The organism is Shewanella sp. GXUN23E, from assembly GCF_050865035.1.
Lineage (GTDB): Bacteria > Pseudomonadota > Gammaproteobacteria > Enterobacterales > Shewanellaceae > Shewanella.
On sequence record NZ_JBOZWP010000002.1, the window covers coordinates 288358 to 346028 of the forward strand.

The 57671-nt window shown below is 51.6% G+C and carries 45 protein-coding genes and 5 tRNA genes (2 of these 50 only partly in view); 20 read left to right on the top strand and 30 right to left on the bottom strand.

Annotated elements, in window-relative coordinates:
• The 3 genes from ACRRUX_RS03485 to ACRRUX_RS03495 all read left to right on the top strand — a co-directional run.
• A protein-coding gene (locus tag ACRRUX_RS03485) for an iron-containing alcohol dehydrogenase family protein (protein ID WP_432527200.1) crosses the window boundary here: on the top strand, window positions 1-260 show its 3' end. The gene continues 811 nt to the left of window position 1, outside the view; the window shows 260 of its 1071 coding nt (coding positions 812-1071); its start codon lies off the left edge, out of view; its stop codon occupies window positions 258-260.
• A 237-nt stretch (window positions 261-497) separates the two neighbouring features.
• Window positions 498-1235 (top strand): 3-deoxy-manno-octulosonate cytidylyltransferase, encoded by a 738-nt coding sequence (gene kdsB, locus ACRRUX_RS03490; RefSeq protein ID WP_432527202.1) that lies wholly within the window; start codon window positions 498-500, stop codon window positions 1233-1235.
• 18 nt (window positions 1236-1253) lie between these two features.
• Window positions 1254-1466: a DUF2897 family protein gene (locus ACRRUX_RS03495; protein ID WP_432527204.1), complete on the top strand. Its 213-nt coding sequence runs from the start codon at window positions 1254-1256 to the stop codon at window positions 1464-1466.
• Window positions 1467-1543: 77 nt separating this feature from the next.
• Here ACRRUX_RS03495 and ACRRUX_RS03500 read toward each other — a convergent pair whose 3' ends face one another.
• The 4 genes from ACRRUX_RS03500 to dapA form a co-directional block, all read right to left on the bottom strand.
• The gene (locus ACRRUX_RS03500) at window positions 1544-4636 is read right to left on the bottom strand and encodes an efflux RND transporter permease subunit (protein WP_432527206.1); all 3093 of its coding nucleotides are present in this window, start codon (window positions 4634-4636) and stop codon (window positions 1544-1546) included.
• Complete coding sequence (locus ACRRUX_RS03505; protein WP_432527208.1) at window positions 4636-5715, bottom strand: efflux RND transporter periplasmic adaptor subunit; 1080 nt, start codon at window positions 5713-5715, stop codon at window positions 4636-4638. The genes ACRRUX_RS03500 and ACRRUX_RS03505 overlap by 1 nt, the downstream gene beginning before the upstream one ends.
• Window positions 5716-6142: 427 nt before the next feature.
• Window positions 6143-7237: an outer membrane protein assembly factor BamC gene (gene bamC, locus ACRRUX_RS03510; RefSeq protein ID WP_432527210.1), complete on the bottom strand. Its 1095-nt coding sequence runs from the start codon at window positions 7235-7237 to the stop codon at window positions 6143-6145.
• Between the two features lie 3 nt (window positions 7238-7240).
• On the bottom strand, window positions 7241-8125 hold the full coding sequence (dapA, locus tag ACRRUX_RS03515) for a 4-hydroxy-tetrahydrodipicolinate synthase (RefSeq protein WP_432527212.1): 885 nt from the start codon (window positions 8123-8125) through the stop codon (window positions 7241-7243).
• Between the two features lie 165 nt (window positions 8126-8290).
• On the opposite strand from dapA, the gene ACRRUX_RS03520 reads away from it, so the two are divergent.
• Together ACRRUX_RS03520 and bcp are read left to right on the top strand one after the other, a co-directional pair.
• Window positions 8291-8815: a glycine cleavage system protein R gene (locus ACRRUX_RS03520; protein ID WP_432527214.1), complete on the top strand. Its 525-nt coding sequence runs from the start codon at window positions 8291-8293 to the stop codon at window positions 8813-8815.
• A gap of 54 nt (window positions 8816-8869) precedes the next feature.
• Window positions 8870-9337, top strand: coding sequence for a thioredoxin-dependent thiol peroxidase (gene bcp / locus ACRRUX_RS03525; RefSeq protein WP_432527216.1), 468 nt, complete (start codon window positions 8870-8872; stop codon window positions 9335-9337).
• A 57-nt stretch (window positions 9338-9394) separates the two neighbouring features.
• Here bcp and ACRRUX_RS03530 read toward each other — a convergent pair whose 3' ends face one another.
• Complete coding sequence (locus ACRRUX_RS03530; protein WP_432527218.1) at window positions 9395-10021, bottom strand: LysE/ArgO family amino acid transporter; 627 nt, start codon at window positions 10019-10021, stop codon at window positions 9395-9397.
• A gap of 137 nt (window positions 10022-10158) precedes the next feature.
• Between ACRRUX_RS03530 and ACRRUX_RS03535 the strand changes: the two genes are divergently transcribed.
• The gene (locus tag ACRRUX_RS03535) at window positions 10159-11094 is read left to right on the top strand and encodes a LysR family transcriptional regulator ArgP (RefSeq protein WP_432527220.1); all 936 of its coding nucleotides are present in this window, start codon (window positions 10159-10161) and stop codon (window positions 11092-11094) included.
• Here ACRRUX_RS03535 and ACRRUX_RS03540 read toward each other — a convergent pair.
• Both ACRRUX_RS03540 and ACRRUX_RS03545 read right to left on the bottom strand, forming a co-directional pair.
• Complete coding sequence (locus ACRRUX_RS03540; RefSeq protein WP_432527223.1) at window positions 11045-12121, bottom strand: AI-2E family transporter; 1077 nt, start codon at window positions 12119-12121, stop codon at window positions 11045-11047. The two genes, ACRRUX_RS03535 and ACRRUX_RS03540, sit on opposite strands and share 50 nt — an antisense overlap.
• A 121-nt stretch (window positions 12122-12242) precedes the next feature.
• Window positions 12243-12470 carry a sulfurtransferase TusA family protein gene (locus ACRRUX_RS03545; protein ID WP_432527225.1) on the bottom strand — a complete coding sequence of 76 codons (228 nt, stop codon included), beginning with the start codon at window positions 12468-12470 and terminating at the stop codon, window positions 12243-12245.
• Window positions 12471-12577: 107 nt separating this feature from the next.
• Between ACRRUX_RS03545 and ACRRUX_RS03550 the strand changes: the two genes are divergently transcribed.
• The 4 genes from ACRRUX_RS03550 (at window position 12578) to ACRRUX_RS03565 (ending at window position 17046) form a co-directional block, all read left to right on the top strand.
• Complete coding sequence (locus tag ACRRUX_RS03550; RefSeq protein ID WP_432527227.1) at window positions 12578-14059, top strand: beta-barrel assembly-enhancing protease; 1482 nt, start codon at window positions 12578-12580, stop codon at window positions 14057-14059.
• Window positions 14060-14220: 161 nt separating this feature from the next.
• The gene (gene arsC / locus ACRRUX_RS03555; RefSeq protein WP_432527229.1) at window positions 14221-14568 is read left to right on the top strand and encodes an arsenate reductase (glutaredoxin); all 348 of its coding nucleotides are present in this window, start codon (window positions 14221-14223) and stop codon (window positions 14566-14568) included.
• Between the two features lie 9 nt (window positions 14569-14577).
• Window positions 14578-14946, top strand: a complete 369-nt coding sequence (locus ACRRUX_RS03560; protein WP_432527231.1) for a DUF2069 domain-containing protein — start codon at window positions 14578-14580, stop codon at window positions 14944-14946.
• 177 nt (window positions 14947-15123) lie between these two features.
• Complete coding sequence (locus ACRRUX_RS03565; protein ID WP_432527233.1) at window positions 15124-17046, top strand: PKD domain-containing protein; 1923 nt, start codon at window positions 15124-15126, stop codon at window positions 17044-17046.
• Between the two features lie 273 nt (window positions 17047-17319).
• Here the strand turns inward: ACRRUX_RS03565 and ACRRUX_RS03570 are convergent.
• Window positions 17320-17410, bottom strand: a tRNA-Ser gene (locus tag ACRRUX_RS03570).
• Between the two features lie 233 nt (window positions 17411-17643).
• On the opposite strand from ACRRUX_RS03570, the gene ACRRUX_RS03575 reads away from it, so the two are divergent.
• The gene (locus ACRRUX_RS03575) at window positions 17644-19242 is read left to right on the top strand and encodes a S16 family serine protease (RefSeq protein ID WP_432527235.1); all 1599 of its coding nucleotides are present in this window, start codon (window positions 17644-17646) and stop codon (window positions 19240-19242) included.
• A 67-nt stretch (window positions 19243-19309) separates the two neighbouring features.
• Window positions 19310-19825, top strand: a complete 516-nt coding sequence (gene fabA / locus ACRRUX_RS03580) for a bifunctional 3-hydroxydecanoyl-ACP dehydratase/trans-2-decenoyl-ACP isomerase (protein WP_432527237.1) — start codon at window positions 19310-19312, stop codon at window positions 19823-19825.
• 74 nt (window positions 19826-19899) lie between these two features.
• Here the strand turns inward: fabA and rmf are convergent, their stop codons facing one another.
• From rmf to rlmKL, 5 genes are all read right to left on the bottom strand, one after another.
• Window positions 19900-20076, bottom strand: coding sequence for a ribosome modulation factor (gene rmf, locus ACRRUX_RS03585; RefSeq protein WP_432527239.1), 177 nt, complete (start codon window positions 20074-20076; stop codon window positions 19900-19902).
• 213 nt (window positions 20077-20289) lie between these two features.
• Window positions 20290-22164, bottom strand: a complete 1875-nt coding sequence (locus ACRRUX_RS03590) for a DUF3466 family protein (RefSeq protein ID WP_432527241.1) — start codon at window positions 22162-22164, stop codon at window positions 20290-20292.
• 27 nt (window positions 22165-22191) lie between these two features.
• Window positions 22192-24144 (bottom strand): ABC transporter ATP-binding protein, encoded by a 1953-nt coding sequence (locus tag ACRRUX_RS03595; RefSeq protein WP_432527243.1) that lies wholly within the window; start codon window positions 24142-24144, stop codon window positions 22192-22194.
• Window position 24145: 1 nt separating this feature from the next.
• Complete coding sequence (locus ACRRUX_RS03600) at window positions 24146-24400, bottom strand: glutaredoxin family protein (protein WP_432527245.1); 255 nt, start codon at window positions 24398-24400, stop codon at window positions 24146-24148.
• A complete protein-coding gene (rlmKL, locus tag ACRRUX_RS03605) occupies window positions 24393-26519 on the bottom strand; it encodes a bifunctional 23S rRNA (guanine(2069)-N(7))-methyltransferase RlmK/23S rRNA (guanine(2445)-N(2))-methyltransferase RlmL (protein ID WP_432527247.1) in 2127 nt (708 codons plus the stop codon). The genes ACRRUX_RS03600 and rlmKL overlap by 8 nt, the downstream gene beginning before the upstream one ends.
• A gap of 285 nt (window positions 26520-26804) precedes the next feature.
• Here rlmKL and ACRRUX_RS03610 point away from each other — a divergent pair.
• From ACRRUX_RS03610 to ACRRUX_RS03625, 4 genes are all read left to right on the top strand, one after another.
• Window positions 26805-26881 (top strand) — tRNA-Met (locus ACRRUX_RS03610).
• Between the two features lie 48 nt (window positions 26882-26929).
• Window positions 26930-27006, top strand: a tRNA-Met gene (locus ACRRUX_RS03615).
• A gap of 48 nt (window positions 27007-27054) precedes the next feature.
• Window positions 27055-27131, top strand: a tRNA-Met gene (locus ACRRUX_RS03620).
• Between the two features lie 48 nt (window positions 27132-27179).
• Window positions 27180-27256: transfer RNA gene (locus ACRRUX_RS03625), tRNA-Met, on the top strand.
• Window positions 27257-27745: 489 nt separating this feature from the next.
• On the opposite strand, the gene ACRRUX_RS03630 is transcribed toward ACRRUX_RS03625, so the two are convergent.
• The 16 genes from ACRRUX_RS03630 to ACRRUX_RS03705 form a co-directional block, all read right to left on the bottom strand.
• Window positions 27746-28204: a type II secretion system protein gene (locus tag ACRRUX_RS03630; RefSeq protein WP_432527249.1), complete on the bottom strand. Its 459-nt coding sequence runs from the start codon at window positions 28202-28204 to the stop codon at window positions 27746-27748.
• 789 nt (window positions 28205-28993) lie between these two features.
• Window positions 28994-29599, bottom strand: coding sequence for a HupE/UreJ family protein (locus ACRRUX_RS03635; RefSeq protein ID WP_432527251.1), 606 nt, complete (start codon window positions 29597-29599; stop codon window positions 28994-28996).
• Between the two features lie 229 nt (window positions 29600-29828).
• Window positions 29829-30884, bottom strand: a complete 1056-nt coding sequence (locus tag ACRRUX_RS03640; RefSeq protein WP_432527253.1) for an FUSC family protein — start codon at window positions 30882-30884, stop codon at window positions 29829-29831.
• Between the two features lie 101 nt (window positions 30885-30985).
• Window positions 30986-31522 carry a cell division protein ZapC gene (locus tag ACRRUX_RS03645; RefSeq protein WP_432527255.1) on the bottom strand — a complete coding sequence of 179 codons (537 nt, stop codon included), beginning with the start codon at window positions 31520-31522 and terminating at the stop codon, window positions 30986-30988.
• A 181-nt stretch (window positions 31523-31703) separates the two neighbouring features.
• Window positions 31704-32723 carry a quinone-dependent dihydroorotate dehydrogenase gene (gene pyrD / locus ACRRUX_RS03650; RefSeq protein ID WP_432527257.1) on the bottom strand — a complete coding sequence of 340 codons (1020 nt, stop codon included), beginning with the start codon at window positions 32721-32723 and terminating at the stop codon, window positions 31704-31706.
• Between the two features lie 63 nt (window positions 32724-32786).
• Complete coding sequence (locus tag ACRRUX_RS03655; RefSeq protein WP_432527259.1) at window positions 32787-37631, bottom strand: NAD-glutamate dehydrogenase; 4845 nt, start codon at window positions 37629-37631, stop codon at window positions 32787-32789.
• A gap of 261 nt (window positions 37632-37892) precedes the next feature.
• Complete coding sequence (locus tag ACRRUX_RS03660; protein ID WP_432527325.1) at window positions 37893-40211, bottom strand: efflux RND transporter permease subunit; 2319 nt, start codon at window positions 40209-40211, stop codon at window positions 37893-37895.
• 49 nt (window positions 40212-40260) lie between these two features.
• Window positions 40261-41268 carry a YCF48-related protein gene (locus tag ACRRUX_RS03665; RefSeq protein ID WP_432527261.1) on the bottom strand — a complete coding sequence of 336 codons (1008 nt, stop codon included), beginning with the start codon at window positions 41266-41268 and terminating at the stop codon, window positions 40261-40263.
• A 55-nt stretch (window positions 41269-41323) separates the two neighbouring features.
• On the bottom strand, window positions 41324-42688 hold the full coding sequence (locus ACRRUX_RS03670) for a DUF1329 domain-containing protein (RefSeq protein ID WP_432527263.1): 1365 nt from the start codon (window positions 42686-42688) through the stop codon (window positions 41324-41326).
• A 13-nt stretch (window positions 42689-42701) separates the two neighbouring features.
• Complete coding sequence (locus ACRRUX_RS03675) at window positions 42702-44753, bottom strand: DUF1302 domain-containing protein (protein WP_432527265.1); 2052 nt, start codon at window positions 44751-44753, stop codon at window positions 42702-42704.
• A gap of 316 nt (window positions 44754-45069) precedes the next feature.
• Window positions 45070-45285 (bottom strand): DUF2835 domain-containing protein, encoded by a 216-nt coding sequence (locus ACRRUX_RS03680; protein ID WP_432527267.1) that lies wholly within the window; start codon window positions 45283-45285, stop codon window positions 45070-45072.
• A 45-nt stretch (window positions 45286-45330) separates the two neighbouring features.
• Window positions 45331-47886, bottom strand: coding sequence for an aminopeptidase N (gene pepN, locus ACRRUX_RS03685; RefSeq protein WP_432527269.1), 2556 nt, complete (start codon window positions 47884-47886; stop codon window positions 45331-45333).
• Window positions 47887-47959: 73 nt separating this feature from the next.
• Complete coding sequence (gene prc / locus ACRRUX_RS03690; RefSeq protein WP_432527271.1) at window positions 47960-50011, bottom strand: carboxy terminal-processing peptidase; 2052 nt, start codon at window positions 50009-50011, stop codon at window positions 47960-47962.
• Window positions 50012-50038: 27 nt separating this feature from the next.
• Complete coding sequence (gene proQ, locus ACRRUX_RS03695; RefSeq protein WP_432527327.1) at window positions 50039-50686, bottom strand: RNA chaperone ProQ; 648 nt, start codon at window positions 50684-50686, stop codon at window positions 50039-50041.
• Window positions 50687-50948: 262 nt separating this feature from the next.
• The gene (locus ACRRUX_RS03700; RefSeq protein WP_432527273.1) at window positions 50949-51407 is read right to left on the bottom strand and encodes a GAF domain-containing protein; all 459 of its coding nucleotides are present in this window, start codon (window positions 51405-51407) and stop codon (window positions 50949-50951) included.
• 8 nt (window positions 51408-51415) lie between these two features.
• Complete coding sequence (locus tag ACRRUX_RS03705) at window positions 51416-51712, bottom strand: YebG family protein (protein WP_432527275.1); 297 nt, start codon at window positions 51710-51712, stop codon at window positions 51416-51418.
• A gap of 281 nt (window positions 51713-51993) precedes the next feature.
• On the opposite strand from ACRRUX_RS03705, the gene ACRRUX_RS03710 reads away from it, so the two are divergent.
• From ACRRUX_RS03710 to ACRRUX_RS03720, 3 genes are read left to right on the top strand one after another with little or no spacing between them, the layout of a single operon-like run.
• Entirely contained in the window at window positions 51994-52653 is a 660-nt protein-coding gene (locus ACRRUX_RS03710) for a paraquat-inducible protein A (RefSeq protein WP_432527277.1), read from the top strand.
• Window positions 52643-53284: a paraquat-inducible protein A gene (locus ACRRUX_RS03715; RefSeq protein WP_432527279.1), complete on the top strand. Its 642-nt coding sequence runs from the start codon at window positions 52643-52645 to the stop codon at window positions 53282-53284. Before ACRRUX_RS03710 ends, ACRRUX_RS03715 begins: the two co-directional genes overlap by 11 nt.
• A complete protein-coding gene (locus ACRRUX_RS03720; protein ID WP_432527281.1) occupies window positions 53253-55874 on the top strand; it encodes an MlaD family protein in 2622 nt (873 codons plus the stop codon). The genes ACRRUX_RS03715 and ACRRUX_RS03720 overlap by 32 nt, the downstream gene beginning before the upstream one ends.
• A gap of 473 nt (window positions 55875-56347) precedes the next feature.
• On the opposite strand, the gene ACRRUX_RS03725 is transcribed toward ACRRUX_RS03720, so the two are convergent.
• Entirely contained in the window at window positions 56348-57574 is a 1227-nt protein-coding gene (locus tag ACRRUX_RS03725; RefSeq protein WP_432527283.1) for a nucleoside recognition domain-containing protein, read from the bottom strand.
• Window positions 57575-57658: 84 nt separating this feature from the next.
• On the opposite strand from ACRRUX_RS03725, the gene rsmF reads away from it, so the two are divergent.
• On the top strand, window positions 57659-57671 hold the start of the coding sequence (gene rsmF, locus ACRRUX_RS03730; protein WP_432527285.1) for a 16S rRNA (cytosine(1407)-C(5))-methyltransferase RsmF. The gene runs 1400 nt beyond the window's last position; the window shows 13 of its 1413 coding nt (coding positions 1-13); its start codon is at window positions 57659-57661; its stop codon lies off the right edge, out of view.

The window sequence follows — 57671 nt, forward strand, 5'->3', positions numbered from 1 at the left end:
ACCACGGCATAGGCAACTGCATCGTGTTTGACGTGCTGGACGACTTCTACCCCGAAGGTGTGCAGGAATTCCGGGTGATGCTGCAAAAACACGGCATCACACTGCCCCGCCATATATGCCGGGAATTGCCGGATGAAACCATTGCCGATATGGTCAGAATTGCCAAAGGCATGGCGCCATTGTGGGAAAATGTCTACGGCCCCAACTGGCAGCAACAGGTCACCGATGAACGGTTGACGTCCCTCTACCGGCGCATGTGACGAATCCGGCAATACTGATAAGTGGTGCACATATCACGCGCACAGCCGTGAATGGCGCGCCGTATGGATGCAGGTTGGCCTTGCCGACCTGCATTTTTTGCTTTTCAGACCACAGCGCCGGGAAATTTATCCCAACCGGCAGGTGCCTCCTCTTGCAAGGGGATACAATCGGGTTTACGCTCTGGCACCAACGACCGGACGCCACGGTGGCGTCCTTGCAAAGTAAAAGGTAACTCCATGAATGTAACCCTGTTAATCCCGGCGCGTTATGGCTCCAGCCGTTTTCCAGGTAAGCCACTGGCACCGATTAACGGTAAGCCGATGATCCAGCGTGTCTATGAACGCGCGTCACTGGCTGAGGGGTTGGATAATATCTATGTCGCAACAGACGACCAACGCATCCGTGAAACCGTTGAGGGCTTTGGTGGCAAAGTGGTGATGACCGGCAGTGACGCTGCATCAGGTACCGACCGTCTGGAAGAAGCGGCAACCAACCTGGCACTGCCCGAAGATGAACTGATCATCAACCTGCAGGGTGATCAGCCATTGATTGACCCTATCTGTATCGAACAATTGATCCGTTTATTCAAGGACAACCCGGGTGAATTTGAAATGGCAACTCTGGGTGTGGAAATCCTGCGTCAGGAAGAACGTCACGACCCCAATCACGTCAAACTCGTGTATGACAACGACCATTATGCCATCTACTTCTCCCGCGCTTCCATCCCTCACGGACGGGATACCCGCGAATATCCCATGTACAAGCACCTGGGGATCTATGCCTATACCCGTCGCTTCCTCAACACCTTCGCCAACCTGCCGGTAGGCCGGCTGGAGTCTCTTGAGAAGCTGGAGCAGCTGCGCGCACTGGAAAATGGTTATAAAATCAAAGTTGCTATCGGCGCTTTTGACTCACCGGAAGTTGACACGCCTGCCGATATCCGCAAGTGTGAGCAAATGTTGTCAGTTGACTGAAATGATTGAGGATATCCTATGTCGGACTGGGAAGCCCTGTTACTGGTATTGCTGATTGTCGGTATTATTGCCAGCAATCTGGTGGTGCTCAAACACACCGCCAGGTTCAAAATGCACCAGTTTGGCGATCATAAGGATAAATCCATCAAATCAGACAACAAAGACAAGCAGGATGCCGGGCAGAGTCAGTATCCCAAATACCGGGAATGGGATGATGACAAGCCCGATTGAGCGTGCTCAATCATAAACAAACAGCCAGTCGTTTGACTGGCTGTTTTTTGCGTTAGTCATTCAATCTGCGAGGATTATCAACGTTCCAGCTCCCGCTCAAGCCGGCGGGTCACTTCATCCGGAGTTGTGGTAAAGGGGGCCAGCAGACTGTAAGCGACCGGCACCACCAACAGGGTAAATACCGTTGCCACCACTATGCCACTGAGGACTACGACACCTATCACAAAACGGGTTTCAGAGCCGGCACCAAAAGACAGCACCAGCGGTACTGCACCGGCCGCCGTGGTAATCCCCGTCATCAGAATAGGCCGCAGACGCTGACAGGATGCGCTGATCAGCGCCTCGCGAAATTCCAGTCCCTGATCCCTGAGCTGGTTGGCAAACTCCACAATCAAAATGCCGTTTTTCGCCGCCAATCCCACCAGCATGATAATACCTATCTGACTGTAGATATTCAGACTCTGCCCGGTGAAATACAGTCCCAGCAGCGCCCCCAGGGTGGCTAATGGCACAGTCAGCATGATTACCAATGGGTGAATATAACTTTCAAATTGGGCCGCCAGCACCAGAAACACGATGCCCAGCGCCAGAATGAATACAAAGTACATGCTGGAGCCGGATTCCTGATAATCCAGTGACTGGCCTTTATAGCTCACCACAGCCTCCACCGGCAGCCATTCACGCACCAGCCCGTTGAGATAATCCAGCGCTTCCCCCAGGCTGTATCCTTCAGCCAGATTGGCCTCCAGCGTAATGGCACGCATGCGGTTATAACGATTCAGGCTGGATGCGTCCGCATACTCCTCAACCGATACCAGATTCGACAGCGGGATCAGTTCACCGCTGCGCTCTGAACGCACATAAATATTGCTCAAATCACTGGCAGTATTCTGTTGCTGACGCTCGCCCTCAACAATCACATCATACTCCTCACCGTCACGCAAAAAGGTGGTGACCAGACGGGAGCCGAGCATGGACTCCAGCGTCCTGCCGATATGGGCAATAGACACCCCCATGTCGGCAGCCCGATCTTTATCTATCACTACCCGCAGCTGCGGTTTGGTTTCCTGATAGTCGTGATCCAGCCCCAGCAAACCCGGATTTTCCTTGGCCTTTTCCAGAATAATATCGCGCCACTGTGCCAGCTCCTCATAGGTTGGCCCACCCAGTACAAACTGCACCGGCTTGCCAACGCCGCGACCAAATGCCTGACGCATCACCGGAAACGCCCGGATGCCGGCCAAATCCGACAGGCGGTTGCGGATATCGGCGGCGATCTCATTGGCCGGACGACGCTGCGCCCAATCATTCAGCACAATAATGGCCATGCCTCCGGAAAAATCCGCCACACTGCCCCAGCCCCTTGGCGCCCTGATCAACAAACGGTTGATATCACCCGATTCCACCAACGGCATCAGACGGGCCTCCACCTCATTCATGTACTGCTCGATATAGTCGTAGCTGGCGCCCTGAGGCCCGTTTACCATCAAAAATATCCCGCCCCGATCCTCCATGGGGGCAAATTCCTGAGGTAACTTTTTCACCAGATAGATACTGGCCGCCAGCGCTGCCACTGCCAGCAAAACCACCAGATAGGGCGCACCGATGGCGCGATTGAGCATAGCGGCGTAACCGCGTGCCATGGCATTCATGGCACGCTCGACCTGCCGCACCAGCCAGGGCTCCTGCTCAGCGCTTTTGAGCACCTTGGAGCACATCATGGGACTCAGCGTCAGCGCCACGACACTGGAGAAAATCACCGCGGCGCTCATCGCCACGGCGAACTCCTTGAACAGCTTACCCAAATCCCCTTCCAGGAAGGTGATGGGCATAAACACTGACACCAGCACCAGCGTGGTCGCAATAACCGCAAATGCCACCTGTCTGGCACCCAGAAACGCAGCTTTCAGCGGGCTTTCGCCCGCTTCAATGCGCCGGTGAATATTCTCGAGCATCACAATGGCATCATCCACCACCATGCCGATGGCAAGGATCATCGCCAGCAAGGTCAACAGATTAATGGTGTAACCCAGCGCGTACAGCACGATAAAGGTCGACAGCAAAGACACTGGCACCGCAAGTGCCGGGATCAGCATGGCGCGGACACTGCCAAGAAACAGATAAATCACCACAATCACCAGTATCATGGCGATAAACAGCGTCTGATAGACCTCGTTGATGGACGCCTCAATAAATACCGAGCTGTCGTAGGATTTTTTAATTTCCATGCCCACAGGCAACGACAGATTCAACTCATCCGCCAGTGCGTTCGCGGCCCTGGCGACATCCAGTGTATTGGCGGTGGACTGTTTTGCCACGCCCAGACCAATCATCGACTCGCCGTTACCGCGGAACATGATGCGATCTTCTTCCGAGCCCACCTCGACTCTGGCCACATCTCCCAGCCGCACCAAATGACCATCATGGCCTTCACTGAGCACCAGTGCGGCAAAATCTTCACTGGTCTGGAAGCTGCGCTCCACCCGTACCGAAAAATGTCGCTCCACGGATTCGATTGAACCTGCCGGTAACTCCACATTCTGGGCTCTGAGTGCCTGCTCGACATCACTGACGGTCAATGAGTGCGCTGCAAGCGCCTGACGGTTCAGCCACACCCGCATGGCATACACTTTACCGCCACCAACCCGGATAGTGGCGACGCCATCAAGGGCTGAAAATCGGTCCACCAGATAACGGCGGGCATAGTCGGTCAGCTCCAGGGTATTGAGGCGATCGGAAACCAGATTCAGCCACATGATCACTTCATCACTGGAATTCGCCTTGCGCACTTCCGGGGGATCTGCCTCCTGGGGCAAATTGTTTAGCAAACCGGAAATCCGGTCTCGAATATCATTGGTGGCCGCTTCGATATCGCGGCCCACATCAAACTCAAGCGTTACACTGGAGCGTCCGTCCCGACTGCTGGAGCTGATATGGCGTATGCCCTCTACCCCGCTGACTCTATCTTCCACCACCTGAGTGATGCGGCTTTCCACCACGGCAGCACTGGCCCCGCGATAACTGGTTTCCACTGACACCACGGGCGGATCGATATCCGGATATTCACGCAGTGGCAGCTTGTCGAAGGAGACCAATCCCAGGATCACCAGCAGCAGGCTGATTACCGATGCCAGCACCGGTCGTTTTACTGAAATATCAGTCAGCATCATCAGCTGCGCTCCCCAACACCGGCGGTTTTAAAGGAGAACTTCTCCCCCTGCTCCACAGTTACCGGGCTGCCGGGTCTGACCTTCATAATGCCACGGATAACCAGTACCTCACCGGGCGTCAGTCCCTCGACAATTTCTACCCGGCCGCGGGTTCTGGCGCCAATACTGACCTGCCTTTTATCGATTTTGCCATCCACCACCAGATACACATAATGGTGCTCACCCAGCGGAATAATGGCGGACTCCGGCACCATGATGGCATCCCGGGTGTCACGGATGAGCTTTACCTGCATCAGCATGCCGGGCAGCAGCTTCATCTGCGGATTGGCAATCTCCGCCCGCACGGTCACCGCCCGGGTATTGGGGTCAACCCGGCTGTCAATTCCGGTCACCTTGCCAATAAAAGTCTGACCGGGATACGCCGTGCTGAGCGCCTCGACCTGCTTACCGGGCAACATCTGCGAAATGAAACGCTCAGGCACGGTAAAGTCCAGCTTAACCACAGAAATATCATCGAGGGTGGTTATCAGGGTGCCGGGAGTAACCAGACCACCCACACTGATCTGCCGCAGCCCGAGTCGACCGGCAAAAGGCGCATTGATCTGCCGGTCGGCCAGTGCAGACTGCGCGGCCTCAAGTTCAGCTCTGGCGGTATCCAGCAATGACTGCAACCGGTCCCGCTCCAGCTCCGCCACTGTCTTATTACTGACCAGAGAGCGGATCCGCGCCAGCTCGCGCATTTGTTCCTGCAGTTTAATTTCAGCCGCTTTAACCTTGGCGGCCTGCTCTGTGCTTTGCAGCTGCACCAACAGCTGACCGGCTTTGATCAGCTGGCCATCATTGAAATGAACCTGTGTTACCCGCTCGGTGACTTTCGGCGTAATGGCCACTGATTCATTGGCCTTGAGGGTGCCAAGAGCTTCCACCTCATCCCTGACAGATGCTATCGCAACTTGAGTGACCACGACCTGCACGGGGGCAGATGAAACTTCCCGGACAGGCGAAGCCTGCCGGGGCCAGTACAAGTAACCGGCCACGACGATACCCAGCACCGCCAAAGCTATTATTATTTTTTTCATTACTGCTTCTATCCTGCTGAAATCTCAAGTTAGTTTACAATCATGCAAACTTACATCAAGTGACTTTACCTTTGGTTACAGAATATTGCCCGTAAAAAAAATGCTGCAGGTAACCACATGGATTGCAATACGCACAGCACATGGTAAAGGTCAGCGGCCACAATCAAGCAACGGGTATGTCAGGCCGCGACAGATAAACAGGAAATACAGCAAAAAGAGATACAGCGAAGCGAAAAGAGATATAGGGAAAAGAGATACCGAGCCCGCTCCATCGACGGAAGAACAATCAGATCTGGTACAGCGGCGCACTTTGATTGGTCAAACCTTCCGCTGCCTGATGAGCAATAACGGCAACGAGGCAAACGGGAAAGTGCCGGCAAACAAGCATAAAAAAAGCGCCCGCAGGCGCTTTTCACAAAGAATTGATTCAGCGAACCTTGCGGTCTTCACTCATCAAATCCCTGAAGGCGTTATAAACACCGTCGATGGTCTCATTGTCCAGCGGCTCATCAGCGATGGTACGCAGCAGCATACGTGTTTTATCAGGATTGTCCGTGGTTTCCAGCAAAAGTCTGTATCCGCCTTTCTTCAGAGGCAGTTGCTGATCACCCCACAGAGAACTCCAGAAGCCTGAGTCATCATCGTAGTTCAGGAACACCAGTTTCTTGCTGCGGTCCATATCAGAGACCTCAAAACCCATCTCAGGCAGCACGATACGCAGGCGATCCCACACTTTGTCAAAACCGGCATCGGCGACAAAATAGGATTGTTCACCGTCTTCCAGCGTCACCGGAATACCCAGGCTTTGCTCTACCCGCTTGGCGCGCAGCGCTGACTCACGCTGCAAACTCATATAACCGATAGCTGAGTTCAGCATATCCACGGTATAGCGGCGCTTATCCTCACCGGTCAACGCGGTCTCTTTGGCGTCACCGTCATAGCTTTCCTGATGGTCCAGCAACTCGATAACAATGGCGCCGGTACGGCCATGGGGACGAACCTGCACATCGAAGCGATATTTCTGTTTCAGGCTGTATACCTTGTCCGAGCCGAACATACTGGAGTCGATCACTTCGTCATAATCAATCCAGTCGGTATCTATGATACCTGAGTCGAAATTGGCACTGGCAACACCGATATCACGCTTGGCCAAAAAAGCCAGCAGATAGTCGTAGATCTCTTTTTTCAAATCGATACTGTTGTCCACCGACTCAACCACGACCTTAATACTGTCGCTGCCCTCTTCCACATGAGTGCCTTCTGCCATTGGCAACACCTGCAGAGGCGGGCGAATATCCAGTTTCGCCCCCAGCAGTGATGCATCGGCCTTGGGACCCAGCTCGGGGATAGCAAATTCTCGGCTGTAGTGGGGCGCCTTCAAACCGGCGGGGATAGTCAGTTCAGCGCGGTCGCTGCCGGCATTCAGGTACTCTTCATTGCCGTTGGCCTGACGTCGCTCCATAGGCGTACTGCAGGCAGCCAGAGTGGACACCAGCAGTACAGGGGTAAGATGCTTAAGCATGTATCAGATAACCTCTATTCGGGCTTTGTTCATCGCCTGCTCTAATTGACCATGATAGGTATCAGAAAGTTCAGTCAAAGGCAGACGAATATAGTTATTATTTATCAGCCCCATGCGATGGACTGCCCATTTTACCGGAATAGGATTGGCTTCACAGAACAGCTCCCGGTACAAGCCTCGCAGCGGCTCATCATACTGACGCGCCAGCTCTGCATTGCCCGAGCGCGCCGCATCACACATGGCTTTGAATGCCTTTGGAGCGACGTTGTTGGCGACTGAAATCACCCCATTACCGCCCAGCAACAAAAACTCACAGGCCGTGGCATCATCACCACTATAGAGTTTGAAATCAGCACCGCACAGTTCACGCAGACGGCTGACCCGCATCAGATCGCCGGTCGCTTCCTTAACCCCTATGATATTGCTGACCACAGCCAGCTCAGCCACGGTTTCTGGCAGTAAATCCACCGCCGTGCGTCCGGGCACATTGTAAAGGATCTGAGGAATATCGGTACTGGCTGCCACGGCTTGATAGTGCGCAATCAGCCCCTTTTGAGTGGGCTTGTTGTAATAGGGCGTCACGCCCAGCATGGCATCGACACCCACTTTTGCCAGAGCCTGAGTCAGCTCAATGGCCTCAGCAGTGGCATTGCCGCCATTACCGGCAATAACAGGCAACCTGCCCGCCGCAAATTTGACCGTATGGGCTACAACGTCAACATGTTCAGTGACCGGCAGGGTCGCCGACTCACCGGTCGTCCCGACGGCAACGATAGCATCCGTTCCCTCATTGATATGAAACTCCACCAGTCTCTCCAAACTGGCATAATCGACTTTGCCCTCGCCTGTCATCGGCGTGATCAGGGCAACAATGCTTCCGTTTAACATCTGACTTCCCCAAGAATTCTGGAGAAGCTATGGTACTGATGCTGCAGAATAATGACAAGCGGACACAGGGGTATCAAAACGAATAAGTTATGGTAGCATTAGTGCCCGCGTCGCCCGCGTATCCGTTGGGCGCTCAAATTGATGTCGACATTACGAGGAAAATTCATGACCAACCACCTGGTCGTTACTGCCATGGGGGCCGACCGTCCCGGCATTGTCAGTAAACTGGCGCGTCTTGCCAGTGATTGTGACTGTGACATTGTGGACAGTCGCATGGCCATTTTTGGAAACGAATTCACTTTGATCATGATGGTGTCCGGCTCCTGGTCTGCCATCACCAAAATTGAAACCAGCCTGCCCAGCCTGAGTCTGGAGCTGGAACTGCTGACGGTGATGAAACGGACCTCAACCCACACGCCGCAGAATTATATCTCCAGAATCGAAGTGACCTTCAGCGGCCAGGATCAGCGAGGTACCATGAAGCGCATTACGCAATTCCTCGCCGATCGGGCGCTGGATCTCGCCGCCGTCCGCTCTCATGCCGAGGAAGATGCCCAGGGGCAACAGCATCAATCGATTTTCCTGGCGATTAATATTCCGGAAAAAGTTGAACTGGATAAGCTGGAAAAAAGTATCTATCAGCTGGCAGAAGAGCTGTCGCTGGAATGCAGCATCAAGCACATGCTGTAGTTAACGCCGCAGCCTGCCTTTATCTCTTAGCAGAACTCACACAAGGATTTACCCATGAACACTCTGGTCGCCGGTGATAAGGCCCCTATGTTTACCCTTAAGGATCAACACAATCAGGATGTTTCTCTGGCGCAATGTCTCAAGCATGGTCCGGTTGTGGTGTACTTCTATCCCAAGGCGCTGACCCCCGGCTGCACTGTGCAGGCCTGTGGTCTGCGTGACAGCAAAGCCAGGCTGGATGCCCTCAGGGTAACGGTATTGGGGATAAGTCCGGATCCGGCCAGCAAACTGGCAAAATTCACTGACAAGCATGAACTGAACTTCCCGCTGCTCAGCGATGAAGACCATGCCGTTGCCGATGGCTTTGGCGTCTGGGGGGAAAAGAAGTTTATGGGCAAAATTTACGACGGCATTCACCGCATCAGCTTCCTGATAGCTCAGGATGGCACAGTGCAGCATGTGTTTGATAAGTTCAAAACCAAAGACCATCACCAGGTGGTGCTTGACTATCTAAGCCGCTGATATCCGGCTCAACATAAAAAAGGTCCCATTCGGGACCTTTTTTGCTATTCAAAGCCTTCACTGAAGCAGCATTTTGGCGTATGGCCACAACAGTGCCGCCGCAATTGACCACATAGTCAACCAGATGAAGCGATCGAGCACTTTCCAGGCCACGGGTTTGGCAAATACAGGTCCGAGCAGGCGGGCACCAAAACTCAGGCTGAAGAACCACACAAAGGAAGCCAGAATGGCGCCAGCACCGAACCAGTGACGCACGTCATCATCAAACTGAGTACTAATACTGCCCAGCAACACCACGGTATCCAGATACAGGTGAGGATTCAGCAGGCTTATTCCCAGGGTGGTCAGAATCGCTTTGCGCAAGGTATCCCTTCCCTGAGCGACTTCAAGCTCCATCCCTTTGACCTTAAAAGAATCTCTCAGCGCATTGGCGCCATACCAAAGCAGGAACAAGGCTCCGCCGAAACTGGCCAGATGCTTGATCATCGGCATACTGGTGATCAAATGACCCAATCCCAGCACCCCGGCAGTGATCATCAATGCATCAATAAAAGAACACAGCAGTGCAATAGGCAGCGGATGGCTGCGCTTGATGCCCTGTTTCAACACGAAGGCGTTTTGGGCACCAACAGCCATAATCAGACTGCCACCAATTGCCATGCCCTGGATGAATGCGGTTTGCATGAGTACTCCTTAAGTCATGCAGTCAACGGAATATGGCGCCAAGGTTAGCGGATTCAACATTACAAATATAACTAATGTTTTTTATGCATCATCAGTTTTGCTAATATCGATTTACCAATAATCAATCACTTGAATTTATGTTTGACTATCTGCAACTGAAAGCACTGGCCACAGTGGTCAGCGAAGGCGGTTTTGAGCGGGCGGCCAGAGTACTGAATATTACCCAATCCGCGGTATCCCAAAGAGTCAGATCTCTGGAACAAAAAATGGGACAGTCGCTAGTGATCCGCAGTGTCCCGGTCGAAGCCACGCCGCTTGGCAAACGCCTGCTGCGTCACTTCGCTCAGGTTGAGATGCTTGAGCAGGAATTGCAGGCAGAAATGGACGGCGACGACCCAAGTCAGCCAACCAATGTGCGTATCGCGGTCAACGCCGATACGCTGGCAACCTGGTTTCTGCCGGCGCTGTCGCCTCTATTCAACCGCCGCAACTGGCTGATGGAGTTGATTGTGGATGATGAGTCCTATACCCATAACCTGCTGCGCAGCGGTGAAGTGGTGGGTTGCGTTACCACCACATCTGAACCCCTGCCCGGCTGCAAAAGCGATCCGTTGGGGGTCATGGAGTACCTGTGTGTGGCGACACCGGGTTTTCGGGACAAATTCTTTTACGACGGAGTAGACAGTCGCAGCCTGCTGGCGGCACCGGCGGTTATTTTCAGCACCAAGGACAGGCTGCACCACAGGTATCTGAAACAATATTTTCAGTTGGATGAGGTCAGCATCTGGCAGCACACCATCCCCTCATCGGAAGGGTTTCTGGATGCCGTATGCCGGGAGATGGGTTATGGACTGGTTGCCCACCTGCAGGCACAGCCGTTGCTCGATAAAGGTATCCTGGTGGAATTGACGCCGGGAATGCGCAAACAGGTCCCCCTTTACTGGCAGCACTGGAATATCAAGGCCAAGCAAACCACATTGATTTACCGGGCCCTGATCGCAGGCTGCAGGCAGGTCCTGTTGTCTATGGATGTTCCGTATGCTCAATCGACGGAAGCTCAGGCCAGGCGTTGATGACCGCTTTGATCAAAGACGCCAGCGGGATGGCGAAGAACACCCCCCATACACCCCAAAGTCCGCCGAATACCAGTACGGCGGCGATGATAATAACAGGGTGTAAATCCACTGCATCGGAGAACAGAATGGGGACCAGCAGGTTGCCATCAAGTGCCTGAATAATGCCGTAACCTATCATCAGATAAGCAAAATCCGAGGTAAAGCCCCACTGGAAAAATGCGACCAGCGCAATCGGCAAAGTCACCAGCGTTGCCCCCACATAGGGGATAAGCACCGACAGCCCGGTGAGCACACCCAGCAAAGCGGCATACCGTAAATCCATCACCGCAAAAAAGATGTAACTCGCCACGCCGACAATCACAATTTCAATCACCTTGCCGCGAATGTAGTTAAAGATCTGTTGGTGCATCTCCGCCCACACCTTGCTGGCCAGCTGCCGGTTGGAAGGGAAGAAACGCTTGGCGCCCTGCATCAGCTCCTGTTTATCTTTCAAAAAGAAAAATACCAGCAAGGGCACCAGAATGGCGTACACCATCAGCACCAGCAATGACGCAGAATAGCCCAGCAGATGTTTACCGATATCCAGCAGGTGCTGGGTATCAAGCAGGCGGCGCAGCTGCTCGACCATACCGTCAAGCTGCTCAGGTGGAATGTATTTGGGATACTGACTGGCCAGACCTTCTGCCATCGCCAGGCCCTTGTCCAGCATATTGGGTAGTTCGGACAGCAACGACAGCCCCTGACGCCAGATACTGGGGATCAGGCCGAAGGTCACCAACAGCATGACCCCCACAAACAATACCAGCACCAGCGAGGCCGCCGCCGTGCGGTTAATCCCCACACGGGACATCTGTGCTACCGGCCACTCCAGCAAAAATGCCAGCACCAGCGCCACAAAAATCGGGGCCAGCAATCCGGCGCCGAAGTAGATCAGCGCCGATAATCCCACCAGAATAAACACCAGTGTGACCGCCTGCGGATCACTGAAGCGTTTCTTATACCAATGCTGAACAAAACTAATCATTCCGGTTCCCAAAAACAGAGTAAATTGCGGCGCAAATCAGCACCTTGAATAATGAGGCTTAGCATAGCAAAAATCTTCTTAACCCGAACTGACTTGCTGCGACAGTAAAGGTTACAGCTTGTTACTGAGGATCATGCCGGCCAATCACCAACGCCAGATGACCTTCCGGGGTTTGCGTTTGACTGACATCAAAGCCGTGTTTTTTCAAAAAGGCGGGAACATCCTGACGGGATCCCGGGTCAGAAAGCAAGACATGCAGTTGCATCCCGGGCATCAGTCCTTTCAGTGCCATCTTGACCCTGACCATAGGGACCGGGCAACGGAATGCTGTTAAATCAATAAATTCCATAATAATCTTGCTATCGGTAAGGTACGGCCATTATCCTAACTTGCGACTCAATCTACAAGCCGCAACCCGGCCGACAGCAACTATCAACAAGGATCCGCTTGCGTATTTTGAAGCCCTCTCGTTTTGCGCACACACTGGTTGCCGCAACGCTTTCGCTGACACTCGCCAGCAGCGCACTGGCTGACAGCTTCAGCGCATCCAGCGGTTTTTCCGGCAACAACCTGCCTGATCTGGGTACGGCTGCAGTCAACACCTTCAGTCTGGAAAAAGAAAATCAGATTGGCGATGCCTACATGCGGGTGATCAGAGCCTCTGCACCGGTCGTCAATGACCCAGTGCTCAACCAATATCTGACCGAACTGGGCAACAAACTGGTGGCCCACGCATCGGATGTTAAAACCCCATTTTATTTCTTCGTGTTGCAAAACGATGAAATCAACGCCTTCGCGTTTTTCGGCGGTCATGTGGGCATTCACACCGGGCTGTTTCTCAATGCCGACAATGAGAGTGAACTGGCATCGGTTCTGGCACACGAAATTACCCACGTGACCCAAAGACACCTGGCCCGCTCCTTTGAGGCCCAGGAAAAGACGGCGCCCGCGACCGTGGCCGGTATGCTGGGAGCGATATTGCTGACCATTGCCGCGCCGCAGGCGGGGATGGCGGCACTGGCGACCACTCAGGCGCTGTCAGCACAGACCAAGATCAACTACACCCGGCTGCATGAAAAAGAGGCCGACCGGATCGGCATGCAGGTCATGGTGGAATCAGGCTTCGATCCCAATGCAGCCGCAGACTTTTTCGGCAAACTGGCTGCGCGTTATCGCTTTACCAGCAAACCACCACAAATGTTGCTGACTCACCCACTGCCGGAATCCCGGATCACAGAAGCCCGTAACCGCGCGACCAGGTATCCCCACAAACAGGTTGCAGACAGCCTCAACTTCCAGCTGGCCAAAGCCCGGGTACAGGTACGTTTTTCCAGTTACAGTGAGGCTGCTGCCCTGTCGCTGTTTGAACAGCAGCTGACAAAAAACAGTTACAGCTTTAAGGAGGCCGCGCTGTATGGCAAGGCGCTGGCGCTGTTTCGAATGGAGCAGTATCAGCAGGCAGAAGCCATTATTGACGACCTGCTCAAAGCTGATCCCAACAATTTGTTTTATCTGGACACCAAGTCAGATCTGCTGGCTCAGCGCAAAGACTATGACGATGCCATCGCCATGCTCAATGCCGAGCTGGCGCTTAAGCCCACCTCTCAGGTTATCAATATCAACCTGGCACACATTTACAATGAGGCCGGCAAAGAGCAGCAGGCTATCCCGTTGCTGGAGGACATGATTTTCCTGGATAAAAGCAACCCTCTCCCCTATCAGCTGCTAACCGACTCGTATCAAAAGGCCGGCAATAAGTCGATGGAGTTCTTTGTGAAAGCCGAAACCCTGGCACTGGCCGCCGATTACAAAGGCGCCATTGATCAGCTAAATTTCGCGTTTCGCGCCGCCGAGGGCGACAAGTTACAACAGGCCAGGGTCGAAGCCCGCATCCGTCAGTTCAAACAGGCTGAGCAGGCGCTCGAGTCACTGAAATAAGCCCGGTCGCCCACGCCGGGCAGCACTGCCACAGTACAGCAGATTGATGGCCCGTCCAGGGCCATCATCACAATCGTTTTTTCCGTCAGCACAACGGCGATCTGCCTCACATTTTTTGTTATCATCCCCCAATTAAATCAATAACAAAGGATATGCCTGTTATGACTCATGCCGTGATTTACCATAACCCCCGCTGCTCCAAGAGTCGTCAGACGCTGGCGCTGCTGGAGGAAAAAGGCTGCGATATCACTGTGGTTGAATACCTGAAAGACGCTCCGGGTCGCGATGAAATTCACCAGCTGATGGCTCAGTTGGGACTTACCGATCCTAGAGACATGATGCGAACCAAAGAAGAGGAATACCGACAGCTTGGACTCGCCGCGCTGCAGGGAGAAGCATTGATTCAGGCAATGGTCACTACGCCAAAGCTTATCGAGCGTCCCATAGTGGTAATTGGCGAGCGCGCCGTATTCGGCCGTCCACCGGAAAATGTGCTTGAGCTGATTTGAGGACCCCTTATGAATACCCTGACTCTGCTCAGACTGTGTCGACTTGGGTACATCGCCCTGCTGCTGTTGCTGACCGGATGGTTTGCAGGCCAGGGACTTAGCGGAGAATACTCTTTACTGTTCAGCCTGCTGTGGATAGTGCCGCTGCTGTTACCTTTGAAAGGGATACTGAAAGGCGAGCCCTACACTTTCGCCTGGGGCGGTTTTATCCTGTGTCTTTATCTGCTGCACAGCCTGACGCTGCTATATGTTGAGCCGGACGCCAGACTGTTTGCCGTAACGGAATCAGTATTACTGCTGGCGCTGCTCACAGGCTTTTCCTTCTATGCCCGTCTGCGGGGAAAGGAACTTGGGCTGGGGCTGAAAGCGCGCAAATAATCGCCGGTTATGCCAAATCAGGCCGCATAAGCGGCCTTTTATTTTTGTAATCCGCTGTTACGCCACAAAATTCAACTTAAAAACAAGCCAATGGCACACTTTTGCCACAAAAATACCCGTGATATATTCATTCAGGCAAAAAACTCAAAATAACGATAACAATGGAGTGCCCTGCCTATGAGGAAGTTATACATATTGACAGCGGCGTCGGTACTGTCTGTGGCCGCCTGTGGCGGTGGAGACAGTGAAGATGGCAATCTCATTCCCCCTCCCCCTGGCCCGTCGGACGAGCTTGCCCTGTGCAGCGGCTCAATCACAGGCTTAACCAGCCAGACAACCAAGACCGATATCCAGTTTTGGCTGGAGAGCCGTTACCGCGCGGGACAGCCAGTCAGTATCATCGCTACGCTGCCGGACAATCAGCATACGCGTTACCAGTGGCGTCAGCTGACAGGCCCCGGTGTGGAACTGGTCAATGGCCAAAGCCCGGTTTTGGGTATGGAATTACCTCAAAGCGGTGACTATCAGTTTGAACTGACCGTTGAGCGCGCTGGCCTGACTCAAACTGCCGCGGTCAGTATCACTGCCGCCGCTCAGGACCCCAATGGGCTGAATATCCGGCTGGATCATCAGGTTGCTGAAGGGGATGGTATCAGTTTACGCCTGGATGATACCGGCAACAGTGCTGCCGCTGACTGGTGTCAGGTATCCGGACCAACAGTGAAGGTCGACCTCAGTGAAACCGAGCGGCCGATCATGTCTGCTCCCTATGTCAGTCAGGATTCGCTGGTGCATATCCGGGCAACCCGGGGCAGTCAGCAGGATGATGTTTATCTGCTTATTACCAATGAACCAACCGCCGCCTCAGATGCTCTGTTTGACCCGCCCCTTGCCAGGGTTCACCCTTTTTCTTCCCAATCCCCCTATGCCAACGCCCTGAGCAAATGCATCTACAACACTCAGGTGACACTGGCACAGTGCACAGTCAACGAATTGCCATTGATTGGCCAGCAAACCAGCACTCCTGACATAGACACCATTATGGACAGAGTCCTCGTTTCCCATGACTGGATGGGTGACAACTTTAAAGCCTTCCTGCAAACCAAAGATCCCCGGGGGGACTTTGTCCACCTGCTGAAATCGGTCACGGCAGTGGTGATAAGTTATGACATCAGGCCGTCTTTTTACTGGGTTGCCACCGGCGCTATCTATCTTGATCCGAATGACCTGTGGCTGACGCCGGCGCAGCGGGACACCATCAACGAGGCACCGGATTATCGTACAGGCTTTGGCAATGACCTTCAGTTTCTGATGCCCTGGCGATATGTGAAAAACAACGACTATGCCAGCCAGTACTTTAGTCCGGCAGTCAGAGTCGACAGAACGCTGGATGATATTGAGCCGGATCTGGCCTCGCTGCTGTATCACGAACTGGCCCATGCCAACGATTTTTTCCCCACCAGTATCCACGCCGATATCTCCGAGCGAACCCTGTATGACGCATTTGTACGCCGCAATCAGCAAAAGCAGTTGATCTCAGATCAGCTGACTCGCGACTATCCGTTGCGAAGTGAAGAAATGCGGGCTCTGGCACAGGTCAGATTCATGGGTGAAACCGCCAGCAATACTCAAAAGGCTTATCTACCGGCGGATGTCACCGGGTTCTTCTCCGCCGACATTGCCAGCGACTTTTACGCCTATTCAACACCACAGGAAGATGCCGCCATGTTGTTTGAAGAAGCCATGATGAGCCACCGACTGGGGATCCAGCGTGACGTGGCGGTCACCAACGCCCCGGATGACGCCACCGCGGCAACTGTGATAGTTGACTGGGGACAACGTGGACGCATCGGCGAATCCAGCCTGGAAGACCGCGCGGCACTGGTACTTGAACAGATGATCCCGGGAATTGATGGCCCAACGCTTGTCCGTAATTTGCCCCCGCCGTTACCCATGCGTCCCGGCGTAAGTTGGGGAGCCAATCTGCAGCTTGACCCGATGCCCAATCTGGCGCCGGTAAGCGGATTCAGCCAGGGCCGCAGCAAAGTTCAGCCGCCACTGCGCTTCAGCGGCGACAGACACAGGCAAACCAGGCAATGACCCGGCCCATTCAGACCTGCCGGCAATCTGCAGGTCTGAATGATTCAGCGGCGCCGAAAACTCCTGCTCCAACCGGACTCGCCAAACACTCAGGGAACACTCACGCATATAGTCGGCATTAATAGAGGGAATATTGACGCCAGCGGATAAGACAGTTTGGCTGACACTGTTACAAGACCCAGCCAACCGCAGGCTGAATATCGGTTGGGCGAAAGCTGATGACTGATCGAAAAGCAAAAAGCCCGCTACTTGCGTAGCGGGCTTTTCTTAATTTGGCGGAGGAGCAGGGATTTGAACCCTGGGTGGGCTATTAACCCACGCCGGTTTTCAAGACCGGTGCATTAAACCACTCTGCCACCCCTCCGGATGACGGGCATAATATCCACCTGCCCCGCCCTTGTAAACACTAATATGGGATCCGCCTGCTCAATCGCTGATTTTACGATCAAACCGACTTATTCCCATACAAGCAACTTACCAGCGCCGCCTGAATCGTCACCAATAACCATCCCTTCGCGGCAAAAAACCCGTCTGTCCGATCCGGAGGACAAAACTAATGTGTTAATATCGGCGTACTTTTTAAAAATCCCTAATGCCATGACATCAACCAAAATCCCAGCAACTTCTCTAACACCGGTATTTAAAATCAGTAAGCCCGTTGACTGCACGCCCGCGACACCACTTTTAGGGCAGGAAAGACTGACCAGCGCCCTCAGAATGGCGGAGTTGACGGGGCAGCATCTTTATATTGCCGATTTCTCCGGTCTGTCACGACCGATATTGCTGGGTGCCCTGCAACATGTCAGTCCGCAAAAGCCCTGGCAATATTTAAGCGGCAATATCACCCGTCAGGATCTGCTCGGCAAACGTCTGCCGGACGGTCAATGGCAAGCCGGTGCGCTGGCCTGCGGACAGTTTTTGCTGATCTGTGCGGAGTCCCTGATAAAACGTGAAAACCTTTGGGAATTGCTGTGTCACTGCCTGGAGCAGGGCGGATATCAAAGCGGTGGTCAGTCATTTAACCTCAACGCGCAGATAGTACTGATTGGCAACAGCGAGCTCTATGCCGGATTACGTTATCAGGAAAGCCGTTTCAGCCAGTTGTTTCCATTATTGGGCGAAATGGCACATGAGCTGGATCTTAATCACCACAGCGCTGATGAGTACGTGGCTTATCTGGCTTGTCTTGCCGCCAGTAAACAACTTGAGCTGACGGCCTGCGCACTGCCCGTCCTGTGCCGCTACAGCTCAGGTCTGACAGAGCATCAGAAAAGACTGAGTCTGGCCAGCGCCGAGCTGGTACAACTGTTAGCTCAAGCCAGCAGTTTCAGTCAGGATAACCACCTGGACAGTCAGGCGATTGAGCAGGCCATTGCCGCAAGGCAATTTCGCCACAATGCTTCTGAACTGTTCGCAGCCCAGAGTTTTGATGACGCCTTTATCAATCTGCCCACCTCAGGAGAGGCCATAGGTCAAATCAATGGGTTAACAGTGATCGATGCCATTGATTTCTGTTACGGTGAACCAGCCCGCATTACCACCTCCGTCCATTATGGTGATGGAGAAGTGGCGGACATTGAGCGCAAATCAGAGCTGGGCGGTAATATTCACGCCAAAGGCATGATGATCCTTACCGCCTGCCTGTACCGTATTTTTGGCCGGGATGCACCGCTGCACCTGAATGCTAATATCGTATTTGAGCAATCCTATCAGGAGATTGACGGCGACAGCGCTTCTCTGGCTGAGTATTGCAGCCTGATTTCTGCCATCGCCGAACAACCCATACAACAGTCGCTGGCGGTGACCGGTGCACTGGATCAACTGGGCAATGTGCAGGCGATTGGTGGCGTCAACGAAAAGATTGAAGGCTTCTTCAACCTGTGTGCACGTCGTGGGCTAACCGGCGAACAGGGGGTTATTCTGCCCCGGGCCAACCTGCAGCAACTGAATTTACCAGCACGAATTGTCGATGCCGTGGCGGCCGGTGAGTTCCATCTGTTTCAGGTGGCGCATATGGATGAAGCTGTCGAACTGCTGATGAATATGCCAGCCGGTGAAGCTGACGAGGACAATAATTTCCCCGATGACAGCCTGTACGGTTTAGTGCAACAAAGACTTGATAAATTGGCAGGCCACGGCGAGGAGGAACCCGGTCTGTGGGACAGAATTAAAGCCAAATTCGGATTTTCAAGCTGATCGGAGTTGTTTGGCGTACACCTGTTCGCTAATCTTGGCGTCAACAAATTCAGGAGTACCCATAACAATGAACAAAGCTAACAGTTACAGCAAACAAGAATTGGTCGCCTGCGGATATGGTGATCTGTTCGGACAAAACTCCCCTCGTCTGCCTGTCGACAACATGCTGATGATCGACCGTATCATCACCATCAACGAGAACGGTGGCGCTTTCGGTAAGGGTGAAATTGTTGCTGAGCTGGATATCAATCCTGATCTGTGGTTTTTCGGCTGCCATTTCCCAGGTGATCCGGTTATGCCTGGCTGTCTGGGGCTGGATGCCATGTGGCAGCTGGTTGGCTTTTATCTCGCCTGGGAAGGTGCTCAGGGCAGAGGGCGAGCTCTGGGTGTCGGTGAAGTGAAATTTACCGGTCAGGTGTTGCCTGGCGCCAAGAAAGTCACCTACAGACTGAACATCAAACGCACCATTCACCGCAAACTCATCATGGGTATTGCCGATGCAACGCTGGAAGTGGATGGTCGCGAGATCTACAGTGCGACAGATCTGAAAGTAGGTGTATTTTCTGACACCTCCACTTTCTGATTATTGCCTGTTGCCGATACAAAGATGCCCTCCGAGAGAGGGCATTTTGCTTATGCTTGACGCTGAATTAACTGTTACTTGGTAAACATTCCAGTAAGTCGACCTTCCACGCCTTCACGCCAACCTCCAAGCCATTGCGACCTGGAGTCCAGATTGGAATATGGACACATGTCCTTGGAGCGACCACCCACTCCAGCCTGGAATCCTTTGGAAAAAGCCCTGTCTAGCCGATCTCGTTTTTGTCTTTTCATGTAAGCATCCTCTGTTCTACACAAAAGGGAAGCTGAAATTATGTTCAACTTCACTGTTAGGAATAGAATGTTTTGGAGGCGAGATCAATGATCAAAACGGAGTATTTTAGCGTTCAAATATTAAGCTATTGAGAACGTGGCGAAAAAAATCGGCGCCAGCGCACCGATTTTTCCCTGAACCTTAAAATAAACTTAAATCACTAATTTTATAGATTATTTTACGCCAAATCGACGACGCAACCACAACAGTGGCAGCAATGTCAGCCAAGCCCAGCCAGCAGCGCCCTTACGTTCATATGGCGCGTTATCATCATCAGGGTCGACATAGGTACAGATCGCGCCATTTGACGGCTTGAGCACCACCGCACGGGGCAGCAACGATGTCAGTGGCTGACCATTAGCGTTCAGCTCAAACACAGGTTGACCATTTTCCAGTACCAGATCTCCGTTTTCATCCACCTGATATCTAGGTTTACGGACAAACGCAGTCCCGACTATGGTGCCATCCTCTGCGATACTGGTGGCATCCACCACCCGAATGTCGGCTTTGTAGCTGAACTCGGTTCCGGTACCATCAGTGACCAGTACATCATGACGTTGCCAGCCACCGTTACCGTCTGCCTCCAGCCCTTTGGACTCACAGGTCAGCACCTTATTCAGATCGATAAACTCTTCAGTGGCTGAGTTGTACAGGAAGCCGGATTTCGGTCTGGCCGTTTCCTTATCATGGGTGATATCAATCCAGCCCACCACCATGCCCTGATTGTTGATATCCCTGGGCGTACTGCTCAGATCTGACAATCTGCCGTAGAAATCGTTGGGGGTCTTAATGCCGGCAGCAGGATTGTTGATATCCAGCGTGAAAAACTTGGTTCGCAGGTAACCCTCAAGATATCTGTCGTAGGCACCAATCAACAAACCATCATCATTCACATCATAGGCGATGGTGTTGTAATACTGGCGATCAGGAAACGGCACGGGTTTGAATACGTACTTTTCCACACCTTCGTTGTTGGTTTCTTTGACCCAGTACCCGGCATCAATGCGGCGGTCATCCGTATCACCATCACGATAATTATCTGAGCGCCCGGCAACCACACCGTTACCATTGACCCCAAGTCCCTGAGCCGTATAGACGATTTCAGAGTCAGCCGGAGCCTCAAGTCCCAACGGCAATTCAGTACCTGTTACTCCCCCGCTGGCATCCAACTGCCACACATAGGCCCGGGTTTGGTACTGAATATTGCGACCACCGGTGCCGGATGGGAACTGGTTGGCCTGCACGCAGATATCCAGCGGCAGTGTGACACCTTCAGCAAAACAGGCATCGATTCGCTCAGCACCGTATTTACTGATGGCAGTACTGGCGTAACCGGCGATCAACTGGTTTTGATTGATATCTGCCGCCACCGACCAACCACCGACATTGACCTCTTTGGCATCTGTGGTATCAGGTTTGTAGGTGTAAGTTGTATAAGGAGGAACCAGCGTAATCTCAGTTCCATCGGCCTTTTTGGCGACACCGCGCAGCTCAAAATCCCGGTAATACCAGAACTCCTGATTTTCGTTGGTGCCTGTGTATTCCAGCTTCTGCTCAGGAGCCGAAACAGTACCGACTTTGGTACCGGCATCATCAATGGCGTAGTAGATGGCATCAACGGAATTCGCCGGAGAAGCATCTGGCGGGGTTTCGCCACCAATAGCGTCAAACTCGGGAGTCCACTCCCCTGACGCCCCATTTGCCTGCGCCACGAAAGTGAAGTTATTGGCCAGAATAGACTGATCAACGGAATAGGAGATTTGTTCTTCCGGGGCGATACCGTCCTCAACATCGATAATACCGTCATCGACATCTTCGTCGCGCAGCTTTTTACGCCCCTTGGACACGCCAACCATCTCACCATTAGCGTTAATACCCATGCCATAGCCTCGCTGGGTATCTTTCAGGGTGCCTTTGAGATCAAAATCTTCAATATTGACGATCTCATAGGCTTCATCTTTCAGGGCAGCATGGGCCGGCAGGGTACCGAGCACACCGATGACACTGATGGCAACCAGTGACAGTGTCTTGTCCAACGTTAACTTCATGCAGATTTCCTATTTATTATTCTGTGCTCACTTCATTGACTCGAGCTCTTCCCAACGCTCGAAGTATTGTTCCAGCAATGCTTCCTTTTCCGCCAGGGCACTCAGCCCGGCGTTGACTTCATCACCGGGACGGGTATAAAAATCGGGATCATTCACTGCTTGTTGCAGCACTTCGATTTCCTGCTCCAGCGCTTCCATCTGCGCTGGCAGCGCATCCAACTCTCGCTGCAACTTATAAGACAGCTTTTTTACCGCCTTGGCCGGCGCAGGTTTAACGCTGGCCTGCTGACTGGTAGCGCCTGAGTCAGTCTTAGCTTCGACCTGAGTTTTTACTGCAGGTTCCCCAGCGGACTGAGCCGCAGGTTCACGATAAAAACGGGCACCCTGATCCAGCGCGTCCTGATAGCCACCGACGAACTCATTCCACCGACCATGACCGGCGTACCACCAGCTGCTGGTGACCGTATTGTCGATAAAGGCCCGGTCGTGACTGACGATGATCAACGTCCCCTCATACTCAGCCAACATGGACTCTAGCAACTCCAGGGTCTCAATATCAAGGTCATTTGTTGGCTCATCGAGAATAATCAGGTTAGCCGGACGCAAGAGTAAGCGTGCGAGTAATAAGCGGTTTTTTTCACCACCCGAGAGCGCCTTCACCGGCGTGCGGGCGCGGGCCGGAGAGAACAGAAAGTCCTGCAGGTAACTCAGAATATGCCGATCACGGCCATTGACCGTTACCGTCTGTTTGCCTTCGCCGACGTTTTCCTCAACGGTTTTTTCCGGGTCCAGTGCTTCGCGGTACTGATCGAAATAGGCCACTTCCAGCTTGGTACCACAGCGCACATCGCCAGACTGTGGCTCCAGTTGAGCCAGCAGCAGCTTGATCAGGGTGGACTTGCCGCAGCCATTGGGGCCGATAATAGCGATACGGTCGCCACGCATTACCGTGGTATTGAAGTTTTTGACCAAATCCAACTCAGGCAGATTGTAGTTAAGCTCGGTCACCTCAAATACCAGTTTGCCGCTGCGCTCGGACTCAGACACCGCCATGGCGACATTGCCCTGACGGTTAATCCGTTCTTTACGCTCACTGCGCAGCGCCTTCAGCGCTCGCACCCTGCCTTCATTACGGGTACGGCGGGCCTTGATGCCCTGGCGGATCCAGGCTTCCTCTTCCGCCAGTTTTTTATCGAACGCGGCGTTATGTTCAGCTTCTACCCGCAGCCACTCGGCTTTACCGTCCAGGTAGGTTTGATAGTTGCCAGGCCAGGAGGTCACCACACCCCGGTCCAGATCCACAATCCGGGTCGCCATACGGCTGATAAATCCGCGGTCGTGACTGATAAATACGATGGCGCCTTTATAGGCCAGCAAATATTGCTCCAGCCATTCGATGGTGTCGATATCCAGATGGTTGGTGGGCTCATCAAGCAGCAACAGATCGGGCTCACTCACCAGCGCGCGGGCCAGTGCGACTTTACGCTGCCAGCCACCGGAAAGTTCTGACAGCGGCGTATCCGGGTCGAGATCCAGGCGTTTGCAGTGACCGTTAATACGGGTATCCAGCTGCCAGCCATCCAGATGGTCCAGCTCGTTTTGCAGACGTTCCATCTGCCTGAGCATTTTGTCCATCTCATCGCTGCTGGCATGAGCCAGATCGGCCGACAATCTGTGGTATTGCTCCAGCGCCTCCCCGGCTTTTTGCAGACCACCGGCAATATAGGCGTATACAGTGCCCTGCTCCTGCTTGGGCGGGTCCTGCTGCAAGCGACTGACTTTAACATCATTGGCAATGTTAAACTCACCATCGTCAAGCAAGGTATCGCCGGACAGCACTTTCAACAGGCTGGATTTGCCGGCGCCATTGCGCCCCACAATACACACCCGCTCACCGGCTTCAATGGTGAAATCAGCTTCCTGCAGCAAAGGGATATAGCCGTACGCCAGTGATCCTTTGTTAATTCGAACCAGACTCAATCTAGACTCCCAAAAATTGTTTCACTGCCGCTTCGTCAAACGGCCAGTTCAGCTCCTGCCCGGCCCCAGTGGCCAGTACAGGAATGCGAACGCCATAACGCTCGGCCAGCAGTTCATCATCACAGATATCCTGATGAACAACGCTCAGCTGCATGGCGTTCAGCAGCTCGGCTGCCATCTCACACAGATGGCAGCCGTCAGTATGAAAGAGGGTTAACTCAGCCAGGAGCGGCTGAGGAATCACCTTGTCAGGCATGGGTTACCAGCCAGACATTATGAATTTGCGGATTGCGCTTATAGTCTTCCGGCAGCAATTTAGCATCAAGATTCACCGCCTGCAGACCAGCTGCAGCCAGCGCGTCCAAATCCATTTTGAACTTGCGCTTGTTGTTGGAGAAGATGATCTCGCCGCCCGGACGCAGCAGTTTTTTCAGATCAATCAGTACATTGGCATGATCGCGCTGTACATCCCAGGAATCTTCCATACGCTTGGAGTTGGAGAAGGTTGGCGGATCGATAAAGATCAAATCAAACTGCTGCTCACAATCCTTCACCCATTGCAGACAATCTGCCTGGATAAACTGGTATTGACGCCCCATCAGGCCATTGAGCACAAAGTTATCTTTGGCCCAGTTTAGATAGGTGTTGGACATATCCACTGTGGTGACCGATTTGGCTCCACCTTTCCCGGCATGCACAGACGCAGAGCCTGTGTAAGAGAACAGATTCAGTACGTCACGGCCTTTGGACTTTTCGCCCACCAGTTTACGGGTCAGACGGTGATCCAGGAACAAACCGGTATCCAGATAATCGGTCAGGTTAACCTTGAACTGGCAACCATACTCATGCGCGGTCAACTCCAGCTTTTCTTTGTCCAGTTTCTGATACTGACTGCTGCCCTTCTGCTTTTCCCGGGTCTTGAGTACGATTTTTTCCGGATCGACACCACTGGCAGCAGGCAACGCCAGCAGCATATCCGTCATACGGCGCTTGGTGACATTTTCCGGAATTTTGGCCGGCGCGGCATATTCCTGCAGCACCAGGTAATCCTGATAACGGTCAACCGCCACGTTGTATTCGGGAATATCAGCATCATACAGACGATAGCAATCAATACCTTCACGCTTGGCCCACTTATCCAGCTGCTTGATATTCTTCTTCAGACGGTTGGCAAACGGCTCGGCCACTTTGCTGATATCCACGCCCTCAGCCGATGGCATTTCGCGACGGGTGGACTTGGCATGCAGGGTATAAAGGTTAAAGCCGCACTCCAGCGCGCCGTTGAACATCTTCATCTGCTTATCGGCTTTCAACTTGATCGCCGACATCAACTCGATATCGGAGCACAGCATGGCCACTTTCCAGCCACCAAACTCGCGCTTGAGCTTGTCACCCAGCTGGTAATACAGCTGCAGCAGCTCAGACATATTGCCCAAACGCTCACCGTAAGGCGGGTTGGTGATCATACAGCCAGCCTCTGCAGGCGGCGCCACGGTCAGTGCGTTGGCAACTTTGAAATCAATCAGATGCGCCACACCGGCAAGCTGCGCATTGCGCTTAGCCAGCGCCACCACACGCGAGTCGATATCTGACGCGTAAAACTTCACATCTACTGACTGCAGGCCGCGATTGGCACGAAGTTGTGCCTCGGCTTTAATTTCACGCCAGACATCTTCTTTATGACGGCGCCAGAATTCAAAGCCGAAACGGCTGCGTTTAAGAGCCGGTGCAACATCGGCCGCCATCAGTGCCGCTTCAATCACCACAGTGCCACTGCCGCAGAAGGGATCGAGCAATGTCTGCATATCTTTGCTCCAGCCACTGCGAACCAGCATATTGCAGGCCAGATTCTCTTTCAGTGGCGCCTCACCCGTGCGGTCGCGATAGCCACGCTGGTGCAGTGCGCCACCGGAAAAGTTCAGGCCGATGGTGACCTGATTATTGCGATAATGAGCATCGATGCGGAAATCCGCATCTGTGCGGCTGACATCAGGACGGCGGTCAAAATCGTCACGGAATCGGTCAACCACAGCATCCTTAATCTTGAGCGCACCAAACTGGGTGTTATTGATAAACCCACCGGTACCATGAAAATCAATGGCAAAGCTGTTGCGGTAATCAAAATGACTCGGCCAGTCGATACAATAAGCGGCATCATACAATTGCTGCGCCGACTCGCAGGGACCTTTATAGATGATATGGACTATCCGGCTGGCCAGGCGGGTCCACAAAGTAATGCGGTAGGCCTGCTCCAGGGTTGCAGAGAAATAGACACCGGCCACACTCTCTTTGATCTCAGAGGCGCCCAGTTCGGCCAGTTCGCCCGCCAGGGCATATTCAAAGCCCTTAGGGGCTGCAGCAAAAAATGAAAACATGAATGTGATGCTAAGGCTTACTCATAAATTAGTTGCGCATTATACCCTTGAAGCGAGGTAAAAGATAAACAGTTCTCTCATTTGCCTGCCTGCGGCTCTTCACACACCAGATTAAGAAACGCCTGAATCACCAATTACCAACACCAACCCTACACCAAGACAAAGTCAGTTGATTATTCACGCAAACAAACGCTTATTTCTGATTTCGGCTTGCAATGCGTCACATCGGTCGTTATAGTTCGCCCCGCTTTCGACGCAGTAGCAGAGCAAAGCAGCAATATCGGACGCGGGATGGAGCAGCATGGTAGCTCGTCGGGCTCATAACCCGAAGGTCGTTGGTTCAAATCCAGCTCCCGCAACCAACTTTCTGGCTGACAGAAAGACTCAAAACAAACAGCGAACAATTCGGACGCGGGATGGAGCAGCATGGTAGCTCGTCGGGCTCATAACCCGAAGGTCGTCGGTTCAAATCCGGCTCCCGCAACCAACTTTCTGACTGACAGAAAGACTCAAAACAAACAGCAAACAATTCGGACGCGGGATGGAGCAGCATGGTAGCTCGTCGGGCTCATAACCCGAAGGTCGTCGGTTCAAATCCGGCTCCCGCAACCAACTTTCTGGCTGACAGAAAGATTCAAAACAAACAGTAGACAATTCGGACGCGGGATGGAGCAGCATGGTAGCTCGTCGGGCTCATAACCCGAAGGTCGTCGGTTCAAATCCGGCTCCCGCAACCAACTTCTTTTTAGAAGAGCAAACATGCCTGCAGATGCAGGTTTTTTTGTATCTGAAGATCTAGCGATAACTCAGCTTTACTTTAGCAAATGCTACCAACCCACAATCATACCCCTCAAGCCATCGGCAAGTGTTGCCCAGTTAAATCCGGCCCTGCAACCAACCTCTCCACAGAGGAAAAATAACCTCCCCCTTGAAAGTCTTTTTTCACTTAAAATTGTCGATTAACTAATGAATTACTGAGGTCAGCTATAGAGCAGCATGAACGTTTCTCTATGACTTCCAAACTGAAGCCACCAACAAAACATCGCCTAGATATATCCATGTGAACAGTATGGTCGTCCAGGGTTTTATCACCTAGGGCCTTATAAGAACAAGATCACTCACCCGCTTTCACTCCCCCAACACGATGACAATGCAGAGCTCGAGGACATTGAGCATAAAAAAAGCGACCTAATAAAGGTCGCTTGCATTCTAGCTATTGTAAATAATTAAGCAGCTGGACCACATGTAGCTTCTACACTAGCATCTGCAACGGTATAAACTACTTCACATTTTTTGTTGCCACGAGTTTTAGACAGAGTTGTCTTATCGTCAGTAGTAACTACAGTGTATCCCTCAGGAGTATCCATAACGTATTCCAGAGTAGTTTTTCCAGTCTGGCCTGTAATATATTTGAACACCGGATAACCAGTGGCGTTTACTGCTACTTTATTACCAGCTGCGTCAACCACTACTTCAGTCAGTTCCGCACTTGGACCAGCAATTAGCGCCTTGGCATGGACCATACTGACAGCAGACTTCAATGCGCCCGCAGTGCCCTGTGCAGCAGACAGTTCCGCGTCATCAGACAGGTTAATGAACTTAGGCGCTGCAACTACGGCCAGAATGCCCAGAATAATAATCACGACCACAAGCTCAATCAACGTAAAACCATTTTGCTTTTTCAAAACAACACCTCTAACAACTGGGTAAATAAGCGAACAGATTATACGTGCAGCGCGCAGATTTATTCTGAGCACCAGAAGCTAATGTGATGAGCATCACAATGACCATAAGGCAAATGCTGAATTATTAATCATCACAGCGTCAATTAATCGACGCTGACAAAATAATATTAACTTCTTATGATTCATGCATTAAATATTAGAAATGTAATAGACTATTGGAATATCTAGTTTCCTCATCCAGCCTGATGAATAATTAATCACGACATTCATCACTTCAAACGTTTTTATAGTTTATGGTAAAAGGAATATACGTCTTGCCCGAGGAGTTCAACGGCAATATCTGTTTTAGCCCCTGTGATGAAAACGCAGGCTGGTGGTACACAAAAATAACGTCAACAGGTTAAGCTTTTATCCGTAACAGCTCAGATCTTATATTGAATACATCAGCGCAGGCGACGGCAGACTATGCAGATAGTGATTGCCACTCATCAGCAGCATAACGCAAGAGCCTTACTTCAATTGCGTAACCAATGAGTTGTAAGGATCACAGACAGCCGATTCATGAGTCGTCTTCAGCGCTGCAAATGCCCTTTCTATCGCTTCTGATTCGCTTGTTGCACTGAGATTATCGAATTGAATGGTGCTCAATCTGCAACCCGACAACCCGGGCTCTTCGACATAGGCCAACACCACATTGTACGTTTGCATTTGGATCTCTCCGCCAAGCTATCTTTCTGTTCAACTTAGCGGAATAACGAGCAAATGCAACACTGCGACAGCCGGATTTGCTCACGCAAGCCAGACCATGGCGGCACCACTGAGTAAAGTCAGAGCCCCCAATAACTCCCGGTTCCGTCGCCGATGAGTGATGTCCAGGAGCATTGCCAACCCAGTGCCACAATACATCGCCAGTACACTGGCTATCACAATACCGGCTATATATGCCATAAACCCGTTGGGATCAGCATATTCAAGACCATGACCATAACCATGGAACAACGATAGCACCGACACCAGCGTCAACGAGACCATCACAGGCCATCTAACGTTACCGGCAATCATGGCTCCCAACATCAGTACCGATAGAATGGTGCCTGCCTGACACAGGGTTTGTGCCATGGCATTTCGTCCCAGTAGTGACCCCAGAACCAGGGCCGCAATAACCCCAATAGGTAACCAGAACCAGGCGTTACGCCCCAACTGCCAGGCCCAGATGCCGATTGCCAGCATCATCACCAGATGAACCACTCCGGATATTTGGTGTACCAAACCAGCACGAACTCCCTGCTCTACTTCCGCACTGAACACGGCAGAGTCAGCCATCACTGCGGCAGCTGCCATCAACAGCCCGAGCAAAGCTGAGCCCCCCAGCAAACCAATACGCACGTTCGACATGGTATACCTCCGGCTGTTTACCTGACTGTATTAACCATACGCCCGCCTGCTACCGGAAAATCTGATCATGCTCAAACTTTGAGTGGGTTAATGATATAAAAATGCTTTTATTACAAAGAGTAAGATTAGAGGTTCACAGCTGGATAGATAGACATACAACAGCAGGTACAGCTTAACGCCTGCTATCTGCGACGAAACCGTAGCCACAAGCGCGACAAGCTGTCCGAAATTACGCCCTGCTGACCTGGCCCAATTGACCTATCTGGGCGTACAGGGTTTCAACCGTTGCCGCAAATTGATACAACAACCAGGTGTAACCGGTCAGCGCAAACTGATGTTGCTCTTCTTCATCAAGGGATGCCAGCAACTGCTGATGCAGCGTCATGCCCATTTGCGCCGGTAAAGGTGGCAGATTATCAGCCGCGCCGGTAATGTAATCGGCCATCGCTGATAAAGCAGGTCGAAGGCTCAGGGCGAGTTGGTTGATTTTGGCATATGACGGGTATTCATCATTCCGCCAACGTGTCTGGCTAATGATTTCCAGCAAAGTCACCAGCCGGATTTGCTCCTGAGCCAATTGCTCCAGTAATGCCTTCTGGCGTCTGAGTGTCCGGCTCTCCCACTCCAGCGAGAAAAACAACTTTTTTTGGGCCAGCACGGCCTTCATGACCTTTTCCAGCTCGACGCGACTGTCACTGCAGCCCGCCTCACCTGCCGCCAGATGTTTCCCCAGCACTCCGGCAAGACCATTAAACGCCTGCGCCAGTTGCTGACGCCAATCCTGTTTAGCTTTAATGGGCAGCACCATCAAAGATACCGCAACAGCAATGACACACCCCAGCAGAATATTGGCAGTGCGCCATATGGCTTCAGTCGTGTCATGATTGGCATCGCCAATCACGATGATCATGGTAAATCCGGTAACCAAATAGGCGTAGCTGTAACGACCTTTGCCGATATAACAAATCAAGCCTACAGCCAGTGCCAAAAGCCCCATCAGTTGCCAGTAGTTGTGAAACCCGGCGATCAGTAACACTCCACAAAAAGAACCAACGCAGGTGCCGATGGCACGTTGCAGTGACTTCTCCAGAGCCCCGCCAACCTGAGGTAAACCCAGCATGATGATCACTATGGTCACCATGCTCCAGATAAAATGGGGCAATGGCCAAACCGCGTTGATTACCACAGCGATCAGCAAAGCCAATGTTAATTTGCCAGCATGAATAATACGGGAGTGACGATAAATGGCGTTGGCAAAATTACTGTCAGGCGAAAAGACCGACATATCTGATGACCTCATGGGAAGACTGCTTACTATTTTATAAAATATGTAAAGTACAAAGCCCAATCTGGCTAACAAAATCGATAAACTAGTGATAAATAAAATCAGGCAGCGATAACGTGACGGCTAACTTTTATTGGCAATAATCTATTGTGCATCACTTTGATAGTATCAAAACGCGACATACTTTTGCCATCAGTCAGCTCGCAGCTATTGTTCAGCAGCATGACCTGAGCGGCTTGCAGTGCATTTTCGACAACCAGCACCAATACCCGCTGTTTTTTGAGGCTCAGCAGCTCAAATAATTTACCGACTTCGCAGTAAACACATACATCGCTGGTTTCAAAATACCAGGACTTAGGCATCTGTGGTTTGAGCATAAAATGGGCAGCAGTGGCATTCAGTGCAATTTGCACCAGTGCAGCATCCGATAGAGACAGGCTATTTTGCAGACGTTCGACCATGCCAATATAGAACTTAGCCTGTTCCATGCTAAATTCTGTTGGCGCCATTGCGTCCGGGATCAGTAATTTTTTATGGTAGGGAGTCAGAAATTCCATTTCTGCGCCTAACGAAACGCTCAGCAAATTGTACGTATCGTTATAACTCCACTGCCAATCCTGCTGTGGCATTAATAGCATAACGTCTACCTATTATCTGATTTCAGCTCGATAATAGTTGAAAAAACCACCAAATTCAAAGGGAAATTTGATGGTTAGTTACTGTTTTATATAAAGTAATCGCGATCTACAAAGATCGTTTTCAGATCTTTATTGGATCGCGATCGGCGATTTACGATCGCCTATAAAATCACTAATGATTTTATTTAGTTCGATAAGCATCAGAGATCTCTTTAATCAACTGAGGTCCCTGATAAATAAAGCCGGAATAGATCTGAACCATCTCAGCGCCGGCATCCAATTTGGCCAATGCATCTTCAGCACTGTTGATACCGCCAACCCCGATAATAGGTAATTTACCCTGTAAACAATCAGCCAATTGCTTGATTACCCGTGTAGATAATTCATTCAGAGGTTTACCACTCAGGCCACCGGTTTCATTGCTGTTCTTAAGACCACTGACACCATCGCGGGTCAGTGTTGTGTTCGTTGCAATGGCACCATCAAATTCATTTTTGATCAGTGACTGGGCGATCTTTTCGATCTCATCGGGCGTTAAATCAGGAGCAATCTTCAATGCCACCGGTACATATTTACCATGCTTGTCTGCCAATTCTTTTTGTTTGGCTTTCAGCGAACTGAGCAGATCATCCAGCAACTCACCGTATTGCAGGGTACGCAGTCCGGGGGTATTGGGGGAAGAGATATTGACGGCAATGTAAGCCGAATATTCATACACCTTCTCCATACAAATCAGATAATCATCTTTACCCTGCTCTACCGGCGTATCGCGGTTTTTACCGATATTGACACCCACCAGCGCACCGGATTTTGCAGCCTTTAAGTTGGCTACCAGGTTATCGACACCTTTATTGTTGAATCCCATGCGGTTGATAATCGCCTTGGCCGGTTTAATACGGAACAGTCTTGGCAGATCATTTCCTGGTTGTGGACGAGGAGTTACGGTCCCGACTTCGATGTGACCAAAGCCCATGGCTGCAAACGCATCAATCGCTTCGCCATCTTTATCCATACCGGCCGCCAACCCCACTGGATTTGGAAAGGTAATGCCCATGACAGTCACAGGAGCGGGGACAATATCCTGACGATAAAAACAGTTCAGAGGTGAGTTGCCGGTTGCACTCAAGCCTGCCATAGCCACGTTGTGGGCCTGCTCCGGGTTCATTTGGAACATCACTTTCTGCGCTATTTTGTAAAACATGTTTTCTCCTAGACCTAAAAAAGCCCCGGCAATCGCCAGGGCTCATTTTCATATTGTTATTGGCTATTTCTGACCTTCACAATGAAGGATCAGCAAATTCAGCTCACGCAAGGCAACCGAGAACTTGGCGAATTCGTGGCTTTGCGATGTCTTGAAGTCAGCCAGCATATGGAGCCAACGCTCCAGCAATGGCTGATTTGCCTCAATCCATTGAGCAATGATGGACTCAGCACTGCAGGTTTCGCTGCAGCTTCCCAACACCACAGAGGTCAGGGAGCGCTGTTGCCAGTCCAGTTCCTCACGGAATGCTGCCCGAGCCAGCGCCTGCCAGTGATTGCTGACAGGTTGAGCACTGATCTGCTCCAGGAACCAGTGCAGATCGACCTTGGCACCGAGCTTGAAGTAGGTTTCAGCGACCAGTGCAACAGGCTTGTTCTCCTGCTGTACTATCTGAGCGATATCCAGGGTAGAGAACAGGGTGCTCATATTGGCAATAACTGATGCCACAGACTCAGGAACACCTTCGCGCATCAATGATTTGGCTTCTGCATCCAGTGCGGCAACTTCGTCGGCCATCATAAACTGATGAACATTGGTACGCAGTTCGTCGAATACCGGCTTGAAGAAGGCCACTGTCTGTTCGATGCTCATGCTGCGGTTGCGGTGACGCAGGAACCAGCGACATGAACGACGCAGGTTACGGCGCAACTGATGCAACATCTCACCCTGTACTACCGCAGGAATTACACCGTTGAGATCAGTAATCGCTTTGGTTAATTCAGCCAAACCATAGACTTCGCGTGCAATAGTGTAACAGATGGCCGCTTCAGCGACTGTGGCACCTGTCTCATCTTGCATCCGCTGAACAAAGTTCATCCCCATGTCATTGACCAGTTCATTGGCCAGAGAGGTGGCAATGATTTCGCCCCGCAGTGGGTGGTTTACCATACGGTCCGCATACTGCTTTTGCAACTTTTTGGGGAAGTAGGCAATCAGCAATTGACTGAGGAAAGTATCATCGGTGATTTCAGGCGTCAGCAACTGTTGTTTGAGCACCATCTTGGCGTATGCCACCAACACCGACAATTCAGGACGGGTCAAAGGGCGACCTGCTGCCATACGCTCTGCCAAATCTTCTTCCGAAGGCAGGAATTCCAGCGCTCTGTCCAGTTTGCCCTCTTTTTCCAAATAATGGATAAAGCGGATATGCTCTTTGAGCATTTCGGCGCCACGAACCTGAGTCACTGAAATAGAGCGGGTCTGATCCTTACAATCCTGCAGAACAATGTCAGACACCTCTTCGGTCATTTCGCCAAGCAAGCGGTTACGCTGCTTCATGGTCATCTCACCATCGGCAACCAGACTGTTGAGCAGGATCTTAATGTTCACTTCATTATCAGAGCAGTCCACACCGCCCACGTTATCAACGAAGTCGGTATTCAAACGACCACCGCTGGAGGCGTATTCGATGCGTCCAAGCTGAGTACAACCCAAATTGCCGCCTTCGCCGATAATCTTGGCACGCACATCCTTGCCATTGATCCGCAGTGCGTCATTGGCGCGATCACCCACTTCAGCATTGGTTTCAGACGAGGCTTTAACATAGGTACCGATACCACCGTTCCAGATCAAATCCACTTTTGACTTCAGTAACTCTTTGATGAGCTCTGTCGGTGTCATCGATGCCTTGCCGGTATCCAGCAACTTCTTCATTTCCGGTGTCAGAGAAATTGACTTGGCACTGCGCAGGAAAATACCGCCACCCTTGGAGATAAGGTCACGGTTATAGTCGTCCCAGCTTGAGCGTGGCAGCTCGAACATACGCTTGCGTTCAGCGTAGCTGGCCTTGGCATCCGGTGTCGGGTCAATAAAGATGTGCATATGGTTAAATGCCGCCACCAGACAGGTATGTTCAGACAGCAACATACCGTTACCGAACACGTCACCGGCCATATCACCTATGCCCACACAGGTAAATTCGGTGGTCTGACAATCGATACCAATTTCACGGAAATGCCGCTTGACGGACTCCCAGGCTCCCTTGGCGGTAATCCCCATTTTCTTGTGGTCGTAACCATTGGAGCCACCGGACGCAAAGGCATCGCCCAGCCAGAAGCCATACTCAATCGCGATGGAGTTGGCGATATCCGAGAAAGTTGCAGTCCCTTTATCTGCCGCAACAACAAGATACGGATCGTCTTCATCGTGGCGTACGACATCAGCCGGCGCACTTATTTCACCATTGACAATATTGTCGGTAATATCCAGCAAGCCGCGGATAAACAGACGGTAACATTCCTGTCCTTCAGTGAAGAAGGCTTCACGGCCGCCTTCTGTTGGCAGTTGCTTGCAAACAAAACCGCCCTTCGCCCCCACAGGAACAATCACTGTATTCTTCACCTGCTGAGCTTTCACCAGCCCCAGCACTTCGGTACGGAAATCTTCACGGCGATCTGACCAGCGCAGACCACCACGGGCCACTTTACCGCCACGCAGATGGACCCCTTCGACTCTTGGTGAGTACACGAAGATTTCGAACTTTGGCAATGGCTTGGGCATTTCCGGGATCATCTCAGGCGCAAACTTGAATGAGATGTATGGCTTGCAGTCACCATTTTCCAGCGTCTGGTAGAAGTTGGTCCGCAACGTGGCATGGATCAGATCCAGATAACGACGAATGATGCGGTCATCATCCAGGCTGGACACATCATCCAGCTGACGCTCAACCTGCTCCTGCAGTTTTTCCAGTGTGCGGGTACGCAACTTGGGATTGAACTTACGCACGAACATCTTAACCAGCATCTCTGCCAGCATGGGATAACGGCTGAAGGTTTCTTCAATATATGCCTGAGAGAAAGTCGCATCTATCTGTCGCATGTACTTGGCGTAAGCACGCACAACTGAGACTTCGCGTCCGGTCAGGCTGGTAGACAACACAATACGGTTGAAGCCGTCATCTTCCAGACGTTTGTTCCATACATCGGCCAGCGCACTCTGGAATCTGTCCTGGCAATCTGCCAGATTGGTGGAACTGACGTCCTTGATGGTCATCAGGAAGTCCAGAATCCAATAAGTCTCACCGTCGGCGGTGATAATTTCGTAGGGGCGTTCGTTAATCACCCGCAGGCCGAAATTCTCCAGCATCGGCAGAACATCAGACAGATGAATAGGCTCATTCTTGTGGAACAGCTTGAGACGGACCTTATTGCCGGTCAGGCTGTTTTCCTGAGGCTGATAAAACAACATTCCCAGTTGGTTGCTGTCACTCAAAGCCTCCAGTTGCTGCATATCCACAACCGCAGAACTCGGGAAAACATCCTCTTTGTAACTGCGAGGGAACGCATTGAGGTATTTCTTGCCAAGACGATTACCCATATCGTCACCCAGTGACGTATTGAGTGCACTGTACAGTTTGTCTTCCCAGGAACGTGCCGCCTCAATCAGATCGGTTTCAATCGCTGCCACATCCACATCCATATTATTGTTATCAACATTCACTATGTAGTGAGTCCGTGCCAATGTTGACTCGGAGAAATAAGTGGTAAATTCCACTTCTTTGTCGCTGTTAAAATGCTTGGCCAGAATGCGCTGGGTATCCTCGCGCAACTTGGTGTTGTATCTGTCTTTGGACACATACACCATACAGGACAAGAAACGGCCAAATCCGTCTTTGCGGACAAACAGCTTCAGCTTATCCCTGTCCTGCATTTGCAGTACGCCGCGGGCAAGTGCCCAAAGCTCATCTACACTGGCCTGAATGAGCTCATCTCTTGGCAGATTTTCCAGAATATTGACCAACGCCTTGTGATCATGGGAGCGGGGTGCCAAGCCTGACAGCTCAAGTACCCGGTTGATCTTCTGCGCCAGCAGCGGGATTTCCCGCGGACTGCGGTTATACAGATTCGATGCGTACAGGCCGAGGAATCGGTCTTCACCGACCACCTTACCTTTCTTGTCAAACCGCTTGATACCTATGTAATCCACATAGGCAGGACGGTGAACCCGACTCTTGGCGCTGCTTTTGGTCAGAATCAGCAGGCTCTGATCCAGCGCTTCCTTACGCGCCGACTCAGACAAAGTCGATAACAGCAAACCATGATCAGGCTGATTCTGTCCTGGCTTATTCATCAGGCCCAGACTGCTGGCGACATCGGGAACCAGCTCAAGATCGCCCTCGACCCGCTTGAGGTCGTAGCGGCGATACCCCAACAGGGTAAAATGGTGATTGTTCAAATACTCAAGGAAAGCAATAGCTTCCTCAAGTTCGGCCTTCTCCCCGGGGAAAGGCGATTTTGGCAGCGAGTCAATTGTTTGTTTTAGTTTGTTTGACATGGCCTGCCAGTCATTGACTGAGGCAGCAACATCCATCAGTACCGAGCGCAATTCATCTTCCAGTGACTTGATGTCTTTGGCGCTGCTCTGACGATCAATTTCAATGGCAAATACCGCCACCTTTTCGACGTCCGCCGGCGCACCATTCACTGAGCCCATTTTGGTTACCAGCTCACCCTCTCGCTCAATGGCAAAAGGAGTATGCAGCATCATATGTGCGGTAATCCCCAGGCGGTTAAGTGCCATGCTGACGGAATCCACCAGAAACGGCATATCCGGGTGCACGATTTCAATAATGGAGTGAGTAGACTGCCAGCCGTGCTTCGACTGACTTGGGTTAAACACTCTAAGCAGGCTGTCGCCGGGCTTGGTTGCGTTCAGAGAATTCCACAGACTGAGGGCAGCGCCATACAGATCGCTGTCATTACGTTGATGCAAATCTTCTTTTGACATCTGGGAATAGAGGCCAACGGCGAATTGCTCAACTTGCTTTGCTTGTGTGTGAGGGACTTTGGAGTGAATGAGACTGACTACGTTTTCCAGTAGTACTGAGGGCATTGCATCTTTCAAGGCCATTTTGCTGTTTCCTTAAGCGTCTATGGCAGCGCTTTATCGTTATATACAGGCTCCTACTCATGCTCCGGATCACAGTATTTGTGACCCAGATCATCGTCGGAAGTGTATTACTAAATTCGTCCTAGTTCGAGGAAAATTTTAGAGCGACATTCTCTATTTATCCAGTATTGACGGGGATTTAGTTCAACGGATGAAAAAAACGCCAGCAAAAAAGATTAACTATTCAGAAACAAAAAGGGAGCCTGAGCTCCCTTTATATTTTTACACTTGGCGCCTGCGCCAAAACAGCGCAGCCAGGGCCGGCAAAATAATAATGGCACCGAGCATATTTACCAGGAACATGAATGTGAGCAGGATCCCCATATCCATCTGGAATTTAAGCGCAGAGAAAAACCAGGTACTCACACCAATAGCCAAGGTAAGACCGGTAAATATTACCGCACTACCCCGCTCCATCAGCGCTTCAAAATAAGCCTGCTGCACTGCCATACCATCTTTCAATTTGGCTGACATGGTCGACAGAATATAAATGCCGTAATCCACGCCAATACCAACCCCCAACGCGATGACCGGCAAGGTACTGACCGCCAGACCAATCTGCAGTTGCGTCATCAGAGCCTGAGCCAGAGTCGATACAACATACAGTGGCACAATCACCGCTATCGTCGCGCGAAGCGATTTAAAACTGATAAGACACAGTACAAATACAGCGCCGTAAACATAAATCATCATCGGCAGTTGTGCATCGGCGACCGCTTCATTGGTCGCAGCCATCACCCCTACCGGCCCCGAAGCAAGTTTGAATGTCAGCTGCTCGTTGTCCATTTTCGATGCGAGCTGTTTCACCTTGTTCACCACAACTTCAATGGTTTCGGCTTTATGATCCTTAAGAAACAGATAAACCGGCATCACCGAACAATCTGCATTTAATAAGCCAGAGGTAGTCGGTACCCGACCAATGGCCTGCACCAGGCTGGCGGTGGTACGGGGCAGCAATTGCCACTTTGGATTACCTTCGTTGAAGCCGGCATTAACCTTCTTGGCTACCGATGCCAAACTGGCAGCTGACTCAACACCGGGCGTATTGGCAGCCAGCCACTCAAACTCATCAATTTGTGACAGTACCTCATGATAAGTACAGGCTTCAGGAAAAGCCTCGACAATCACCGTCATCACGTCTGTGGTAATAGAGAAATGATCGGTGATGAAAAAGGTATCCTGATTGTAACGGCTGTCCTGATGAAGCGCCGGCGCACCAGCATGCAGATCACCAATCTTCATCTGATTTGCCTGCTGCAGGCCAAATCCATACAGCACCGCCGTACAGACCAATACCACCACCGCATATTTGGGAGTGGCAAACTTTGACAGCGCCAACCAGATTTTCTGCACCCGGCTATCGCGCGCGGCATCTACACCAAGTTTATCCTGTCGCAAATTGGCGTATGAAATAAGCAGTGGCAGCAACACCAGATTAGTCAGAATAATCACCGCCACCCCGAGAGAAGCGGAAATCGCCAGCTCACGGATAATACCGATATCAATAGCCAGCAATGTCAAAAAGCCTACAGTGTCTGACAGCAATGCCACACCACCGGGAACCAGCAGAGCACGAAACGCCGATGCTGCAGCCGCTTTGGTTTGCTGACCATCGATCACCCGTCTGCGCACCGAATTGATCATCTGTACGCCGTGACTGACACCAATGGCAAAGACCAGAAAGGGTACCAGTATCGACATGGGATCCAATCCAAATCCCACCACTGTCAGCAGCCCAAGCTGCCAAATCACCGCGATCAAACTGCAAACCAGCGGCAACAGCGTCAACATTACTGAGTGAGAGAAGAAATACACCATCACGGCGGTAATGAAGATAGCGATCAGGAAGAACAGCAGCACCCCTTTGGCGCCATCAGCCACATCCCCGGCCATCTTGGCAAACCCTATGATGTGGATGCGGATTTTATCTGATTCAAACTGCGCCCTCAGTTGCTCTTCGAGCTGGGAAGCAAAAGCGATGGTATCCAGAGGCTCCCCAGTTTGTGGATCAAAATCCATCAACTGGGCTGTCACCATGGCAGCCGAGTAATCCTGCGCCACTTCCCGCCCAACAATACCGGCCTTCTCGATATTGTTGCGAACAATCTCCAGTCCCGCTGGTGTATTGGCAAAATCTGCCGGGATGACCGGACCACCGGCGAAACCATCCTCAACCACTTCAGTGAAACGGGTGGACGGCGAATAGAGGGACTTCACCAGCGCCCTATCGACTCCCGGAATAAAAAACAACTGATCCTGCACTTTTCTGAGCGTGTCAAAAAAGTGAGGGTTAAATATATTGCCGCTGGTATCTTCGACCGCCACCATAATGTTGTTGGCACCACCAAAGGATTGTTGGTGCTTCAGGTAGGTTTGCATGTACTCATGCTTGAGTGGGATATTTTTGACGAAGGCAGCATCCATGCGCAGCTGACTGGCCTGATACCCGAGAAACAGCGTACAGAGTGCAAACAGCAAAATGACACCGGCACGCCGCCGAAACAGAAAAGACTCAATTCCATTGACCAATTTTTCTAACATCATTCAGGCCCTGTTGTTATTCTTGTTGGCGAAAAAGCAGATTGCAGACTTATTGCTGCAGCTGAACTACCCCGGCTGTGCCAGACAGCCACAATTGTCCCTGTTTATCCTGGATAACTGCGACAATGCTTTCCCCCTGGCGCTTGGCCAACTCCTGCACCTCTCCTGAAGGCAACATTCTGAGCACCATGCCAGCATTACCGACGAACCAGACGCTGCCATCAGCTGCCCGGGTAGCACCATTAATCGTTGCAGAGACAGGTAAAGCCACCTGCTCAAATTGTTCGAATTGGCTGTCGGTAACAAACAAATGTCCGCGCAGCCCCATCAGATAAATCTTATCTCCGGCTTCTATCGCATTGAACATCGAACCGTCGTAGGTAAAGTCGAGCGCATCAAAGGTCTTCCCGTGATCAGCTGACAGTGCCACTAATCCCTGCTCCCCCAGCAACAACAGACGACCATCATTCAATTGCAGCAACCTGTTGAAGTGAGGCAACAGAAACGCTCTTTCGTTCAGATAGAGTTGCTCATCCCGTCCTTTGAGGTCATTCAGATAAGCCACATCCTCCTCAAACAAAAGTTCATCATGGAATTCTTCCGTCCAGGTCTGACCACTGTCGAGCGTGCGATAAAAAAGGCCATAAGCCCCAATAGCAACACCTTCGTTTTCATTAAAAAACAGTAAGTCAAGGAACGGCTTTTCCAGCTCCACCGACTGATTCTGCAGTGTCCAGGTGGCACCAGCATCACGGGTATGCAAAATAGTGGCATCATGACCAACGGCCCAGCCCAACTGTCCATCCAGGAAAAATACTTTAGTCAACAAACTATCAACCGGTGTGCCAACCTGCTGCCAGGTATCGCCCTGTTGCAACAACACATGCCCTCGCTCTCCCACGGTCACCAGACCATGTTGAGCCAGCGCCAGATCGAGCAACAGGGAAGATTTTGCCAGCGGTTGAATTTGAGAATCGACAGACGTGGCCTGTACCGGCAAGGTCAGCAGTGCCAGGGCACTGACAACAAAGGCGCCACGAAGGATGCAGGACAACATACAAACTTCCTTATACTTTCAGGGCGCCCGATGGGCGCCCCGGTGACAACCAGAATTAACGGATACCGCTGCGGCGCAGCGCATCAGGGGTAAAATCTGACGCATTCAGAGTGGCGTTGAAATCATACATCTGACCTTCGTTATCCAGCCCTATCGCGAGATAACGGCGTGATTGCAGATCATGGAAGACTTCCAGCGTACTCCAGGGGGTAGGTACTTCGTAATAATTCAGATTATGAGCAAAGGCAACACGGTAGAGCTCATCACGATTGTCGTACATATCTGTCGCAGCGACCTGCCATGAGTCCTCATCTATGTAGAATACCCGTGTCTTGTAAACGTGGCGCATACCATCTTTGAGGGTCGCCTTCACTTCCCATACCCGATGTTTTTCCCAACGTACCAGATCAGGATTGATATGACCTGGTGTCAGGATCTCATCGTATTTCACCTTATCTGAGTGCAGACGGTAGTCATTGTAAGGAATGATAATTTCCTTCTTGCCTACCAGTTCCCAGTTGTAGCGTGAAGGTGAACCGTTGAACATATCATAATCATCAGTGGTACGCAGACCGTCAGAGACTGTGCCGGGAGTGTCGAAAGCAACATTGGGCGCCTTACGTACCCGACGTTGACCAGTGTTGTAGGTCCATGCCTGACGTGGCAAAGCCTCCTGATCCATGGTCTCTTTCACCAACAGCGCAGTTCCGGCCAGACGGGCAGGTTGAGACACAACTTGCTTGAAATAAAACAATGTATTGTCTTTTTCCAGCTGCTCAGGTGTGGCTTCCGGACGGGAGTATTCAAATCGCAGCTGCTCGGACAACTCAACCAGCGTGTAATCGCCGCCTTTTGTCGGCGCCGCCTGATTTCGTTCGGTAGTGGCATCTACCCCCCGAAAACGCAGAATGTGATTCCAGATAGCTTCCAGACCATTGGCCGGGATAGGAAACGGTACCCCGATAGCGGCGCCTTTGATTCCATTGCCATCGGCGACCAATTCTGCCGTGCTGGCATTACGTTTGGTGGCATCATAGACATACTGTGGCCAGGACGCGCTGCGGCGGGTTGGATACACATTCATTTTGAAGGTATCAGGATAAAGTTCGAACAACTTCATCTCACCCGGCGTCAACAGATCTTTGTACTGGGCTTTGTTGGCATTGGTAATGGTATAAAGCACTTTATCTTCGGCGTAGGGATCCGGATGATGATCACCCGGTTTGTAACCTGCCACTGGCTTGGTGATACCGCCATCCCAGGCAGGAATAGAACCATCCGCATTGCCAGCCTTCTCTGCCCCCATAGGCGTTAAACTGGTTCCCAATTTGGCAGCATCGGCGCCGGACACTTTGGCATCCGCAGCAGCGGACACCAATCCAACCAGTACAGCTGCAGACAATATCGTTAGCTTCTTCATTTTATTGTCCTTATTAGATTGAATACTTGATATTGAACGACACATAGTCACGATCTGACATCAGGTTGGTTGTTCCTACGCCACCAAAGAAGGAGTTGTAGGAAATATCCAGTCCCCACTGGCTCTGATAATCAAAATTCACTCCCAGCGCGACCGATTTTTTACCTTCGGTAAACAGGAACATAGGATCAGGGGTAATCCCTTTGACGTCGTGAGAGAAAATCATTCTGGCGGACATGTTCACACCGGCAAACACGTTGAAATAATCCGCTTTACCAACCAGACGATAACCCCAGGCAAAATCTGTCGGGAACGGATTGGTTTCGGGCCCGTTATGAAGAGCCTGAATAATCCCGGGCATATCCGGATTGCCGCCGGAGCGTGCAGTTCCCGGACCGTTGAGACGCAACTCATCCGGGCTTGGCATATCGTGGATCCACACCCCGCCAAATTCTGCCAATGCAGTCAGATTGTCAGCCCCCAGCGTAGGACCAAACAGATGAGTCAGCGTCATCTGGGCCTGAGTGGTGTCCCGCAGAATATAACCCTGGGCATATTCACCCGGTCCAACCGGGCCGATGTATTTCCCGTATTGAGACAGGCCATCCAGATCTGGTCTGATTCCGGCATTGGCCAGCTGTTGTGGCATTGCTTCAAACAACAATTCCACATCATCAATCTGCAAAGGTTCATCCTGACGGTGGGCAATTTCCCCGGCAACCGAGGTATCCCCCACCAGAGTGTTAAAACTGAAACCGTAAAGTTTGATGTCTTCTGGATACACAATCTGCGCTTTGGAGAAGCTCCCCAGCTGCAGCATCACATCGCGATCAATATTGCCGGCATTGCGACCGACAATCGCCAGGTCATTCAATATGGTGCCAGTTGAAAAATCGGCAGTGGTCCCGGAGATCAGCGGACGGCGGCTGTGATAATTGATGAAGTACAGACCAAACTCTGTCTCGCCAAGTTCCGGTGCGTAGTAACCCAACTTAACCCCGTACTGGCCATCATCCGCAGGCTCAAGTTCATCCTGAACCAGAGTCACCTTGGTCGGATAAGCCAGTGCCATACCAACCAGTTGCTCCGTCGGCACGGTTTGTCCGGACGCCACAATAGCGGCCAGACGTTCATATTCGCCATTGAGGAAATCCAGATTGATATCAGGGTTGGCGTTGAAACCCAGCTGCGCGTTCTGGTAGTAGCCACCAAAACCGGCAAAATCATTGGTAGAGAAAAACGACCCTGGCGGTGGCACCCAAATCGGCTTCCACTCGTACTGATAGAAGGCTTCAACGGACAAACTGTCGGTCACCCCCAATGAAGCCCACACCATCCCCTGAGGACGGAAAGCTTCTTTCAATTCTGCGCCCGGTGCGTTGAGGATATTGAGATCCACCGGGTTAATCACACTGATACCGTGGGCGATCAGAGTGCTTTCACCCCATGAAATCACCTGATTACCGACTCTCACCGACAACGGATTCTGACCATCGTTGAGGTCAAAATTGCCATAGACAAAGGCATCAAGCAGGCGAATATCCTTACAGATTACCTCTTCTGCCCTTTTATCGGCACAGGGATCGTAGTCAAGCCCTGTCAGCGGGTCACTGTATCCAAAGTCGCCTTTAACTTTCTTGTTGTCGTAAAAATACATTCCCCTGGCGAACAAGCCGAAGTTCTCATACTTTAACGATAACTCGTGCAGACCTTTGACAATCTCAGAAGTGGTATCGCCCTGAGCATAAAGCAGGTTACTCAGATCGTTGTTGCTGGAGTAGGAACCCGGTTGAGCCCAGATCTCCTGCGGAGTGTAAATAATGTTGTTGAAAGCGGAATAGCCGGTCCAATCGAATCTGGGGTGATTCACCTTCCCTATGTATTCCCAGTCTCTGTCTTCCGTCCGCCAGCTCGCGCCAGCCGTCCAGGTCGAGTCAAACGAACCCTCGACATCTCCCCAATTAAAGGAAAACGCATCGGCTTTGGGTATCATCCCGATACTGATGGCCGACGCTACCCCCAATGCTATTGCCGACTTGTTAAATCCGCCTTTAACAATTTTCATTTTAGCTTATCTCCGTAACCTGCCTGGATTCGTTGTTATAGGAATTTCAACCAACATCTCGTTAGCCTACAGGTAACACCATTGTTACAGGAATTGAGCATGATGAGCAAGGCGCAATTTCAGAAAATTTTAATAAGAATTGGGCACTTACCCGTCAATCAGGCGAGATTTTCGGGACTGATATTTGAAAAAACAGGCCATGTATGCCCAATCATCGTTCAACCAGGAGGTAAACGACTTTGGATCAATAACATAGCCTTTAGCAGAAGATAAAAAACCAAACGCTTAAATTAAGCATTCGTTTGAAGTAATTACTCTAGATCCGTTCAAGCGATACCAATTTCCCGTCACGGTTTAATGTGAGCCGGAATTGCCCCTGAATACCCGCTGAAGTGAAAAAAGGTCTGAAATGACGGCAATGAACCCACAGTGTCTGACCACCGTGGGCGTGGACTTCGACCTTATCGACCAGACCCTGGTAGTAAGGCAGAAATTCCCTGTAGGAAAGATGAAGACTGAAAATATATTCCATAGGACAATGCCAGGCCCTGGAGGGAGGGCCTGGCCGAGTTTCCAATCAGGCGCTCAGGGCCCGGTCTACCTTCTCAAATAAATCCCGGGCCAGGTTCGGCATCTGCTTAAGCTGCATTAAACAATCCCTCATCATTTGCTGACGGGCATCGTCAAACTTGGCAAACTGAATCAGCGGAGTCATGATCCGCGCCGCAACCTGCGGATTAACCTGATTAAGTTCTTTCAGACAATCAGTCATGAACTGATAGCCTTTACCATCAGCCCGATGGAACTGCGCCGTATTGGCTGCAGCAAAACTGCCGATCAACGCCCGCACGCGATTGGGATTATTCATGCTGAATGCAGGATGTTGTCTCAAATTCTGGATCCGTTCGATGCAGTGATCGCTGTCCTGAATCGCCTGCAGGGTAAACCACTTGTCCATCACCAGCGGGGTCTTTTGCCAGCGCTGTTCAAACTCGGCCATCATTGTGTCTCTGGCGGGTAAATCCGCTCTGTTGGCAGCCATCAGCGCGCCCAGCGAATCGGTCATATTGGTCGCCTGATTGAATTGCTCAAGCACCAGTGATTCGTGCGCTTCATTGATCTGGCACAACCAGCCCAGACTGGCATTTTTCAGCGATCTGGCGGCAGCCGTATCGATAAAGGTCATAGCGCGATACACCGCCAGCAGTTCATCTTCACAGCCAATGGCCATCTCTTCGAGCACGTACTCCCGGGCAGCCAGCAACTTATCCAAATCAACCCGTTCAACCTGCTCTATCAATGCCTGAGCTGAAGGGATATTAAGAATTTCGGCAACCAGTGCAGGATCCAGTGAGTCATTCAGCAATATGCCCCGGAATGCATCAGCCACTCTGGGGTCAAGCAACATCGCTTCGCCCTCTTCAAGACGTGTGACGTTTTGCCAAATCGCCTGACTGATCAATGCAACGGATGCCTCCCAGCGTGCAACTTCACTGGAGGCGAAACGCATCAGATGGACCAGCTGTGCCACGCTATAGTCATATTTCAGTCTCACCGGTGCGGAGAAATTCTGTAACAGTGACGGTACGACTTCCGAGGGAAGATTATCGAATACAAAAGTCTGGCAGGCATTTTTCACATCCAGTACTTTACTCAACAGCGCTGTACCATCGGCAGCCAGCAACTCCAGATCAAACGGAATATGCAAAGGTAACGCATCACTACCCGCTACTGGATTGGCCTGGCAGATATTCAGTTCATAGCGACCGGTAGCTGCATCATATTTGTCTTTGACGGTGACCACAGGCGTACCAGCCTGTTCATACCAACGACGGAATTGGCTCAGGTCCACACCGGAAGCATCCTGCATGGCAGCAACGAAATCATCACAGGTCACCGCCTGCCCATCATGACGCTCGAAGTACAATTTCATCCCCTGCTGGAAACGGTCTTCGCCCAGCAAAGTGTGCATCATACGGATCACCTCAGCGCCCTTGTTATAGACAGTGACCGTATAGAAGTTATTCATTTCAATCACAGACTGAGGCCGGATAGGATGTGCCATCGGCCCGGCATCTTCAGCAAACTGCTGGTTTTGAATGACTTTAATCGCCTGGATACGATTAACCGCAGACGAGCCCATATCAGCACTGAACTCCTGATCGCGAAATACCGTCAATCCCTCTTTCAGGCTGAGCTGGAACCAATCACGACAGGTCACCCGGTTGCCTGTCCAGTTGTGGAAATATTCATGACCCACGACGGATTCAATACCGTGAAAGTCGTCATCCGTCGCACTGTCACTGTCCGCCAGCACATACTTGGTATTGAAGATATTCAGCCCTTTATTTTCCATCGCCCCCATGTTGAAGAAGTCCACGGCGACCAGCATGTAAATATCAAGATCGTATTCAAGGCTGAAGCGCGACTCATCCCAGGCCATCGCTTTTTTCAGCGAAGCCATGGCATGGCCAGCTTTCCCCAGATTGCCTTTGTCGACAAACACCTGCAGCTTAACATTACGGCCGCTTTGGGTGACAAAATCGTCTTCCAGCAAATCAAAATCGCCGGCGACCAGTGCAAACAAGTAAGATGGTTTCGGGAATGGATCCTGCCAACAGGCGAAATGACGACCGTTTTCGAGCGCTCCCTTGTCAACCAGATTACCGTTGCTCAGCAGGAACGGAAATGCATTGTCGGCCTCGATACGCACATCATATTTCGCCAGTACATCAGGCCGATCGAGGAAATAAGTAATACGTCGGAAGCCTTCCGCTTCACATTGAGTGCAGAACGCACCATCAGACATATACAAACCTTCCAGGCTGGTATTGGCCGCAGGATTGAGCAGAGTCACCACTTCCAGCGTAAATTCGGCATCCGCAACCGCTATCTTGAGTCCACCTTCAAATAATTCCGCATCTACCGGTTTACCATTGACGCTGACAGATTCCAGTTGCATGCCTTCACCATCAAGCACCAGCGGCGTAATGGCGTTGGAAAGGCGGCGAACCAAACTGGTTGCAGTCACCCGGGTAGCCTGTCCGTCGAGAGAAAAATTCAGGGAAATTGCATCGATGGTGTAATCCGGAGCCCGGTAATCTTTTAAATGTTTTGCCTCTGTCTGTGACATTTCACTTCAATCCTTCTTCATTTCAGTGACAAAAAACGCGCCAGAAGCGCGTTTTTGAGAGGGGTTGCCGGCATCAGCCCGCTTTATGTTTGGCAGTTTGCTCAACATCCACCATGTCGAGCGTGATCAGCGCGGTTTCTTCCAGGAAGGGATCCGGAGTTTCCAGCTCATCCTTGTCAGCAATTTCATCCAGCGCTTTAACCGGCTTGAGTCCGGCGGCCACCCGACGCTCGTTGGTACGGGCCAACGCTTTGCTGTCTTCCTCGTCACGCGCTTTTAGACGCTCAGATTCTACCAGTGAGATTGATTTATCATCATGTTTCTTCTGGTATTCGGCGATGTCTTCAAAGATGTAGGCAAATTCGCGGTCCTGTTTGATGCGCTGATCATGCTTTTGTGTCAGTGCACCAACCAGATTGGCAGAGACATCACCCAAAGTCGTGTATTGCGCGACAGGCACCTGATCCCAGGGCAATGCATTCTTTTCTTCTGCCTCACCATATTCCCCCGGTTTTAACGCGCTGGGGAAAGGAATATCCGGGGTCACACCCTTAAGCTGAGTACTGCCGCCATTAATACGATAGAACTTGGCAATGGTGTATTGCACATGCCCAAGGGGTTGATCGTACATGTCATACATGCGCCCCAAGCCCTTATGCTGCTGCACGGTGCCTTTACCGAAGGTTGATTCACCCACGATCAGCGCACGATTGTAATCCTGCAGTGCTGCGGCAAAAATTTCAGAGGCAGACGCACTGTATCTGTCGACCATCACGGTCAGCGGACCGTCATAAGCCACTTTGCCATCGTTGTCACGATTCTGGGACACACGGCCACTGGCATCACGAATTTGAACCACGGGGCCCATGTCAATAAACAAACCGGTGAGCAACGTCGCTTCAGTCAGTGCGCCGCCGCCGTTGCCTCTGAGGTCAATCACTATGCCTTCAACCTTGTCCGCCTTGAGCTTCTCCAGCTCTTTTTCAACATCGCGGGACAGATTCATATAAAAACCCGGGATTTGAATCACCCCAACCTTACGGTTGGCGTAGGGACCTTCCTCCATTTCAACCACTTTGGAAGTGGCGGCTCTGTCTTCCAGACGCACCTGATCGCGGACGATGGTGATTTCCACGGGTTCAGCATTGGATCCGCCCTTTTTGGGCAGCACCTGCAAGACAACTTTGCTGCCTTTTGGACCTTTGATCAGCTCAACCACATCATCCAGTCGCCAGCCAATCACATCAACGACCTCTTCGCCCTCCTGACCAACACCAATAATGCGGTCTTCGGGGGAAAGTTGCTCACTTTTGGCAGCCGGGCCACCGGCAACCAGTGATTTAATCACGGTATAGTCATCATCCATCTGCAATACCGCGCCGATACCTTCAAGGCTGAGGTTCATTTCCATCTGGAAACGTTCGGCATTGCGGGGGGAGAGATAACTGGTGTGTGGCTCGACGGTCAGAGCGAACGCATTCATGACGCCCTGAAACACATCTTCACTCTTGGTTTGTCCAAGACGCTTAATGGCGTTGTTATAACGCTTGGAAAGGATCTTGACGATCTCATCCCATTTCTTACCGGTCATCTTGAGGTTCAACGCATCATACTTGACACGCTGACGCCACAGCTCGTTCAGTTCAGCTTCGTTTTTTGCCCAGGGAGCATCTTCACGATCGTACTCGTAAGCGTCACCGGGCTTATTGAAATCCATTGGCTCATCAAGCAATGACAGCGCGTAAACAAATCGTTCGTATCGACGCTTCTGCGCCAGATCGTACATCTGGTACGCCTTATCAAGATCGCCGCTTTTCAGCATGTCGTCGAATTGGTCGCGAAACGCATTAAAGCTGTCAACATCGGCCTGAGTCAGCACGTTGCGACGATAATCCATCTGCTGCAGATAACGATCGAAAATCTGCTGGGAAAATGCGTCATTCAGATCGAATCTGTGGTAATGAGAGCGGGTCAACAGACCGGTTACCCGCTTGCTCGCCACTTTATGTTGTGGCTCTTGCGTAAGCGTGGGTAACTCGTTGACTTGAATTGCCGGGGAAATGGCCCACGCCGACATCCCGACAAACATGGTTGCAATGGACGCGGCAATAGTCAGTTTTCGCATCAACAAGTTACTCCTTTACGATATTGATTACACCAGGATGTGCTCTACACGTACTTTTACAGTCAGACCGGTATCCAGCTGTACGTGAACATCCTCTTTGTTAATGTCGACAACCTGTCCTTTCACTGGTGTCATACCCAGTTTGACATTAACACGCTGATTTGGTTTCAGCTCGCTCAGCTGTGCAGGCACCAGATTTTCCACCACGGCAGGCGCCTTCTTGGTCATTGGCTTATCCTGACGCTTGGCTTTGGCTGGGCGAGGCTTGGTAAACTCTTTCTTGGCTTTGGCAGCAGGTTTCTTGCCGGCGTTGTCTTTCTTGGCCTGCTCTGCACGCTTGGCGCGGGCTTTATCCTGGCTTTCTTTCAGCGTTGCCTGAGCGTGCTCAATGTGTTGAGCTTCCAGTTCACCGCAAGGATTACCATCCAAATCAACACGCTGTGCGCCTTCTTTGATGCACTTCAGATAGCGCCAGCTACTAGTATAGCGTCTCAGGGCTACGCGCAACTGGGTCTTACTGACTTTGGAATCATCAGCCAACCTATCAGCCAAATCCTGAAACAATCCAATCTTGAGCGGCTTAGTTTCACCTTCAGCGATAAAGCACAAAGGAAATGTTTCATACAAATACGCCAGAATAGCGTTGGTGTCGGTCAACTTTTCTGTTGATTCCATCATTACTTCCACAGTTATATTGCAAATCAGCAACGGTAAACATTTGTTGTACCCACAATGCCGATTCAATCAGTCAATATTGCCAAGTGATATCACTTAGCGTCAAAAATCATTCTGTTACGGGCTGTTTCCGTAACCCAAACATACCCTATGGAGTTGCTCTCGCCAAGGGCAGGCAACGACCTCGATACAGGACATGGCCGCTTATTATAAGCCGCACTCAGGTGAATGCGACCATGATTTACATTAAAGCGGTCAATGTTTAAGCAAACAATGCAATTTCAAGGGTTTTAACCAGTATCTCCAGTCCCTGCTGATCGTCTGCGCTGAACCGATTGTGCAAAGGACTGTCGATATCGAGCACCGCAATCACTTCACCGGCATGGTGCACCGGAATAACGATTTCGGCATTGCTGGCGCTGTCACAGGCAATATGCCCCTCAAACTGATGCACGTCATCCACCCGCAGGGTGGAATCCGTGGCCGCACTGGTTCCGCACACGCCTTTACCCCAGGGAATTCTGGCGCAGGCAACTTTGCCCTGAAACGGGCCCAGTACCAATTGTTCATCTTGTTTGATGTAAAACCCTACCCAATTAAGATCCGGCAGCGTTTGATTAATCAGTGCGGAAAAGTTAGCCATGGCCGCAATCATATTGGATTCACCACCCAACAAAGCCTCAGCCTGACGGTTCAGAGAGTCATAACATACCTGATTCATGCAATTCCTCAGTCGGTTTTTACCGCCGGTTTGCGAGCGGTCTTCTTGGGAGTCTCTGGGGACTGGGCCTTAACCGGTGCCCCACCTTTAAGCAAGGATGATAGCTCATCTTTCTGATTTGCCATATAAAAAGCCAGCTTTTCCCAGTCGGCTTCGGCAACTTCTATTTCACAACGCTGAAGAAAAGGCAGCAGGTTGTCGGCGATATCCAGCATTTTGTCATATGCATCCGCCTCCTTTTTAGAAGTAAACGTCATCTTCTCAACCCCTTCTCTTACCACGACATATTGAATCACGACCGCCATGATTTACCCCGTATTAGCGAACACTGTTTTTATATACAGTAAAATAGTGACACAGTCCGCCACTCAATATCAACCAGAACCGCCGACTCAGAATTAATTACTGATATTTCAACGTAAAACAATTAGTATGGAGCCGGATTTCCGTGACGCCAGCCACTATCGGCAGCAAGAATTTGTAACACTCTGACCGTTTCAGCGGGTGATGCGCCAATAATGCTGGTAACTTATACTTTTGAGCTCAGGACAATCGGATAACAGGACCCAGGGTCGCTGACTTACAGATGGATTCAAACTTTCCCCGACATTCAACCCAACGCGACAGTGGCTTATTACCACCAGTGGTATTGTGCCGCTCCTGCGATTTGGTGGTTAGCCGACATGTGCTGCCTCAGGGTGTCAGAGCATTATGTCCCCGGTGTCACACAGCGTTGTATGATACGCCCTATTGCTCGATTAATGGCATGCTGGCTATCTGTCTGGCAGCGCTGTTGCTGTATCTTCCAGCCAATTTGCTGCCGGTGATGGAACTGCAGTTTTTCGGCTCAGTGCGTACCACTACAGTCTTTGGCGGCGCAGCTGCGGTGCTGGAGCAGGGATTTCCTGTAGTAGCCATTGCCGTCATGGTGGCGGCAGTTATCGCCCCCGGCTTATTAATCCTGTCGATTCTCAGCCAAATCCTGCTGGTGAAATACGCCCTCAACACAGGTTGGGGACGGGCACTGCTGAAATTGTTGCTGACCCAACAAAGTCTGCTGACCCAGCTGAGTATGCTGGAAATCTATCTCATCAGTTTTCTGGTTTCTGCTTTTCAGCTCTCGGATCATGCGGATATTTATTTCAATATTGGCACCTTCTGTTTCACCATGCTGTTTTTGTCAGTGCTGTTTCTGCTGAGGGAGTACGACCAGCAGCACATGTGGAGTTTTCTGGATGACCACTAGTCTTCAGGGCAAAGACATAGGCCTGTGCCTGTGCCCCGTGTGCCAGCGCAATAATAAGGTCGCTGACGGTCATTGCCCCCGCTGTGGCACACCGTTGAGATGCCGCAATCTGGCCAGCCTGCAGCAAAGCTGGGCGCTGCTGATCACCGCCGCAGTGTTACTGGTCCCCGCCAATATCTACCCTATTACCATATTGACCAGTCAGGGCAAGATTGCCTACGACACCATATTTTCAGGTATCGCGCACCTTATCCATCTGGATATGCTGCCCATCGCCATTATCGTATTTACCGCCAGTATCGCAGTGCCCTGGCTCAAAATCATCGGCCTGGCAATCTACCTCACCGCCATCACCTTCAAGTTACCCATTCCCAAACGGGTACTGATGACGGGGTTTCACATTATTGAATGGATAGGTCGCTGGTCCATGCTGGATCTGTTCGTGATTTCCATTACCGTTGCCCTGGTGAATATGGGGCAACTGATGGATGCCAAACCCGGGCCCGCAGCCACTGCATTTGCCCTGGTGATTCTGTTTACTCAACTCGCTGCCAAAGTGCTGGACACACGTTTACTCTGGGATCGACTGGAAGCTCAAGATGACGCAAGCTCAACCGCCGAAAATCGTTAAAAAGAAACTCTTTTCCCCCATCTGGCTGCTGCCCTTGGTGGCCCTGGCTCTCGGCGCCTGGCTGGGAATTAAAAGCCTCAGGGAACAAGGGATTGAAATCGAGATCCACTTTCCGAGCGCCAGTGGTATCGATGTCGGCAAAACGCTGGTGCGTTATCAGGGGTTGAACATAGGTAAAGTAGTGGACATAGGACTGGACAGTGACCTGTCAGGCGTCGATGTGAAAGTACTGATGGATTACCGCGCCCAGCCGTTTCTGAAGACAGGTACCCAATTCTGGCTGGTCACCCCAAAAGCCTCGATCAGCGGTGTCGAGGGCCTCGATGCCCTGTTTTCCGGTAATTATATCGCCGTTCAACCGGGCACAGGCGAATCCGAAACCGACTTTGTCGCCCTCAACGAAGCGCCGGCAATGCTGCCCGGAGAGCGCGGCATGGTGGTGGATCTCAAAGCCGCCCAACTTGGGTCTGTCGATGTCGGCTCTCAGGTATTCTTTCGTCAAATCCCGGTCGGGGATGTGGTCAGCTACAAACTGGAACCCGATCAAAGCATCAGTATCAGCGCCTTTATCAAAGATCAGTATGCCTATCTGGTGAAAACCAATTCAAAATTCTGGAATGTATCCGGGGTTTCGGTAAATGCCTCATTGCAGGGCGTCAACATTCAAACCGAGAGTCTCAGTGCCATTCTGGCCGGCGGCATTGCCTTTTCATCAGATCCCGGTGCAGAAAAAGCCGCTCACAATATGGCATTTACTCTGTATAACAACAAAGAGCAGGCTCTCGGCGGGGTGAACTTTACCCTCGCGGCGTCCAATGCCGAAGGGCTTGGTAAAGGCAGCGCCATCCAGTTCAGGGGCATTCAGGTTGGTGAGATCAGCTCAGCCAGACTCTCAGCCAGTGGCGTTACATTGCAGGCCAGACTGTTTGATGATTACCGGGAGCTGCTGGCTGGCAGCAATCAGTTTTATCTGCAGGGTGCCGACATTTCCCTCAATGGCATCGAACATGCCGCGCGTTTGGTGACAGGCCCCGTGATTGAAATGATCCCCGGCCAGGGCGACGCCCTCAGTGAATACCCATTACTGGCAAGCCGCCCACAAAATAACAGCGACAAACTGCAGCTGCGCGCGGTAAGCACAGACAACCCGGGGCTCAGCATCGGCGCCCCCATCCGCTACAAAGCGTTTGATATCGGCAAAGTCACTTCTGTGGCACTGGCGGCCGATTTTTCCAGAGTTGAATATGAGCTGGAAATTGACGATGCGTTCAAACCATTACTGACACAGGGCAGTTACCTGCTGCCTCAGTCTGCGTTGCAGGTCGATGCTTCTCTGGCCGGTGTATCGGTTAAAACGGCTGATGCAAGCACTCTGCTGAAAGGCAGTCTGAATTTGGTGCGAGGCCAGGGTAAACCGCTGCAGGGCGAACAGTCTGTACTGAACATCTACCCTTCAGCAGAAGTGGCAACGGAGCAACTGACAGCCTCTGCCAGACAACGCGTCAGCCTGCGCAGTATTGATGGCGCCGGAGTCAGCAAAGGCTCACCTGTGTATTTCCGCAAAATGCAGGTTGGTGAAGTCACTGCCGTGCAGTGGCAATCCGGCAGTCAGGACTTTTTGGTTGAACTGGCCATCGACAAACCTTTTGTCAGCCTTGTCGGCAGCAATACCGTATTTTGGCAAAACAGTGCACTGGAGATGAATGCCAGCCTTTCTGGCGTGGATGTGAAAGTCGCGCCATTAAAAGGGGCCATTGCGGGCAGTATTGGTCTGGGCCAGCTTGAATCCGGCGAAGTGCTGGATGGTAAACAGCTATACAGCAGTGAAAAGCTGGCGCTGGCGCAGGCACGGCAAATATCACTGACCTTCCCTGCCTCCGCGTCACTGAAACCGGGTGCTGCCATTCGCTATCAGGGTTTTCAGATTGGTGAGGTTCAGCATGTAGCGCTTGGTGATGATCTGCAGACAGTCAAGGCACAAGGCTGGCTTTATGGTCAATATGCTGATGAGTTCATGAGGGTAGACAGTCAGTATTATCTGGTCAGCGCGCAAATATCACTCGCGGGTATCAGTGCGCCTGAGACGTTACTCACCGGTCCCTATATTGCTGCCTTGCCTGGCACCTCGGCTACCACAAGCCAACAGTTTACCGGCAAGCTGCAGGCAGGTCTGTATCAGGACAGTGAACCTGACAGCCTGAAACTGACACTGGTACGCCCGCAGCTGGGCTCAGTCAAAGTGGGCACGCCCCTGCTCTATCGCGGCATTGTGATTGGTGAAGTGAAGGGATTTGATCTGCAAACCAGCGGCCAGCAGGTGCAAATCTACCTCACCGTTGAAGCCAAATACCGCCATCTTATCAATCGCAGCAGTAAGTTCTGGGATTACTCCGGCATCAAAGTGGATTTTGGTCTGTTTTCCGGTGCGCAGGTTGAAACCGGCAGCGTGGAAAATATTCTGGCAGGAGGCATAGCCGTAGCGACACAGGATGCCAACGCCGCGGATAATCAACTTTCCGACCATGCGGTAATGTCGCTGTATAACAAAGCTGAATCAGAATGGCAGGAGTGGCACCCATCGCTGCGTTAAGGGCCAGGGCATAGCCTCTGTGGCAATGGGACTTGCGTCGAAAAAAGGGATGTCATGCAACATCCCTTTTTTATACCAATTTCATTTGGTCGTTGATCTGTTTCAGCGGGAGTTCAATGGGCTTGAGACAAGGTCATTAACCGCTCCCCGGCAACTGCTCCTGCGTAGCTCTAACTCCTGCATCCATGCAGTCGTGCGTCAATGACATTCGCCACATCCTTGTGGCTTGCGAGCTGGCAAAGTCATAGTGGTTCTATGCCTAAACAACTCAATGCAGTATCAAGTGCATTGAAACCCGCACTGCGTGAGCGTGTCAGGGGCTTTGGCTATCACGGCAAACTTGCTGCCTGTATATCGGCCTCAAGCTTGTCCGCCTTTCTGCCTCAGGCCAGCTCAGAGGCCAAAGATCAGGTTAGCAAAAACACCATAAACACGGCATCCCCAAACGGCGCCCGGGCTTTTTGAAACAGTTTTTAACCATAAAACCAGTAACACACCCCAATGGCCGCCAGAATCCCGGCAAGATCCGCAGTCAGGCCACAGGCAAGTGCATAACGACCATTACGAATTCCAACGGCACCAAAGTACACCGCCAAAACATAGAAAGTGGTTTCGGTACTGCCCTGGAAAATGGCTGCCAGACGTCCGGCAAAGGAATCCACGCCATGATGATTCATGGTTTCCAGCATCATGGCGCGGGCACCCGAGCCACTGAAGGGCTTCATCAGGGCGGTTGGCAAGGCATCGACAAAGCGGGTATCGCCGCCAAACCAAGTGACCAGATGACGGATAGCCGACAGCAGCAACTCCAGCGCACCTGAGGCTCTGAGCAATGCGATAGCCAGCAACATGGCCAGCAAATATGGGATAAGCTGAACAGCCTGACCAAAGCCCTCTTTGGCGCCTTCAACAAATTCATCATAAATCGCCACTTTGCGGATCCCGGCAACCAGCACAAACACCAGCACCAGTGTCACCAATACCCCATTGCCAAGGATGGTGGACACCTCCCCTATCTGTTGCGCCGACAACGAGCCCAGATAAAACACCAGCGCCATCAGCGCGCCAAGCATCAGCGCGCCATAGGCCAGTACTACTGTATCCAGCAGCTTTATCCGCTGTACCATGGCGACCACTATCAATCCCGCCAGGGTGGATGCCGACGTCGCCAGCAATATAGGCAAAAACAGATCCGCAGGATTGGCAGCCCCCTGCTGCGCCCGGTATAAAAACACAGCCACAGGCACCAGAGTCACCGAAGAGGTGTTGAGTACCAGGAACAGAATTTGCGCGTTGGTCGCCGTCTCCTTGTGGGGATTGAGACTCTGCAGATCATGCATGGCCTTTAGCCCCAGCGGCGTTGCCGCGTTATCCAGCCCCAGCATATTGGCCGTCAGGTTCATGGTGATACTGCCATAGGCTGGATGGCCTCTGGGCACATCGGGCATCAGCCGGGACAGGACCGGCTCAGTGAAACGGGCCAGCGCACCAACCATGCCACCTTTTTCGCCAAGCCGCATCAGCCCCATCCACAGCGACAGCACGCCAACCAGCCCCAGCGAGATCTGCGCCGCCAGTTCAGCGGAGCTAAACAGCGCGGCACTGACATCGGACAACACCTGAGTATTGCCCAGCGCCAACTGCACGGTGATCGCCAACGACGTCACCAGGAAAAAAAACCACCAGATTCGATTCAGCACCTGTGCTCCTGCCTGCCCGCAAGACGTGAGCCCACCTCGTGCCCGTGGTATACTCGCGCCAGCAAATCTTTTAAGACAGTCTTTATGGTTCAATTAA

Excerpts from the sequence above, each read along its gene's own strand:
- ACRRUX_RS03705 (WP_432527275.1), bottom strand. The coding sequence starts at position 51,712 with ATGGCGGTCGTGATTCAATATGTCGTGGTAAGAGAAGGGGTTGAGAAG.
- ACRRUX_RS03535 (WP_432527220.1), top strand. The coding sequence starts at position 10,159 with ATGTTTGACTATCTGCAACTGAAAGCACTGGCCACAGTGGTCAGCGAA.
- ACRRUX_RS03565 (WP_432527233.1), top strand. The coding sequence starts at position 15,124 with ATGAGGAAGTTATACATATTGACAGCGGCGTCGGTACTGTCTGTGGCC.
- rmf (WP_432527239.1), bottom strand. The coding sequence starts at position 20,076 with ATGAAAAGACAAAAACGAGATCGGCTAGACAGGGCTTTTTCCAAAGGA.
- ACRRUX_RS03675 (WP_432527265.1), bottom strand. The coding sequence starts at position 44,753 with ATGAAAATTGTTAAAGGCGGATTTAACAAGTCGGCAATAGCATTGGGG.
- bcp (WP_432527216.1), top strand. The coding sequence starts at position 8,870 with ATGAACACTCTGGTCGCCGGTGATAAGGCCCCTATGTTTACCCTTAAG.
- bamC (WP_432527210.1), bottom strand. The coding sequence starts at position 7,237 with ATGCTTAAGCATCTTACCCCTGTACTGCTGGTGTCCACTCTGGCTGCC.
- ACRRUX_RS03545 (WP_432527225.1), bottom strand. The coding sequence starts at position 12,470 with ATGGAATTTATTGATTTAACAGCATTCCGTTGCCCGGTCCCTATGGTC.
- proQ (WP_432527327.1), bottom strand. The coding sequence starts at position 50,686 with ATGGAATCAACAGAAAAGTTGACCGACACCAACGCTATTCTGGCGTAT.
- ACRRUX_RS03710 (WP_432527277.1), top strand. The coding sequence starts at position 51,994 with ATGGATTCAAACTTTCCCCGACATTCAACCCAACGCGACAGTGGCTTA.
- ACRRUX_RS03635 (WP_432527251.1), bottom strand. The coding sequence starts at position 29,599 with ATGTCGAACGTGCGTATTGGTTTGCTGGGGGGCTCAGCTTTGCTCGGG.
- arsC (WP_432527229.1), top strand. The coding sequence starts at position 14,221 with ATGACTCATGCCGTGATTTACCATAACCCCCGCTGCTCCAAGAGTCGT.
- prc (WP_432527271.1), bottom strand. The coding sequence starts at position 50,011 with ATGCGAAAACTGACTATTGCCGCGTCCATTGCAACCATGTTTGTCGGG.
- ACRRUX_RS03660 (WP_432527325.1), bottom strand. The coding sequence starts at position 40,211 with ATGTTAGAAAAATTGGTCAATGGAATTGAGTCTTTTCTGTTTCGGCGG.
- ACRRUX_RS03680 (WP_432527267.1), bottom strand. The coding sequence starts at position 45,285 with ATGGAATATATTTTCAGTCTTCATCTTTCCTACAGGGAATTTCTGCCT.
- ACRRUX_RS03500 (WP_432527206.1), bottom strand. The coding sequence starts at position 4,636 with ATGATGCTGACTGATATTTCAGTAAAACGACCGGTGCTGGCATCGGTA.
- ACRRUX_RS03540 (WP_432527223.1), bottom strand. The coding sequence starts at position 12,121 with ATGATTAGTTTTGTTCAGCATTGGTATAAGAAACGCTTCAGTGATCCG.
- pepN (WP_432527269.1), bottom strand. The coding sequence starts at position 47,886 with ATGTCACAGACAGAGGCAAAACATTTAAAAGATTACCGGGCTCCGGAT.
- ACRRUX_RS03645 (WP_432527255.1), bottom strand. The coding sequence starts at position 31,522 with ATGCTATTAATGCCACAGCAGGATTGGCAGTGGAGTTATAACGATACG.
- ACRRUX_RS03520 (WP_432527214.1), top strand. The coding sequence starts at position 8,291 with ATGACCAACCACCTGGTCGTTACTGCCATGGGGGCCGACCGTCCCGGC.
- ACRRUX_RS03715 (WP_432527279.1), top strand. The coding sequence starts at position 52,643 with ATGACCACTAGTCTTCAGGGCAAAGACATAGGCCTGTGCCTGTGCCCC.
- ACRRUX_RS03560 (WP_432527231.1), top strand. The coding sequence starts at position 14,578 with ATGAATACCCTGACTCTGCTCAGACTGTGTCGACTTGGGTACATCGCC.
- kdsB (WP_432527202.1), top strand. The coding sequence starts at position 498 with ATGAATGTAACCCTGTTAATCCCGGCGCGTTATGGCTCCAGCCGTTTT.
- pyrD (WP_432527257.1), bottom strand. The coding sequence starts at position 32,723 with ATGTTTTACAAAATAGCGCAGAAAGTGATGTTCCAAATGAACCCGGAG.
- ACRRUX_RS03700 (WP_432527273.1), bottom strand. The coding sequence starts at position 51,407 with ATGAATCAGGTATGTTATGACTCTCTGAACCGTCAGGCTGAGGCTTTG.
- ACRRUX_RS03505 (WP_432527208.1), bottom strand. The coding sequence starts at position 5,715 with ATGAAAAAAATAATAATAGCTTTGGCGGTGCTGGGTATCGTCGTGGCC.
- ACRRUX_RS03530 (WP_432527218.1), bottom strand. The coding sequence starts at position 10,021 with ATGCAAACCGCATTCATCCAGGGCATGGCAATTGGTGGCAGTCTGATT.
- ACRRUX_RS03600 (WP_432527245.1), bottom strand. The coding sequence starts at position 24,400 with ATGCCTGACAAGGTGATTCCTCAGCCGCTCCTGGCTGAGTTAACCCTC.
- ACRRUX_RS03720 (WP_432527281.1), top strand. The coding sequence starts at position 53,253 with ATGACGCAAGCTCAACCGCCGAAAATCGTTAAAAAGAAACTCTTTTCC.
- ACRRUX_RS03575 (WP_432527235.1), top strand. The coding sequence starts at position 17,644 with ATGACATCAACCAAAATCCCAGCAACTTCTCTAACACCGGTATTTAAA.
- ACRRUX_RS03495 (WP_432527204.1), top strand. The coding sequence starts at position 1,254 with ATGTCGGACTGGGAAGCCCTGTTACTGGTATTGCTGATTGTCGGTATT.
- ACRRUX_RS03670 (WP_432527263.1), bottom strand. The coding sequence starts at position 42,688 with ATGAAGAAGCTAACGATATTGTCTGCAGCTGTACTGGTTGGATTGGTG.
- ACRRUX_RS03655 (WP_432527259.1), bottom strand. The coding sequence starts at position 37,631 with ATGGCCTTGAAAGATGCAATGCCCTCAGTACTACTGGAAAACGTAGTC.
- ACRRUX_RS03590 (WP_432527241.1), bottom strand. The coding sequence starts at position 22,164 with ATGAAGTTAACGTTGGACAAGACACTGTCACTGGTTGCCATCAGTGTC.
- dapA (WP_432527212.1), bottom strand. The coding sequence starts at position 8,125 with ATGTTAAACGGAAGCATTGTTGCCCTGATCACGCCGATGACAGGCGAG.
- ACRRUX_RS03665 (WP_432527261.1), bottom strand. The coding sequence starts at position 41,268 with ATGTTGTCCTGCATCCTTCGTGGCGCCTTTGTTGTCAGTGCCCTGGCA.
- rlmKL (WP_432527247.1), bottom strand. The coding sequence starts at position 26,519 with ATGTTTTCATTTTTTGCTGCAGCCCCTAAGGGCTTTGAATATGCCCTG.
- ACRRUX_RS03640 (WP_432527253.1), bottom strand. The coding sequence starts at position 30,884 with ATGTCGGTCTTTTCGCCTGACAGTAATTTTGCCAACGCCATTTATCGT.
- fabA (WP_432527237.1), top strand. The coding sequence starts at position 19,310 with ATGAACAAAGCTAACAGTTACAGCAAACAAGAATTGGTCGCCTGCGGA.